Source organism: Novosphingobium sp. 63-713 (genome assembly GCF_001898925.1).
Lineage (GTDB): Bacteria > Pseudomonadota > Alphaproteobacteria > Sphingomonadales > Sphingomonadaceae > Novosphingobium.
Genome location: NZ_MKVS01000047.1, coordinates 570496 through 626894, shown reverse-complemented (window position 1 = coordinate 626894; position 56399 = coordinate 570496). Strand labels below are relative to the sequence as shown.

Genomic DNA, 56399 nt, shown 5'->3' with positions numbered 1-56399 from the left:
CGCATGGCGCAATGGCGCGCCCGTGCGCCTGTCCGACATCGCCCGCGTGGTCGATGGGCCGGAAGAACTGCACACGATGGGCCTGTTCAACGGCAAGAAGTCGGTGCCGATCATCATCACCCGCCAGCCTGACGCCAATATCGTCCAGACGGTCGATGCCTTGCGCGCGCAGGTGCCGGGGCTGCAGGCCTTGCTGCCCGCCGATATCAAGCTCAACATCGCCACCGATCGCACGATCACCATCCGCTCCTCGCTGCATGAGGTGGAAATCGCGCTGCTCGTCTCCACGCTGCTGGTGGTGATCGTGGTCAGCGTGTTTCTGCAAAGCTGGCGCGCGACGATGATCCCGGCGGCGGCGGTGATCGTCTCGCTGCTGGGCACGCTGGGGGTGATGTATATGTCGGGCTTCCTGCTCGACAATCTGTCGCTGATGGCCCTGACCGTGGCGACCGGCTTTGTGGTCGATGACGCGATTGTGGTGGTTGAAAACATTGCCCGCCATGTCGAGGAAGGGATGCCCCCCTTTACCGCCGCCCTGCGCGGCGCGCGCGAGGTGGGCTTTACCGTGCTGTCCATTTCGCTGTCCCTTGTCGCGGTTTTTGTGCCGCTGATCTTCATGGGCGGGGTGATGGGGCGGCTGATGCGCGAATTTGCGCTGACCATGACGGCGGCGGTGGGCATCAGCCTGATTGCCAGCCTGACGGTCACGCCCATGCTGGCCAGCCGGGCGCTGGCGGCGCCGGGGGTGGAAAAGGACAATGCCCTGTTCCGCACCTCGCGCCGGTTTTTCGATGGGCTGCATGCGCGCTATGCACGGCGGCTGGATTGGGCGCTGAACCATCGCGGGCCGGTGCTGCTGCTGCTGTTGGGCGCGGTGATCCTTAACGTGTTTCTGATCGTGGTCGCGCCCAAAGGCCTGTTGCCGCAACAGGATACAGGCGCGATGACGGGCGGCCTGCGCGTTGACCAGTCCATGTCCTTTGCCGCCACATCCGACAAGTTGACGCAGGCGGCCAATATCATCCGCGCCGATCCGGCCGTCGCCACGCTGGTGGCCTTTACCGGGGGCGGGCGTGCGGGTTCGGGCTTTATGTTCGTCAATCTGAAACCGCGCGGAGAGCGTCCGCCGATCAATGACGTTATCGCCCGCCTGCGCCCCAAACTGGCGCGGGTGCGCGGGGTCAGCGTGTTTCTCAACCCGGTGCAGGATTTGCAGGCGGGCGGGCGCCAGACCAGCGCGACCTATCAATATGTCCTCCACGCCGAAAGCGCGCAGATGCTGCGCGAGGCGGGCGAGAAACTGGTCAAGGCGCTGAAGGCCCAGCCGCAGGCGATCACCGATGTGGATATCGACCAGCAGGATGCGGGCGCCAGCGCCTTTGTCACCGTGGACCGCAACCGCGCCGCCAGCCTTGGCATCACGATGAACACCATCGACCAGACGCTCTATGACGCCTTTGGCCAGCGGCAGGTCGCCTCGATCTATCAGGGGCTGAACCAGTATCATGTGGTGATGGAGGCCGATCCGACCTATTCGGGCAAGCCCGAAGCGCTCGGCAATCTCTATCTGCCGGTGGGGGGAACCCTGTCCTCATCCACCACGGCCACCAACGCCAATGCCTCGCTGGGCAACAATGCAGCCAGGGGCAGCGCGGTGAGTGCCACCGCCACCACCCAGATCCCGCTCTCCACCGTGGCGGCATGGTCCAACGCCTCGACTGCGGCCAGCGTCAGCCATACCGATGGCGAACCCTCGGCCACGATCTCGTTCAACCTGCCGCCGGGCCTTTCGCTGGGCCAGGCCGCGCAGACCATTGCCGCCACGCAGGCCAGCCTTGCCCTGCCCGCCGGCGTCCATGGCGATTTCGGCGGCACCGCCAAGGTGTTTCAGCAGTCAACCAGCTCGATGCCGCTGCTGATCGTGGCCGCGATCGTCACGATCTATATCGTGCTGGGCATTCTGTATGAAAGCGCGATCCACCCGCTGACGGTGCTTTCCACCCTGCCCTCGGCGGGCGTGGGGGCGATCTTCGCCCTGATCGTGACGGGGGGGCAGTTCGACATTATCGCGCTGATCGGGGTCGTGCTGCTGATCGGCATTGTGAAGAAGAACGCGATCCTGATCATCGACTTTGCCATCGAATCGGAACGTTCGCGCGGGCTCTCCTCCTTTGAGGCGATCCGCGAGGCCAGCCTGCTGCGCTTCCGCCCGATCCTGATGACCACGCTGGCCGCCGCGCTGGGCGCCTTGCCGCTGGCCATCGGGTTTGGCGACGGGGCCGAATTGCGCCGCCCGCTGGGCATTGCCATCGTGGGCGGGCTGATCGTCAGCCAGATGCTGACGCTGCTGACGACGCCTGTGGTCTATCTGGCGGTGGACAAATGGCGCCGCCGCTCTCCCCATGAACATCTGCTGGCTCGCCATGGCGATGCTGAACCTCTGGAAGCCTGATATGATGAAGCGTACCTCTCTGGCTCTTGCCACCGCCCTGTCCCTTTCGGCCTGCAGCATGGCCCCCAAATACCATGTGCCCACCAGCGCTGCGCCCGCCGCCGCCTTCAAGGGCGATGCCGGATGGGCGCCCGCCATGCCCGCCGACGATGTGGCCAAGGGGCAATGGTGGAAGCTGTTCGGCGATCCGGTGCTCGATACGCTGGAGGAAAAGGTCGAGGTGACAAACCAGAACGTCGCCTATTACCGCGCCGCCTATGCGCAGGCCGAGGCGGTGGTGCGCGCCAATCGCGCCGCGCTCTTTCCCACCATCAGCGCCAGCGCCAGCGACACGCGCAGCGGCACCTTCGCCGCCAACAGCACCGGCACCACCACCGGTTCAGGCGGCAGTGTGACCCGCACCGGCACCACCATTTCGGCCACCGGCAGCGCCAGCTGGACCCCCGACATCTGGGGCAAGCTGGCCGATACCACACGCCAGTCCAAGGCGCAGGCGCAGGCATCGGCGGCCACGCTGGCCAATGCCACGCTCTCGGCGCGCGGCACATTGGCCACCAATTATTTCCAGTTGCGCGGGGTGGATGCGCAAAAGGTGATGCTGACCGATACGGTGGCCGCCTATCGCCGCTCGCTGGAGGTGACGCGCAACAAGCTTTCGGCCGGTACGATCAGCGAGGCCGATGTGCAAAGCGCGCAGGCCAGCCTGTCCAATGCCGAGGCGTCCTTGCGCGATCTGGAGCGGCAGCGCGCATCCTATGAAAATGCCATCGCTGTGCTGGTGGGCGAAAATCCGTCCACCTTCCATCTGGCGCCCACGGCGTGGAACCCGGCGCTGCCATCGGTGCCGGGCGTGATGCCGGGCGACATCCTGCAACGCCGCCCCGATATCGCCAATGCCGAAAGATCGGTGGCCGCCGCCAATTCGGCCATTGGCATCCAGCGTTCGGCCTTCTTCCCCTCGATCACGCTGTCCGGCTCGGTGGGGTCCAATTCGACCACGATGACCAACCTGTTCAGCGCAGCCACCTCGCTCTGGTCTTTGGGGGCCAGCGCGGCCGAAACGCTGATCGATTTCGGCGCGCGTTCGGCCAAGGTGGCGCAGGCCCGCGCGGCCTATAATGCGGCGGTCGCCACCTATCGCCAAAGCGTGCTGAATGCTTTTCAGGAGGTGGAAACCAATCTCTCGGCCGTCTCGGCCTATCGCGCGCAGGCGCCCTATTATACCACCGCCAATGCCGCCGCAGCCAAGGCCGAAACCATCATCCGCAATCAGTATCAGGCCGGCACCGTTGATTTTACCAGCGTTTCCTCCGCACAATCCACAGCCTATTCGGCGCGCGTTAATCTGATACAGAATACCGTCAATCAGCAGACCGCCACTGTGGCCCTGATACAGGCCATCGGCGGCGAATGGCGGGATGGTGTGGAGTTGCACCCTTCCGTCAAATGATGGAACGGGGGAATATTGAACATGCGTGGAGTTTGGGGCGCGGTGGCAGCACTGGCGCTGATGGTCGGCGCCGCGCCGGTTTTGGCGCAACCTTTGGCCCCGCCGCCTGCGCAAATGGGCAAGGTGGCGCTGACCTTTGACGATTTGCCGGGATTGAGCCTGTTCAACGATCAGGCGTGGCTGGATTACATCAACCGCACCTTGCTGCGCGGATTGCGGCGCAATCATATGCCCGCCATCGGCTTTGTGAACGAATCCAAGCTGGACGATGCGGTGCGCGCGCGCCAGATCACCAATCTGAAACTGTGGCTGGATGCGGGCAAGGATCTGGGCAACCACACGTTCAGCCATGAATCGCCCAATGATCTGGGCGCGGCGGGCTATATCGCCGACATCGCCAAGGGCGAGCCGGTGACGCGCGAATTGCTGGCCGCACGGGGCAAGAAGCTGGACTGGTTCCGCCATCCCTATCTGGAAACCGGCGCGCCCGAGGCGGTCAAGCACGCGATCAACACATGGCTGGGCCAGCATGGCTATCATATCGCGCCGGTCACGATCGACGCCGATGACTGGATGTTTGCCGAACCCTATGAGGACGCGCTGGCCCGCCATGACGAGGCGCGACGACTGCGCGTGCGCAAGCAATATCTCGATTATACCGAACGCGCGATCAGTTGGTATCAAAAGGCCTCGGACGCGCTGTTCGGGCGCCAGATCGCCTTTGTCATGCTGCTCCACGATACACGGCTCAATGCCGACAGCATCGACGAGTTGGGCGCGATGCTGAAGCGGCGCAAGCTCAAGCCGGTCACGATTGAGGCGGCGATGAGCGATCCGGCCTATAAGACCCGCGATCCCTATGTCGGCAAGGACGGGATCGAGTGGATGGAGCGCTGGTCCTATACGCTGAAAAAGGGCCTGCCGTGGACGAGCTGGCAGGATGCGCCCAAGCAGATCGAAGACGAATACAACAAGCTGGAGAATGACCAGCACAAGAATTGAGGAAAAGGCGGCGGCACCCCATGCCGCCGCCTTTTTGTTTAAACCTTGTCGAGCATCTTGCCCGCACTGAGCTTTACAAATTCGGCCACCTGCCCCTGCATCATCTTCATCAGGGCGGGCACCTCAAGACTGCCGCTCAGCCGGTCCTCCTCGATGGTCAGCGACACCGGGATGCGCGAGCCGAGCGCGGTAATCGTCATGTTCAGCACATAATCACCCGCCCATTCCGAGGCGAGGCTGCCCCCGCCCGGAATATGCGCGGCCAGCTTGGGCAGGCCCACCTCGATGCGGCGCTTGGCCTCGGCGCGGCCAAGGCTGTGGGGGATCGAGATGTCCATCAGAATTCGTCCTCGGCAAAGGCCATCAGCGCGCCCTTGCCCGCCTTGATGGCCAGGAAATGGGTGGTCGCCTGCGGCAGGATCTTTTCAAAGAAGAAGGTCGCGGTCTTGATCTTGGTTTCGTAAAACGCCTTGTCCTGCGTGCCGAAGAACAGTTGCAGGCCCGCGATCTTGGTGGCTTTGGCAAAGCAATAGGCCATGCCGACAAGGCCGAGCAGGCGCAGATAGTCGCTGGCCGCAGCCCCCGCCTCTTCGGGGTCCTTCATGCCCTTTTCCGCAATCGTCGCGGTGGAAAGCTGCAGCGCGCCAAAGGCCTTTTCCAGCCCCTCGATCATCTTCTGCATCGGGCCTTCGCCCTTGTTTTCCTCGATAAAGGCCGAGACGGGGTGGAAGAAGCTGCGCAGCAGGCGGCCCATATGCGCGCCCATCTTGCGCCCGACCAGATCGAGCGCCTGAATGCCGTTGGTGCCTTCATAGATCATGGCGATGCGCGCATCGCGCTGATACTGCTCGACCCCGCTTTCGTGGATATAACCGTGGCCGCCATAGACCTGCACTGCAAGGCTGGCGCTGTCATGACCCAGGTCGGTGAACAAGGCTTTGACCACCGGCGTCATCAGCGCGACGAAATCCTCGGCCCGCTGGCGCACCTCGGGGTCGGCGGCGTGGCGTTCGGCATCCAGCCCGCGCGCCACCCATGCGCCCAGCGCCCGGCAGCCCTCATTATAGGCCCGCATGGTCAGCAGATTCTTGCGCACATCGGGGTGGACGATGATCGGATCGGCGGGTTTGTCCGGATATTTCGCGCCCGAGAGCGAACGCCCCTGCAAGCGGTCCTTGGCATACCATACCGCCGACTGATAGGCCGCCTCGCCAATGCCAAGGCCCTGAATGCCCACGCCCACGCGTTCGGCATTCATCATCGTGAACATCGCCTCAAGGCCGCGATGCGGCTCGCCCACCAGCCAGCCGATGGCATCGTCGAACTGCATCTGACAGGTGGCCGATGCCTTGATGCCCATCTTGTGCTCGATCCCGCTGGCGCGTACGCCATTGCGCGCGCCCGGATTGCCGTCGGCATCGGGCAGGAACTTGGGCACGAGGAACAGGCTGATCCCCTTCACCCCCTTGGGCGCATCGGGCAGACGCGCCAGCACCAGATGGATGATGTTGCTGGTCAGATCCTGCTCGCCCGCCGAAATGAAGATCTTCGAGCCGGTCAGCTTATAGCTGCCATCGCCCACCGGATCCGCCTTGGTGCGCAGCAAGCCAAGGTCAGTACCGCAATGCGGCTCGGTCAGGTTCATCGTGCCCGACCATTCACCGCTGATCATCTTGGGCAGATAGGCCGCCTTCAACTCCTCGCTGGCATAGGCGTTGAGCGCCGTCACCGCGCCCGCCGTCAGGCCCGGATAGAGGCTGAAGGAGACATTGGTGGCGCAGATCATTTCCTCGACCAGCTTGCCCACCGCCTCGGGCAGGCCCTGCCCGCCATATTCGACCGGCATGACAAGGCCGCCCCAGCCGCCCTGCACGAACTGGTCATAGGCCTCCTTGAAGCCCTTGGGCGTGTGCACCACGCCATTTTCGTATTGGCAGCCCTCGCTGTCGCCCGAAAGGTTGATCGGCAGCAGCACATCCTGACAGATTTTGGCCGCTTCCTCCAAAACCGCATCGGTCAGATCCTGGGTAAACTCCTCATGGACCGAGAGCCCGCCAAAGCCGTCATCCTGATGCAATTCATTGAGCACAAAGCGCATATCGCGCAAGGGGGCGGTATAGACCTGCATAAAACCTCTCCTGTTGTCCCGGCGTCAATTGCGCAGCGGCTTGCCGGTGGTCAGCATATGCTCCACCCGCGCCTGCGTGCGGCTATCGCGCACCAGCGTCATGAATTCGCGCAGCTCCAGCGCCAATAGCTGCTCTTCGGTTACAGTATCGACCACATCGGCATCCCCCCCGGTCAAAACGGTGGCCAGCTTGTCGGCCACCACCTCGTCATAGGGCGTCGCAAGACCCCGCGCGCGGAAGCCTTTGACCGCCAGCTCCAGCGCCGTCTTGCCGCTGGCGCCGGGCAGGCGGAATACCGGCGGCGTGGGCGGGGTGTAACCCTCGACCATCGAGAGCGCCCGCGCCTTGGCATCCGCCAGCAACCGGTCGCGGTTCATGGTGATGCCGTCGCCGGGGCGCAGATAGCCGATCTCCTTGGCATTGGCCGCCGATTTGGCGACCGTCGCGGTGGAGATCGTCTCAAACGCCTTGGCCACAGGCGGCATCGGCCCCTTGGGCGCCTTGGGGCTTTCAGCGGCGCGGACCATCAATTCGCCGCATCCGCCCCAGCCGGGGATCAGCCCCACGCCGCATTCGACAAGGCCGATATAGGTTTCGGCATGGGCCTGCACCGCATCGGCATTGAGGCAGATTTCGCACCCGCCCCCGAGCGCCATGCCAAAGGGCGCGGAGACCACCGGGAAGGGGGCATATTTCAGCGCCTTATACGCCTTCTGTCCGCCCGCGACCAGTTTCTCCACCTCGCCCCATGCGGCGATGTTGATGGCGAAGATGGCAAGGCCAAGGTTCGCGCCAGCCGAGAAATTCGAGCCTTCATTATAGACCACCAGCGCCTTGTACTGCTCGGCCACCAGCGGGATCGCCTTCTCGATCAGCTTCATCACCTCGCCGTCGAGCGCGTTCATCTTGCTGGTGAACTCCAGCGCCACCACGCCGTCGCCAATATCCCACAGCGCCGCCGAAGCTGTTTTCAACAACGGTTTCGAGGCCGCCTTGATATCCTCCAGCAGCAGCACGCCTTCGGGCCGGGCAATCGCGTGATATGCGCCATCCGCGCCCAGATATTGGCGCTGCCCTTGCTCGACACGATAGAACGGGCGGCCATCGGCCAATGTCAGGATCGCGGGAACCTCGCGCCCCTCGGCCTGCAGGCGGGCGACGAAATCGGCGCCCCCGATCCGGTCAATCAGCTCAAACGGGCCATATTTCCAGTTATAGCCCAGCTTCATCGCCGTATCGATGGCCAGGATATCATCCGAAGCCTCACCGATCAGCCCCGCCGCATAGGCCAGTGTCGGCCCCAGCACGGCCCAGGCATAGGCGCCCACCACGCCCGGCGCGGAAATCAGTGCGCGCAAATCCTTCTGCGCCGCCGAAGGGATCGACACCGGCTTGGCCGCCTTGGCATATTCCCCGGTGTTCAGGTTGATCGCTTCCTTGACCTTCCCGGCTTCCTTGTTGATCCGGTAAAAGCCCCCCTTGCCCTTGCGACCCGTATAACCGTCCGCGATCATTTTCAGGATCAGCGGATGGTCATGGGCGATTCCCTGATAGGGATCATTGGCGGGCAGAGTGCTGGTCAGGCTGGCCTTGAGATAGGGCATCAGGTCAATGCCCACCAGATCGACCAGACCGAAGATCCCGGTCTTGGGCACGCCCATCGGTTTGCCGCCGATGGCATCGGCATCCTCGACGCTGACGCCCAGTTCAAAGGCCGCATTGATCGCCGCCTGAAGCCAGTATGTGCCCACGCGATTGGCGAGGAAACCCGGCGTGTCCTTGGCGCGCACCACACTCTTGCCCATCGCGCGGTCAGCAAAATCGGAAACGCGGGCGACCAGTTCGGGATCGCTCTTGGGCCCGGCCACTACTTCGAGCAGGCGCATATAGCGCGGCGGGTTGAAGAAATGGGTGATAAGGAAATCGCGGGCGAAAGCCTCGCTGCGCCCCTCGATTAGGCGTTCGAGCGGGATTGTCGAGGTGTTCGACGACACCGCCGTTCCGGGCCGCCGCACGCTTTCCAGCTTTTCATACAGCGCGTGCTTCAGCTCGATCTTCTCGACAATCGCCTCGATCACCCAGTCGCATTCGGCAACCCGGCCCAGATCGTCGTCAATATTGCCCGCCTCGACCAGCTTCGCCGCCGCCTTGCTCATAAAGGCCGCCGGTTCGGCTTTTTTCAGCCGCTCAATCGCGCCCGCCGCAACGGAATTGCGGTCCGCAGCATCGCGCACAATATCCAGCAGCAGCACCGGCACGCCCGCATTGGCCGCCTGCGCGGCAATACCGGCGCCCATGGTCCCGGCGCCGATCACACAGAGCTTTTTCATCAGATGGCCTCCAGAACCGTAGCGATCCCCTGCCCGCCGCCGATGCATTGCGTGGCCAAGGCATAGCGGCCCCCGGTGCGCTTCAAGAGGCTGGCCGCCTTGCCCACGATGCGCGCGCCGGTTGCGCCCAGCGGATGGCCGATGGCAATCGCGCCGCCATCGATGTTGACCTTGGCCACGTCCAGACCCAATTCACCGATGCAGGCAAGGCTCTGACTGGCAAAGGCTTCGTTGAGTTCGACCACATCGAGATCGCCCACCGAAATCCCCGCGCGGGCCAATGCCTTGCGGCTGGATTCGACCGGGCCCATACCCATGATTTCGGGCGCGCATCCGCTGATCGCCACCGACTTGATGCGCGCCAGCATCGGCAGGCCATTGGCCACGGCAAATTCCTCGCTGCACACCAGCACGGCGGCGGCGCCATCGGTCAGCGGGCTGGCGGTGCCCGCCGTCACGCTGCCGTTTGCGCTGAACGCAGGCTTGAGGCCCGCCAGAGCCTCCGCCGTGGTGCCGGGGCGGGGGGTGCCATCGGCATCGATGCCGCCCACGGGCACGATTTCATCGGAGAGCAGGCCCGCCGCGATGGCCTCGCCCGCCTTGCGCTGGCTTTCCACGGCAAAGGCTTCCTGCGCCTCGCGGCTGATGCCGAATTTGGCCGCCACGTTTTCGGCCGTATCGCCCATGCCCAGATAGGCCGCGCTCTTTTTCGCCAACGCCGGATTGGGCAGCGGGTTGAAGCCCATCATCGGCACGCGGCTCATCGATTCAACGCCCGCGGCAATGAACACTTCGCCGGCACCAAGCTGGATCTGGCCCGCAGCATAATGGATCGCGCTCATCGAGGAGCCGCAGAAACGGTTGACCGTCATGCCCCCCACCGACAGCGGCAGATCGGCAATCAGGCCGATCAGGCGGGCAATGTTGAAGCCCTGCTCACCCTCGGGAAAGGCGCAGCCGACAATCAGATCCTCAAGCGCGGCGGCATCCACCCCGGTCCGTGCGATCAATCCGCGCACCACATCGGCGGCCAGATCATCAGGACGCACACGGGCCAGAGCACCCTTGCCCGCCAGATGGAAAGGAGAACGGGCATAGCCCGCGATCACCACATTACGCATCGCACATCCTCTTTTTGTCGAATTATTTGGCCGGGACTGTAGCACGGGAATCGCGCCCCGCACCCTTCTGCACTAATGGTGCCGAACTTTCCCTATACGTCAACCAATTTTTGAGGCATACACTGATTCGCCGCAAGGACCAGAGTGCAGCAAAGCACCTAAGCGCCTGCGGTTCCGCGCAATTGGGGTTTTCCCTGATGCGCCGATCAGGAGAAGGAGCCGAAAGGATGATTGCCCTGTTAGGGATATTGGCGGCCGCCGCCGTGCCATCCACCCAGGATGCGCTGGGCCGGTGGCAGACCGAAACGAAGCATGGCGTGGTGGAAATTGCCGCCTGCGGCCCCTCGATCTGCGGGCGGCTGGTGGAATCGGACGCGCTGCGCACCAATCCGCAATTGCGCGACACCAAGAACAAGGATGCCAGCCAGCGCGACCGGATGCTCAAGGGCCTGACGATCCTTCAAGGGTTTCATGCCAAGGGCGGCGAATGGGCGGGCGGCACGATCTATAATGGCGATGACGGCGGCACCTATCAGGCCACGCTGACCATGATCGACCGTGACACTCTCAAGGTAAAGGGTTGCATCGTCTGGCCTTTGTGCAAGAGCCAGACTTGGAAGCGCTTGCGCTGACCGCAACAATCCCATGAAGGGGAGGCAAAATATGACTTCGGTTCGCAAATTTTCACGTGCCGCCAAGGTTTCCGCGCTGCTGCTGGGTCTGATCCCGGCGCAGGCGATGGCCAGCGGTTTCTATATCGTCGAACAGAGCCCCAAGGCCACGGGCCGCGCCTATTCGGGCGAAGTGGCCGATACCGGCCCTGAATCCCTGTGGTGGAACCCGGCCGCGATTGCCGGGCAAAAGGGCCTCGCCATCCATGCCGGGGCCAGCGCGATCCTGCCCGCGGCCAAGATGAACAACGCCAACACGATCATCGTGCGCCCCGGACAGGCGCCCGCGCCCGTGGGCGGCGATCAGGTGAGCAGCAACCCCATTGAAAACGGCGTCGTGCCCACCGGTGCGATCTCCTATGGCCTGACCGACAAGGTGGCGCTGGGGCTGGCCATCACCGCGCCCTATAATTTCACCACAGATTACGCCACGACGAGCTGGGCGCGCTATTCGGCGCTGCGCACGTCCTTGCTGACCATCGATATTCAGCCCGGCATCGCCATCGAAGTGCTGCCCGGTCTGCGCATCGGGGCGGCGGCCAATATCGAATATGCCAAGGCCGAACTGGGCAATGCCCTGCCCAACCTCTCGCCGCTGCTGGCCGACGGGTCACAGAAACTGTCAGGCAATGGCTGGGACATGGGCTGGTCGGCCGGTTTCCAGCTTCAGCGCGGCCCGGTCAGCATCGCCGCCAGCTATAAGTCCTCGATCAAGCACACGCTCAATGGTTCGGTGACGGTCGCGGGCCTGCTGGGGCCGCTGGCGGCCAACAATGGCACGGTCAACACCTCGGCCAGTTTCAGCACGCCTTGGCAGGCGATTTTCGGCGTCCGTTACGCCGTGACCCCGGCGATCACGCTGAACGCGCAGGCCACCGCCAGCGGATGGTCCAAGTTTGACGCAATCCGTCTGGCCGCGCCGTATAATACCGCCATCCCCGAAAATTACCGCGACAGCTGGAGCTATGCGGTGGGCGTGGATGTGGCCGTTTCGCCGCGCTGGACGCTGCGCAGCGGCGTGGCGCGCGATCTGACCCCGGTGCGCAACACCGAGCGCGATGCGCGTGTGCCCGACACCAACCGCTGGGTCTTTGCCATGGGGGCCACGCATCAGATGTCGAAGCGTTTCGCCGTCGATGTCGGCGTCAATTACCTGACGCTGGACAGCGGGCCGATCAACCGCACCACGGCGGCCTATGTCGGCACCGCCGCGCAAACGCCGATCCTGATGAACGGCACGGTCAATTCGGCGCATGTGTTCATCTTCGCGCTGGGCGGCCGATTTACCCTCTGACGCAGAAATACCGATAAAAGAACAGAAAGGGCGAGCGATGATTGCAACGGATGATGCCAAGACCTTTGGGCAGGAAGGGTGGATGCCGCAGGAGCGGCTGATCACCGATCTGCTGGACAAGGCGGTCGAGCATCATGCCGAAAGAATCGCGCTCGACTTTCTGGGCCGCACATGGACCTATGGCGAGGTTGGGCGTCTGGCCGACCGGGCGGCGCGCGGGCTTTACGCGCTGGGCCTGCGCAAGGGGGATCGCTTTGCGCTGTGCCTGCCCAACACGCCTTATTTTGTGGTGATGTATTTTGCCGCGCTCAAAATCGGGGCGGTGATCGTTAATCTGAACCCGATGTATACCCCGCGTGAGATGGATCACCTGATCCGCGATTCCGGCGCGCGGATGATCGCGGTGCCCGATGTGGCCAGCATCTATGCCAAGGTGCGCGAGGTCGGCCCGGCGGCGGGCATTGAAAAGATCGTGATGTGTCCGCTCGCCCCCATCCTGCCCACGCTGCAATCCTTGGGCTGGCGTGTGCTGAAACGGCGCGAACATGCGCGCTATTCCGAGGACGATCTGCATATCGGCTTCTTCCGCCTGATCGAGCGCAAGGGCGATTTGCCCGCCATCGAGCGTCATCCCCATGATCTGGCCGTGCTGCAATATACCGGCGGCACCACCGGCACGCCCAAGGGCGCGATGCTCAGCCATGCCAATCTGACCGCCAATTCGGCGCAAATGCTGGCCCATCTGGGCCATGCGATGAGCGAGCAGGAGCGCGTGCTGGGCGTGCTTCCGATGTTCCATGTCTTTGCGCTGACCACGGTGCTGAACTTTTCCATCGAGATCGCGGCCGAGATCGTGCTGCTGGCCCGGTTTGACCTCAAACAGATGCTGGGCACGATCAAGCGGACGCGGCCCACGATCATCTTTGGCGTGCCCACGATCTGGGTGGCGATGAACAATGATGTGGCGCCGGGCGAGGCGCCCGATCTGTCGCATCTCTCGGCCTGCGTTTCGGGCGGGGCGCCGCTGCCGCTGGACGTGCGCCAGGCGTTTGAAAAGCTGACGGGCGCGATCATCACCGAGGGCTATGGCCTGTCGGAGGCATCGCCCATCATCACCTGCAACCCGATCAACGGGCGGATCAAGGACAACAGCTGCGGCCCGGCCTTTCCGGCCACGGTGATCGAGATCCGCAACCCGGAGAGCGGCGACATCCTGCCCTTGGGCGAGCGCGGCGAGGTCTGCGCGCGCGGGCCGCAGGTGATGAAGGGCTATTGGAACCGGCCCGAGGACACCGAAAAAACCTTTGTCGATGGCGCGCTGCGCACCGGCGACATCGGCTATCTCGATGATGAGGGCTATCTGTTCCTGGTCGACCGGATGAAGGATGTGATTCTATGCGGGGGCTTCAATGTCTATCCCCGCGTGATCGAGGATGCCGCCTATCATCACCCGGCGGTGGAGGAAGCCATCGCCATCGGCATCCCCGACGCCTATCGCGGACAAAGCCCCAAGTTGTTCATCAAGCTGCACGCCGGGATGACGGCCACGCCGCAGGAATTGCTGGCCTTCCTTGGCGACTATCTCAACAAGATTGAGATCCCCAAGGAGATCGAGATCCGCGACCATCTGCCGCGCACGCTGGTGGGCAAATTGTCGAAAAAGGAACTGGTGGAGGAGGAGCGCCGCAAACGCGAGGGTCAGCCCTGATATCCTTTGGCCTTCTGGCCCCTTGCGAAAAGCGCAACATTTTGGTCGAATAGGCCGATGGGGGATAGTGAGATGGACGCGAAACAGGAGGAGATCGGGCTGGAGGACACTGGCAAAAACCGCGACCTGATGGGGATTCAGGAGGTCGCCGGGATGCTGGGCGTCACCCACCGCACCTTGCGCTTTTACGAGGACAAGGGCCTGATCGAGCCGCGACGGGTGGGCAACACGCGCATCTATGCGCGGCGCGAGGTGGCGCGGATGCAATTGATCCTGCGCGGCAAAAGGCTGGGCTTCACCATCCGCGAGATCAGCGAGTTCCTCGACCTTTATGATGCCGATCCCGAGCATGTCGAGCAATCCAAGCTGCTGCTGCGCCGCATCCGCGAAAGGCTGAAACTGTTGGCGCGGCAAAGGGCGGCGATTGATGAAACCGTGGGCGAGCTGAAAAAGCTGGAAGCTGAAACGCTGGCCGAGATCGCGGCGGCGGGGGGTTAAAGGCTTGCCGGGGGCGGATCGCGCCCCTATCTCCTGCGCCTATATTGCAACGCAGCAGGAGCCGACCATGAGTGACACCGCCAATTGGGCCGAAAACCACATCGCCTTGGTGACGGGGGCTACCTCGGGCTTTGGCCGGGCGGTGGCGCTGCGGTTGCTGGCGGGCGGGGCGCGGGTGATCGCCACCGGGCGCCGCCGCGAGCGGCTGAATGAACTGGCCGCGCAAGCGAATACCGACCGCCTGCTGACCATCGAGCTGGACGTGACGGAAAAGGACTGCGGCGAGAAACTGCTGGCCGCCCTGCCCGAGAATTTTGCCGGGATCGACATCCTGTTCAACAATGCCGGCCTCGCGCTGGGTCTGGGGCCGGCGCATACCGCCGATCTGGACGAATGGGAAACCATGATCGAAACCAATGTGACGGGCGTTGTGCGCATTGCCCATGCGGTGCTGCCCGGCATGGTGGCGCGCGGGCGCGGCCATGTCATCAATGTGGCCAGCATTGCGGCGACCTATCCCTATCCGGGCGGCAATGTCTATGGCGGCACCAAGGCCTTTGTGCGCCAGTTCTCACTGGGCCTGCGCGCCGATCTGCTGGGCACGCCGGTCAAGGTCACCTCGCTGGAGCCGGGCGCCTGCGAGACAGAGTTCTCACAGGTCCGCTTTGGCGGCGACAAGGACAAGGCCGCCGCCGTCTATCAGGGCATGAAGCCGCTCTCGGCCGATGATGTGGCCCAGACGGTCGAGGCGGTGCTGCGCCTGCCCGAACATTTGAACGTCAATTCGATCGAGATCATGCCCGTGGCGCAGGCCTTTTCGCCGCTGGCCATGGCGCGCAAGTAATGCGCACCACCTATCAGGATGCCTCGGTCCGCCTCTATCATCTGGATGGCGGACCGGAAGGCGGGGCGGCCACCACCCTGTTCTACGGCCCGCTGAGCGAAGCCATGCGCATCGCCGAACAGCAAAGCGCCGAGGTACAGGAAGGCCTGTTCATCGCCACCGACAATGACGTGGTGGCCTTCCTGGACCTGTTCGAGGGCTATTAGGCCAGAATAGATTTACCCTGCGTGGTGGTCTTGGCCGCCATTTCCTCCGGCGTCGGCGGGGTGGGGATCAGCAGTCCGCGCTGAACCGCAGGCCGCGCGCCAATCGCCGCCATCCAGCGCGCGATATTGGGCAGGCCATCAAGCGTGACCCCGGCCCAGTCATGCCCGCGCACCCATGGGAAGCAGGCGATGTCGGCAATCGAATAGTCGCCCGCCAGATAATCGCGTCCCTCCAGCGCAGCATCCAGCACGCCCAGCAGGCGGCGGCTTTCGCGCGTATAGCGTTCGATCACAGAGGGCAGCTTTTCCGGGAAATAGCGGTTGAACACCGTCGCCTGCCCCATCATCGGGCCGAGGCCGGAAACCTGCCACATCACCCATTGGATCGCGCGGCTGCGCCCCTGCGCGTCGGCGGGGATGAAACGGCCGAATTTCTCGGCCAGATAGAGCAGGATCGCGCCCGATTCGAACACGGCGAAACCATCGTCGACCAGCGCGGGGATCTTGCCATTGGGGTTGATAGCCAGAAATTCCGGCGTCTTCTGCTCCTGATTGGTCAGCGAAATCGGGGTGACCTTATAGGGTACGCCCAGCTCCTCGAGCAAGATCGTGACTTTCCAGCCATTGGGCGTTTCGGAGGTAAAGAGTTCGAGCATCGCGGCATCCCTTATCCTTTGCTGCGCGCAACAAACACGCCCCCGCCCCCGCAACAAGGCCAGCGCCCCCGCTATCATTGCCAATGACAGTTTCGCCGGACAGGATCGTCCGCGCCGCCATCCTGTTACTCTTGCTGATAGTATTCGTTTCCCCCTTGGCAGCGCCCAAACCTTGCCCCAAATTGACAGTAAGACATACAAACACACCCCAAAAACAAATCAGCGGGAGCGGTCCATGGCCAAGGATAACAAGATCACCTTTTTCGATCTGACCCACGAAAGCGGGTGCACCACCAGCCCCTTCGTCTGGGCCACCAAATATGCTGTCAAACACAAAGGCTTTGACCTTGATGTGGTGCCGGGCGGGTTCACCGGCATCCTTGATCGCACGGGCGGGCGGTCCGAACGCCTACCGGTGATCTGCGATGACGGCGAATATGTGCTCGATAGCTGGCTGATCGCCGAATATCTGGATGCCAAATACCCCGACCGGCCCACGCTGATCGGCGATCCCTCGGTCAAGGTGCTGACCCAGTTTCTCGAAACCTGGCTGTGGAAGACGGTGGTCGGCCCGTGGGCGCGCTGCTTTGCCGTGCAATATCGCGACCGCTGCTTCCCGCATGACATCCAGTATATCACCGAATCGCGCCTGCGCATGTGGGGCAAGCCGATGGAAGAGCTGATCGTGGGGCGCGAGGATGTGTTCCCCAAGGTGCTGCCCGAACTGGAGCTGCTGCGCGGCATCCTGCGCGAACACAAATGGCTGGGCGGCGAAACGCCCAATTATGCCGATTATCGCGCGCTGGCAGTGTTCCTCTGGGCGGCCAGCGTGGCCGACACCCCGCCGATGACCGAGGATGACCCGCTGCGCGACTGGATCGACCGCGGTTTCGACCTTTACGGCGGTCTGGGCCGCATTCCGGGCATGAGCCCGCTGTTCGGCCTGAAAATGCGCGAGGGCGATCCCGAGCCCTTCGCCAAGGGGCCCTCGCTGGTGGCGGGTCTTGTCAAGCGCAACACCGGACCGGCCAGCACGGCGGCCGAAACCGCCCATATCACCGGCAAGGGCGAGAAAGCGCCCGCATGATGCATACTTCTGGCGAGCAGGAGCCGCCCGGCGGCGTCCTGCGCATGTATCACATTCCGGGCTGCCCCTTTTCCGAAAGGGTGGAGATCCTGCTGTCACTGAAAGGGCTGGCCGAAAGGCTGGCCCATCATGACATCGACATTTCGCGGCCCCGCCCGGAATGGCTGCTGCGCAAAACGCGAGGCACCACCGCCCTGCCCGCGCTGGAGCTGGAAAATGGCGCGGTGCTCAAGGAGAGCATGGTCATCCTGCGCTATTTCGACGACCGGTTTCCCGGCGTCCGCATCGCGCGGTCCGACCCCTATGAACATGCCGTGGAGCAGATGCTGTGCGCCACCGACGGGGCGTTCACCGGGGCGGGATACCGGATGATCCTGAACCGCGATCCTGCGCAGAGGGACGCCTTGAAGGCCGAGGTCGACGCGCAATATGCAAGGCTCGATGCTTTCCTGCGCGATTATGCGCCGGATGGGGATTACCTGTTCGACCGCTTCGGCTGGGCTGAGGTCGCCTTTGCCCCCATGTTCAAGCGCCTGTGGTTCCTTGAATATTACGAGGACTATGCGGTGCCGCAGAACCTCACGCGCGTGTTGCGCTGGCGCGAGGCCTGCCTGTCGCATCCCGCCGTGGCGGAAATCCACAGCCACCGCGAACTGATGACGCTCTATTACGATTATGCCCAGGGCGGCGGCAATGGCCGCATTCCCGAAGGGCGCAAAGTCTCCAGCTTCACCCTCGATCCGCCATGGGACACCCGCCCCATGCCCCCCCGCGACAAATGGGGCCATGCCGCCGGCGATGCCGAGCTTGGCCTGATCACCGCCTGATAGAAGGACCCTCCCCATGAAGAACTATCCGCAGAATTTCATCGACGGCCAGTGGGTCGACAGCATCGGCGGCACGGCCCACACCGTCATCAACCCGGCCACCGAGGGCGCAGCCAGCCAGATCACGCTGGGCACCGCCGCTGACGTGGATGCCGCCGTGGCCGCCGCGCGCCGCGCCTTTGAAAGCTTCAGCCAGACCACCAAGGAAGAGCGCATCGCCCTGCTGGGCGCGATCATCGAGGCCTATAAGGCGCGCATCGGCGATATTGCCGAGGCGATCAGCACCGAAATGGGTTGCCCGATCAGCACCTCCTCGACCGCTCAGGCAGGGTCGGGCCTTGGCCATCTGGCCAATGCGCTGGCCGCCTTGCAGGCCTATGATTTTGAAGAAAAGATCGGCGACAACAGGGTCGTGCGCGAGCCGATCGGCGTGGTGGGCCTGATCACCCCGTGGAACTGGCCGATGAACCAGATCGTCGCCAAGGTGGCCCCGGCGCTGGCGGCGGGCTGCACCATCGTGCTCAAGCCCAGCGAGGAAGCCCCCACCTGCGCCGCCGTCTTTGCTGAAGTCTTGGCTGCAGCGGGCGTACCCGCGGGCGTGTTCAATCTGGTGCAGGGCGACGGGCCGGGCGTGGGCGCGGCGATGGCCGCCCATCCCGATATCGACATGATCAGCTTTACCGGATCGACCCGCGCCGGGATCATGGTGGCCAAGGCGGCGGCCGACACGGTCAAGCGCGTGACGCAGGAACTGGGCGGGAAATCACCCAACATCATCCTGCCCGGCACGCCGCTCGACAAGGCGCTGCCCGGCGGCTGCGGCGGCGTGCTGCTCAATTCGGGGCAGAGCTGCGTCGCGCCCACACGCATGCTGGTTCATGTCTCGCAGCATGATGAGGCGGCCAAGCTGGCGGGCGAAATCTTCGGCGGCAAGCCCGTCGGCGATCCTCTGGCCGAGGGCGGCCATATCGGCCCGGTGGTCAACAAGGCGCAGTTTGACAAGATTCAGGGCCTGATCGCCAAGGGCATCGAGGAAGGCGCCACGCGGGTCACCGGCGGGCTCGGCCGCCCCGATGGCGTGGACAAGGGCTATTTCGTGAAGCCCACCGTCTTTGCCAATGTCACCAATGACATGGCCATCGCGCGCGAGGAAATCTTCGGCCCGGTGCTGGTCATCCTGCCCTACAAGGATCTGGATGAGGCGGTCGCCATCGCCAATGACACGCCCTATGGCCTTGGCGCCTATATCGCGGGCGATCCGGCGGTTGCCAAGACCATCGTGGGCAGGATCCGCGCCGGGTCGGTCTATGTGAACGCGGGCGGATTGGCGATGGACATGCCCTTTGGCGGATACAAGCAGTCGGGCAATGGCCGCGAATTCGGCAAATATGGCCTTGAGGAATATCTGGAGGTCAAATCGGTGATCGGCGCGCTTCCGGCGTAATGGAAATGGGGGTGCGGTCCGCCGCACTCCTTATTTTCATGCCATCTCGGCGGCCAGTCGGCGCAATTTCTGCGCGCTGGCCGGATCGGCGGGGGCGAACAGGATCAGGCGCTGGCCCGGCACTTCCTCGATCGCATAAGACGTGTGGTGAAAGGCGATCTCGCCCACATCGGGCAGGGTGGCGCTGTTCACATCCTCGAAATGGCTGCGGATTTCGGCGGCTTCCCAATATTCGCGGAACAGGTCCGAGGATTGCTGCATCTCGGCGATCAGCGTCTCGAACACCTGCGGCTGGGCGGTGCGGCTGTAATCCCACTTGAAGCGCGCGACCAGACGGCGCGCCATTTCGCGATAGCGCTCCGGGTCCGCCCGATAGCGTTCGTTCAGCATCAGGATGCGGAACAGGTTGCGCTCCTCACGCGGCAAAGGCGCGTAATCGCGGAAAAGCTGCGTGACCAGCGCGTTCCAGCCCACCACGGTCCAATCCTCGACAATCACCAGCGCGGGAATCGACAGACTGTCCATCAATTGCTGGGTGGATGGACGCACCGCCTCGTCGGCCCGGCCCGTCAGCGGCGGTGGACGATGCTGGGCCAGCGCAAAGAGGAACTCGCGCTCCTGCGGCTCCAGACGCAGCGCCTTGCCCAAACGCTCGATCATCGCGGCGGAAAGCTGCACCTCGCGCCCCTGCTCGAACCATGTGTACCATGTGACGCTCATGCCCGCGAGCGTGGCCACCTCCTCGCGGCGCAATCCCCGCGTGCGGCGACGCTCACCGGCGGGCAGGCCCACATCGGTGGGGGCCAAGCGCCCGCGCGCGGCCTTCAGAAAACGGGTAAGTTCCTCTCTTTGCGCCATATCCTTGCCTCTTGCCCGTGCTTCTTTCCGCGCGCCTTACACTATATGGGGGGCCGCGAAAGCCTGTTCTGCCTGTTACTCTCAATAATGGCACAGACACAGGCCTGTTCAACACCTGCCAGACGGGCATAGGTCATGAATCAGAACATTTCCCCCCCAAGTTCCCATAGAGGAGAGGACTTTCAATGGCCGATAAGGTCTTTATCACCTGCGCCGTCACCGGTTCGCCATGGCCGCTGCCCAAACATCCCAATTTCCCCTTCCGCCCCGAGCATGTGGCGCAGGAAGCGCTGGACGCCGCCGCCGCCGGGGCCTCGATCATCCACCTGCACGTCCGCGACCGCGAAACCGGCCATCCCAGCACCGAGCTGGAGGATTACCGCGAGGTGGTCGGCCTCATCCGGGCGAAGAATTCCGAAGTGATCCTCAACGTCACCACGGGTCCCGGCTGCACATGGATGCAGAGCGAGGAAGACCCCAGCCTGCCCGGTCCCGGCACTTTGATGTTCACCGCCGAAAAGCGGCTGGAACATATCCTCGACCTGAAACCGGATATGTGCACGCTCGACATCTGCACGATGAACCTGTGGGGCGGGGCGGCGATAAACCTGAAGCCGATGGTCACCCGTCTGGGCCACATGATTCAGGACGCGGGCGTTCTGCCGGAAATCGAGTGCTTCGAGGCGGGCGATTTCGTCTATGCCGAGGATCTGATCGCCGAGGGCGCGCTGCCCGCCCATTCGCCCTATACCTTTGTGCTGGGCACCAAATATGGCCTGCCCGCCACGCCCGAGGCCATGCAATATTCCAAGAACCAACTGCCGCGCGGCGCGACCTTCACCGGCTTTGGCATTCAGCGCCATTCCTTCCCCATGGCGGCGCAATCTGTGCTGCTGGGCGGCCATGTGCGCACCGGGTTTGAGGACAGCACCTATCTGCGCAAGGGCAAGCAGGCCGCAGGCAATGCCGATATGGTCAATTGGGCGGTCGAGCTGATCGACCATTTGGGCGCGGATCTGGCAACGCCCGGCGAGGCGCGCAAGATGCTGGGCTTGAAGAACTAAATCATACAAATATCAAGGAGAGGATCATGGCTTACACTCCCCCCGCCGCGCCGCAGAACACCACCCCGATGGCCGATGTGCGCGGGCGCACCGCCTTTATCACCGGCGGCGCCAATGGCATCGGCCTTGGCATTGCCCGCGCGCTGGTTCGGGCCGGCGCCAATGTGGTGATCGCCGACATCCGCGAAAGCGCGCTGGCCGAGGCCAAGGCTTCGCTGGGCGCCGACGATCAGGTGGAAACCGTCCAGCTCGACGTGACCGACCGCGCCGCCTATGCCGCCGCCGCCGACAAGGCGGAAGGCCGCTTCGGCAAGATCCACATCCTGGTCGGCAATGCCGGGATCGGCGTGATGGGCCCGATCATGGATGCGCGCTATGACGATTGGGACTGGGGCATGGGGGTGAACCTTGGCGGGGTCATCAATGGCCTCGTCACCATCCTGCCGCGCATCAAGGCCCATGGCGAGGGCGGGCAGGTCGTCACCACGTCGTCACAGAGCGGGCTGATCCCGATCTCCTATTCCGCAATCTATTCGGCGGCCAAGGCGGCGATCATCGGCATCACCGAGGCGGCGCGCGGCGAATTGGCGGCAATCAACATCGGCATTTCGGCTTTCTGCCCCGGCCCGGTGCAATCAAACATCGCCCATTCCGGCGAGTTGCGCCCCGAGGACAAGAAGCAGGACACCGGCTATCTGAAGCGCGAGGAAGAGCTGGAAGCCCGCCCCGTCTCGCCGCTGTGGATGAGCCAGGATGAGGTGGGCGAGCGCGTGTTGGCGGGCATCCGCCGCAACGATCTCTATATCCTCACCCACCCGGAATTCGGCCCCGGCATGCAGCGCCGCTTTGATGCGATCATGGCCAGCGTGCCGGATGAGGAAGTGAACGAGGCCCGCGCCAAGGAGATCTTCTTCCTGCTCGACAATCCGATTTTCGCCGAACAATCAGCACGCTGCGCCAAGCAGCCTGCGGAAGCGTAAACCGAACAGCCCCCTGCCGCGCGGCGGGGGGCTTTATTTTTCGTCCTGCGCCAATGCGCGCGCGATCACTGCGCAAGCCATCAACTGGATCTGGTGAAACAGCATCAGCGGCAGAATCACCACCCCCACCTGCGCCGCCGGGAACAGGACGCCCGCAATAGGCACACCGCTGGCCAGCGACTTCTTCGAGCCGCAGAACAGCAGCACGATCCGGTCCGCCCGCTCAAACCCCAACATCGCGCCCAGCCCCCATGTGGCGGCCAGCACCACCGCCAGCAGCATCGCGCTCAGGCCGGCGATCAACCCCAGTTCCCACAGCGGCAGATGGGTCCACAGGCCTTCGACCACGGCGGCGGAAAAGGCGGTATAGACCACCAGCAGGATCGAGCCGCGATCAACATAGCCGATCATCGCCTTGTGGCGCGAAACGAACTTGCCGATCACCGGGCGCAGCCCATGGCCCAGCGCAAAGGGCAGCAGCAGTTGCAGCACGATCTTTTCAATCGAGCCCCACGACATGCTGGCCCCCGACCCGCCCATCAGCAGGCTGGCCAACAGCGGCGTAATGAAAATACCCGCCAGATTGGAGAAGGAGGCCGAACAGACCGCCGCGGCCACATTGCCCCGCGCGATCGAGGTAAAGGCAATCGAGCTTTGCACCGTCGAGGGCAGGAGCGTCAGGAACAGCATGCCCGAAGCGACCAGCGCGGGCAGCCCCGGAATCGCGGCCAGCCCCAGCCCCAGCAGAGGAAAGAGCGCAAAGGTCGTGCCCATCGTGGCCAGATGCAGCCGCCAATGGCCTGCGCCCGCCACAATCGCCTCTCGCGAGAGTTTGGCGCCGTGCAGAAAGAACAGCAGCACAATGGCCGCATCCGCCGCATGGTCGAACAAGTTCGCCCCCATGCCCCGCGCAGGCAGCACCGAAGCAAAGGCCACCGTGGAGAGCAGCGCCAGAATATAAGGGTCGAACGCGGATTTGAGACGGTCAAGCATGTCTCCTGCCTAGAGATTGCCGCCCGCAAGGGCAAGATGGCGCTCCTGCCGCAGGATTGCGGCTTGCACGCGGGATCGCGCTGTCATATCGCTATGAACCATAGCCAATTAAGCGCGACGATTCCCTTGCGGGATCGCCCGACAACGGGCATCAACAGTCTAACCCGCGTTAATAAAGGCGGTATCGAGAGGATGGAGAAAGACTTTGGCATCTGCGCCCCTAAACCCTGTTGATCCGCGCCGGCTGCTGGCCGACAGCCCGATGGGCTGGCGCCAGATCGTGGGCATTACCCTGTGCGCGCTGCTCAATGCACTGGACGGGTTCGATGTGCTCTCGATCAGCTTTGCCTCGCCCGGCATCGCGGCCGAATGGCATGTCGATCGCAAGGTGCTCGGCTATGTCCTGTCGATGGAAATCTTTGGCATGGCGGCGGGCTCGATCCTGCTGGGCCGGTTGACCGACCGGCTGGGGCGCATTCCCACGATGGTCATCTGTCTGGTCATCATGGCCTCGGGCATGATCGCCGCGCCCATGGCCTGGGATGTCACCTCGCTGGCGGTGATCCGCCTGTTCACCGGGTTGGGCATCGGGGGCATGTTGGCCGCGACGAATGCGGTGGCCGCCGAATATGCCAACACCCGCTGGCGCAGCGCGGGCGTCGCGCTGATGGCGGCGGGCTATCCGCTGGGCGCGGTGGTGGGCGGCACGATCGCCAGCAAGATGCTGGTGACGGGCAATTGGCGCGATGTGTTCTATCTGGGCGCGGGGCTGGCGCTGATCCTGCTGCCGCTGGTGCCGCTGCTGATGCCCGAACCCATCAACGCGATCCTGCACCGCCGCCCGGCGCGCGCGCTGGAAAAGCTCAACAAGTCGCTGCGGGCCTTTGGCCATGCGCCGGTCGATGCCCTGCCGCCGGTGGACACCTCCATTCCCAAGGCGCGCGTGGCCGATCTGTTCGGGCCGGAACTGCGCGCGGTCAGCCTGCTGCTGCTGCTCTCCTATTTCTCCCATATCCTGACCTTCTACTTCGTGCTGAAATGGGTGCCCAAGATTGTCGTCGATATGGGCTTTCCGGCCTCGGCGGCGGGCGGCGTGCTGGTCTGGGCCAATGTCGGCGGGTTGATCGGGGCCATTCTGTTCTCGCTCTCGGCGCTGCGGCTGCCGCTGCGTCCGACGCTGATGGTGATGATGGTGGCCTCGACGGTGCTGGTGGCGGTGTTTGGGCAATCGCCGGCGGATCTTAACCGCCTGTCGCTGGCGGCGGCGGCGGTGTCTTTCTGCACCAACAGCGTGATCGTGGGCTTCTATGCGCTGATCGCCCAGAGCTTTCCCACTCCCCTGCGCGGCACGGGCACGGGCTTTGTGATCGGCGTCGGGCGTCTGGGCGCGGCCACGGGGCCGATTGTCGCGGGCTATCTGTTCGAGGCCAAGCTGGGGCTGCCGGTGGTGGCGCTGGCCATGTCGGGCGGTTCGCTGGTGGCGGCGGCGGCCTTGCTGGTCATGCCGCATCGCGAAAACGCCACCCACTGATTTTCAACCCCGATCGATCCTGCTAGGGGCGGCAGCATGACCGCCCCTATCGAACCGTTTCGCGCGATGGCCATCGGCCAGTTGGCCCACAAGCTGGCGGCAGAGGGCCGCAGCGTGATCCATATGGAATATGGCCAGCCATCGACCAGCGCGCCCGCCGCCGCGCTGGCCAAGGCGCATCAGGTGCTGGACACCGAGGCGCAGGGCTATTGGGAAAGCGCGCCGCTGAAGGAGCGCATCGCCCGCCATTATGCCGAAACGCAGGGCGTGACCATCCGCCCCGATCAGGTGATCCTGACCTGCGGCGCTTCGCCCGCCCTGTTGCTGGCCCTGTCCAGCGCCTTTGCGCCAGGCGCGCGGATCGTCTGCGCCCGGCCCGGTTATGTCGCCTATCGCAACACTTTACGCGCACTGCATATGAAGCCGCTGGAAATCCCCTGCGGCGCGGAGCAGCGCTATCAGATCACGGCGGCGGCTTTGGAAGCCATCCACCCCGCCCCCGACGGCGTCATCATCGCCAGCCCCGCCAACCCCACCGGCACGATCATCGCGCCCGAAGAACTGGCCGCCATCGCGGCGGTCTGTGCGCGGCGCGGCATCCGCATCATCTCCGACGAGATCTATCACGGCCTTTCCTATACCGGCCCTTGCGTTTCGGCGCTGGTGCATGCGCCGGACGCTCTCGTCGTCAACAGCTTCTCCAAATATTTCTCGATGCCGGGATGGCGTCTGGGCTGGCTGGTGGCGCCCGAGGATCTGGTCGATGCCGCCTATGCGCGGATGAGCAATCTGATGCTGACACCCCCGGTCTTGGCGCAACATGCGGGCCTGATCGCGTTTGATTGCGACGAGGAACTGCAGGGCCATATCGCCACCTATGCCGCCAATCGCGAGGCAATGCTGGCGGCGCTTCCCGCGCTGGGTCTGGCCCGGATCGCTCCGCCCGATGGGGCGTTCTACATCTGGGCGGATATTGGGCACCTGACCAACGATTCGATGGAATTCTGCACCCGCCTTTTGCAGGAAACCGGGGTGGCCTGCGCGCCGGGGGTGGATTTCGATCCGATCGACGGCCATCGCTTCATGCGCTTCAGCTTCGCCGTCTCGACGCCGCTGGTGAACGAGGCCATCGAACGCATGATACCCTGGTTTGCGCGACAGGGCGCCTTGTCCGCTTGAAAATCGCCTCCGCGATTTTTCCCGGCACCAGCCCTCTTCCCCGGCCCTGCCACCCATAAAGTATGCCCTGTAGGGCAGCAGGGCCGGGAGAGAGGACTTGCGCCGCGATTCCGGCCCAAAGTGCAATTCACCCGCCCCGCCCCATCGTGGCATGGCTTGGCATCCCCCCAAGAATGAGGATGCCATGATGAAGTCCATTTCCATGATTGCGGCGCTGGGCGGTATCGCGCTGTTTGCCACCACGGCCTTTGCGGCCCCTGCGCCCACGCCCGCCACTTTCACCTCGCGCTGTGCGGTATGCCACAATGCGGACAAGGGCGGCGCGGACAAGGTCGGCCCCGACCTGTTCGGCGTCTATGGCCGCAAGGCCGCCACGGGCAAGCACAATTACACCGAAGCGCTCAAGAAGGCGAACCTCAAGTGGGATGACGCCAATCTGGACAAGTGGATCGCAGGCCCCATGCAGATGGTGCCCGGCACCGCCATGGCCTTCCCCGGCATCAAGGACGCAGCCAAGCGCGCCGAACTGATTGCCTGGCTCAAGACGTTGAAATAAGCCTGCGGGATAAGCCCGAAAGGGTCGCAAGAGGGCGGGAAGGCTGGCGCTTTCCCGCCCTTCTTCGTGCCTGCCCTTTTCACACCCCCCCTTTTCATGCCCACATGCTGCGCACAAAAAAGGGCGCGCGAGCCTTCCCTCGCGCGCCCGATCTTCCTTGGGAGTGATGCTTCCTTTAGAAGAAGAGAATGCCGCCCAGAGCCACCGCATCGCTGGTGGCCGAATTGCCGTTATGCGCCTTGGCGTTCGAGTTGATATATTCGCCGATCAGCGTCACCCAGCTGTTCAGGCCATAGCGCAGTTGCCCCACAGCGCTGCTGTTCACGCGCACCAGCGTCGGGTTGGCCGCTCGGTCGGCGGCGTCGGTATAGTTGAGATAGCTGGCGCCATAGCTGCCCGCGAGGGTCAACTTGCCCTGCGTCAGCGCGGCCTGCACGTAATAGCCTTCGCTGCTGCGCGGCTTGCCCGCAGCATCGGTGTCGAACAGGTTCAGCACCGTCGTGCCCAGACCCTTGGCGGTGTAATAGGTGCCCACCAGCGTGACCGGACCATAGGTCGTGCGTGCGCCCATATCGAGGCCCTGCCCGGTATAGCTGCCGCCGGCCACGAACTTGTGCTCCTGCGTGATGCCCGAGGCCCAGAGGTGGAGCTTGACCGCATCGAAGGCGCCGTCATAGGTCACCTTGCCCTGGAAACCGGGGCTGGAATTGTTCTGCGCGCCCGCCGTCAGCGAATTGAGCGGCTGGAACACGCCTACCGAGGCCTGCAGACCGCCCATGCTGGGGGTCGTATAGGTCATCTGGGGCTGGAAATCGGTGTAGATATAGCCGGTGCCGATGCGGCCCAGCGTGGTGTTGGCGGGCGCCGCATTGCCCCCGGTCGGGCCGGAGGAAAGCAGCGTGATGTCATTGAGGATCGCTTCGGAACCGAACAGGCCGATGGCGCGACCGATCTTCAGTTCACCAAAACCCTTGCGGCCAATGGTCAGATAGGTCTCGCGAAAGTCGATGCCTGCGGTCGCCAGAGCCGTCGGCTGACCGCCGTTGTTGGCCCCCAGCGCACCCCATGCCGCGCTGTTGATGCCCGGATACATGCCGAAATGCGCGCCCACATCCCAACCGTTCTGGGTCGTGGTGGCGTCAACCTTCAGGAAGCCGGGGAGCAGACCGTTGCGCACCGCGCTGGTGTTGCCGCCCACGCTGGCGATGCCGCCGGTGACGGCCGTGTTGGCGCCGGGCTTGGCCGCATTGTCATAGACATAGAAGCCGTTGACCGAGCCGGAAAACTTGATCGTGGCCGGACCAACCTGCAGGCCGATGCCGCTGTCGGTAGCGCGCACGAATTTCGTGGTGTCCCCCGCCACCACAGGTGCTGCAGCAGGCGCCGCCGCCTCGGCCGCATCCTCTTTTGCCAGTTCGGCATATTCCGCGTCCGAGAGGATGCCCTTGTCATGCAGACGCTTGAGCAATGCCTGCGAATTGCCGGCATAGGCCGGGGCCGAAACACCCATCATGGCCACGGCACTCGCGGTGCCGAGCAGAACTTTCCAGAGCATGATACTCTCCCTTGTCGATCCACTTTATCTGCTGTGGTGAGGGGAGAATGGGCTGCGAAAGGACCTTCTTGAAATTGGACTTTCGGGTCTGATACTTTGGGAGAACGGGCTTATTCCTAGGTATCAGACCCATTCGGCGTCAGGGCGCAATCGCCACGCCCCATGGCCCCGCGCCCGCCGGAATCGTCGCGGTCACGGTGCGGGTGTTAAGATCCACCACGCTGACATCATCGCTGATGCCATTGGCCACGACGGCCCGCGCGCCATCGGGCGTGATCGCCAGATGCCACGGCCGCTGGCCCACTTTCACATAGGCCTCGACCGCATGGCTGGCGACATCGACGATGGCGATATGGTTGGCCCGGCCCAGCGCGACAATTGCCTTGCGCCCATCGGGGGTGAATCGGATGCCGCAGGGCATGACGCGAATCGGCTGAACGCCGGGCGGGGCAAAGGTGATGGTCGCGGTGATCGCGCGGGTGGCCGGATCGGCAATTTGCACCACGCCGCCCATTTCCGCCGCGATCCACAATTGGCGCCCATCGGCGGTAAATTCGACATGGCGCGGGCGGGCCGCCGTCTCGGTCGTGTCCACCACCTGATGACTGGCCGCGTCAATCCACGAGATCAGCTTGCCATCCTCGCTGGTGACGACAATCACCTTGCCGTCGGGGCTTTGGGTGATGCCCTCGGGCTCCTTACCCACCGGCACCTGCCACGCCACGGCGCGGGTGGAAAGGTCGATGGCGGTCATGGCCGCATCATCCTCATTGCTGACAAACAACAGTTTTCCATCGCGTGAGGGGTAGAATTGCTCAGGGTCCTGACCCGATGGGAGATGGGCCACCAAGGCGCCGCTGGCCCGGTCGCGCAGCTCAACCGAATTGTCCAGCCCGCTCGCCACCAGCACCTGCGCACCATCGCGCGTCAGGGCGATGCCGCGCGGGCGCTGGCCCACTTTCCATGTCGCCACCGCCTTGCCCGTGGCCAGATCGATCACGCTGACCGAATTGCCGCGCTCGTTCGAAACATAGGCGGTTTCGGCCGATGCCGGGCTGGGGATCAGCGTATTACCCAAAAGGGCAATAAGCAGGGCGGGAATCGCGTATTTCTGCGCAGTTTGCTTTGTCATGATGGCAGCATATCCCCCCGTATCAGCCCATGAATAGCACCAAGGTCCAATACAGACCTGATCAAGGGGATCATAAGCTCACATCACGGAAATCAAAAGACGCGGGCCCGGCACATCGGCACCGCCTTGTGGTGAGAAAGAAGAGAGGAAGATCTGATCATGTCCGGATTTTTCAAGCGCGTCACGCGCGCCCAGACGATGCTTGCCGCTGCCACTCTGCTGGCCGCCACCAGCGTCGGCACGCGCCTTGCCGCCCATGGCGACGTTACGCCCCAGCCGGTCGACACCAGCGCATTGCCTGATATCGGCGACAAGTGGGTGACGCACAACCCCTATCGCGGCAATGCCAAGGCCGCCGAAATCGGCAAGTCGGCCTTTGGCCAGAACTGCGCGCGCTGCCATGGTCTGGATGCGATTTCGGGCGGGATCGCGCCGGATCTGCGCTACCTTGAACTGGGCGATTCGGGCGACGAATGGTTCGTTCAGCGTTTCCAGCATGGGTCGAGCCGCGATGGCAAAGTGTACATGCCCCCCTTTGGCGAAGCGCTGGGTCAGAAGGCCGGTTGGGCGATCCGCAGCTGGCTGGAAACCCGCCACACCGATGACTGATCTTTTGACGACTGATATTAAAAAATAAAAACGGGAAGAGGGCGGCATATGGGCAAGCAGGCATCCGGCATTGGGCGCAGGGCGTTTCTGGCGGGAGGGCTTGCCGCTCTGGCCGCTCCCCTGCCGTTATCGGCGGCGCCTTTGGCCAAGGTGCGCGAATTAGGTGTGCTGCGGGTGGCGGTGTACAAGCACAACCGCCCATGGTCCTGGGCAGAACCGGACAACAGCACCAACCTGCGCGGGATCGATGTCGATCTGGCCGGGGCGATTGCCAGGACGCTGGGGGTAAAGCTCGATATTGAGGAGTTTACCGCAGGCGACGATATGGCCACCGACCTGCGCAATGCGGTGTGGCGCGGGGGCCTGCTGGGCTTCAAACCGGCCGATATCATGATGCATGTGCCGTTTGACCGGCAATTGATGGTCGAAAACGATCAATGCGCGATTCTGGCCCCCTATTACCGCGAAAGTTTCGCCGCCGCCTGTGGGCCGGAGCAGAATGATTGCGATGTGCCCGCGCCGCAATATCGCGGACGGCGCATGGCGGCCGCCGTCGCCACCATTCCCGACATCTATCTCCTCTCCAGCTTTGGCGGCACGCTGCGATCGAGCGTCACCCATTTCAACACCGGCCATGACGCGGTGCTGGCGCTGGGCACGGGGCAGGCCGATGTGGCCGTGGCGACGAAAGCCGAGGTCGAGGCCGCGATCTTCGACATGAAAAACCCCGCTATCAAACCGCGCAAACGCGCATTGGAAGCGATGATGTCGCCGGGATGGGACATCGGCATGGCGGTCAAGGAAAACAGCCGCTCGCTGGGTGATACGGTCGAGGGGATCATCGGCAAAATGAGCGCCGATGGCCAGATGAAGGCGATTTTCGGCGCCTATGGCGTCGAATGGCGCCCCGCGCTTTCGGCCTGATACATAAGAGGGATCGCAAAGGATTTCTGAGCTTGGCCTAAGGTCCAATTGCTGCGCAGCAGGGGGCCGATAGGCTGAACACCACGGGGGAGAAGCGCGCGACGGGCGCGGCAGCCAAGACCCGAAAACCGACAATTAATGACAACAGGAGAGTCGAGATGAAGGGCAGAATTTCGCGCTATGTCGCGTCCTTTGCAGCATTGGGGATTGCCGCGGCGACGCCGGTGATGGCCGCAGGCCCCACCAGCCAGGACCTGCTGAACGATGCCGCCACGCCGGGCGACGTGCTGACCTATGGCATGGGACCCCAGGCCCAGCGCTTCAGCACGCTGGCCAAGGTCAATGTCGACAACGTCAAGAACATGGTTCCCGCCTTTGCCGCCTCGCTCGGCGGCGAAAAGCAGCGCGGTCAGGAAGCCCAGCCGCTGGTCTATGACGGCACGATCTATGTGACCGGTTCCTATTCGCGCGTTTTCGCGTTTGATGCGCGCACGGGCGAAAAGAAGTGGGAATATTCGGCCCGCCTGCCCGACGGCATCATGCCCTGCTGCGACGTGGTCAACCGCGGCGCGGCGATCCATGGCGACAAGATCATCTTCGCCACGCTCGATGCTCACCTGATCGCGCTCAACCGCCACACCGGCAAGGTGATCTGGAACAAGACCACCTCCGATTATCAGGCGGGCTATTCGGCCACCGCCGCGCCGCTGATCGTCAAGGACATGGTCATCACCGGCAATTCGGGCGGTGAATTCGGCATCATCGGTGAAGTGCAGGCCCGCAACGTCGACACCGGCGAGCTGATCTGGACCCGCCCCACCATCGAGGGCAACATGGGCACGCTCAAGGGCCAGCCCAACGGCATGACCGGCAAGCTGAATGCCAGCTGGCCCGGCGACATGTACAAGACCGGCGGCGGCGCGACCTGGCTGGGCGGCACCTATGACCCCGACACCAACCTGATCTTCTTTGGCACCGGCAATCCGGGTCCGTGGAACAGCCACCTGCGCCCCGGCGACAATCTCTACACGTCCTCGACGCTGGCGATTGACCCCGACACGGGCGTGATCAAGTGGCACTATCAGACCACGCCGCATGACGGCTGGGACTTTGACGGTGTGAACGAATTCATCCCCTTTGACGCCACGATCAACGGCAAGGCGATGAAGCTGGGCGCCAAGGCCGACCGCAACGGCTATTTCTATGTGCTCGACCGCACCAACGGCAAGCTGGTCAATGCCAGCAAGTTCGTGATGCAGACCACCTGGGCCGATGGCATCAACCTGAAGACCGGCCGCCCCAACTATACCGCCGATGGCCGCCCCGGCGCGCCCAGCGGCACCGAAAAGGGCAAGGTGGTGTTCTCCTCGCCGTCCTTCCTTGGCGGCAAGAACTGGATGCCGATGGCCTATTCGAAGGACACCGGCCTGTTCTATGTGCCCAGCAACGACTGGGGCATGGACATCTGGAACGAACCCATCGCCTATAAGAAGGGTTCGGCCTATCTGGGCGCGGGCTTCACCATCAAGCCGATTGCCGAAGACCACATCGGCGCCCTGCGCGCGATGGATCCCAAGACCGGCAAGATCGTGTGGGAATACAAGAACAAGGCTCCGCTGTGGGGCGGCGTTCTGACCACGGCGGGCAACCTGGTGTTCACCGGCACGCCTGAAGGCTACCTCAAGGCCTTCAACGCCAAGACGGGTGAGGAGCTGTGGAAGTTCAACACGGGGTCTGGCGTGGTCGGTTCGCCCATCACCTGGGAACAGGATGGCGAACAATATGTGGCCGTGATGTCGGGCTGGGGCGGCGCGGTGCCGCTGTGGGGCGGCGAGGTCGCCAAGACCTTCAAGGAAATCAGCCAGGGCGGTTCGCTCTGGGTGTTCAAGCTGCCCAAGGGCTGATGAGAGGTGCGGCGCGGGACCACAAAATCCCGCGCCGCTCATCTTTGGAATTGACGCCGATGTACCATCAGAGAGATATGCTGATTAGTATGGCAACGCCCGACAGCATCCTGATCGTTGATGACCACGCGCTGGTGCGCGATGGCATGCGGACCCTCCTTGAAGGATGCTTTGCCCAGTGCAGCATTCTGGAGGCGGCCAATTATGCCGAGGCGCGTGAGGCGCTGGCGGGCCATGCCGATGTCGATCTGGTGCTGCTCGATCTCAATATTCCCGATGCCAAGCGCTTTTCCGCCCTGCAAGGGCTGCGCGAGGAACATCCCGCCGTGCCGGTGGTGATGGTGTCGGGCACGCTGGATGGTTCGGCGGTTCGTGAGGCATTAAGCGCGGGCGCGGCCGGGTTCATCCCCAAGAGCCTGAAGCGCGACCAGATCGTCGAGGCGCTGCGCCAGGTGCTGGCGGGCGAGATCTATGTCCCCGATTTCGACTTTGCCGAGGAAGCCAGCACCGGCGAGGAAATCGCCATCCGCCAGCGTATCGCCACGCTGACGCCGCAGCAGAAGGTTGTGCTGGGCCTGCTCGTCTCGGGCCGGCTGAACAAGCAGATCGCCTATGAACTGGACGTTTCGATGACGACGGTGAAGGCGCATGTCTCGGCCATCCTGCAAAAGCTGAATGTGTTCAGCCGCACGCAGGCGGTAATTCTGGCCAATCGGGTCAATTTTCCGGGCTGATCGCTCAGGGGCCGCCGAAAGCTTCGGTTCGCCCCCGTTACGCCCCATTCCCCAACATATTGCGCATCAATGCCCGCAATTGCGCAGGCTTGACCGGCTTGTTCAGCATCGGCACCCGCGCCTGCGCCAGCGTGGCTTTCACCTCGTCGCTGCGGTCGGCGGTGATGACCAGAGCGGGAACCTCGCGCCCTGCCGCCTTGCGCAAGATCGCAATCGCCTCGTCCCCGCGCAAGGCGTCATCGAGGTGGTAGTCGGCGATGATCATGTCGATCCCCTGCGAGATGGCCTCGACGGCTTCCTCATCCAGCGGGCCGGTGGCGGTGGCCACATGATGGCCCCAATTGCGCAGCAGGGCCGCCATGCCCGCCAGAATCGCCGGATCATTGTCGATCACCAGCAGGCTCTGCGTACCGGTCACGCCGGGGCGCACCGGGCGTGATGCATCGCCGCCCTTGTCGCTGCGCGCCTCAGCCAGGGGAACCAGCACGGAAAAGGCGCTGCCCTCCCCCGGCGTTGATTCCACGTCAAGGCGGTGGCCCAGCATCGTGCTGGCGCGGCGCACGATGGCCAGCCCCAGCCCCTTGCCGGGAATGCGCTGGGTGGATTCCAGGCGGCGGAATTCCTCGAAGATCGCTTCCTGATGCTCGGGCGCGATGCCGGGGCCGGTGTCGCGCACGGTGATGCGCACCCCGCCATCCTCGGCGGTAATCTTGATGCTGACACAGCCCTGCGCGGTGTAGCGGATCGCGTTGGAGAGGAAATTCTGCAAAATACGGCGCAGCAGGCGGATGTCCGAACGCACCCAGACATCGGTGACCGGAATGTCGAGCGAGAGCCCCTCGGCCCGCGCCACGGCGGCAAATTCGATGCGCAGCGCGGCCAGCATCGGCTCCAGTTCAATCGCGCTCCACGCAGGCGTGATCGCCCCGGCATCCAGACGCGAGATCTCGAACAGCGCCTCCAGCAGATCCTCGACCGAATCGAGCGCCACCCCGGTCTGGCGCACCAGCGCGCGGCTGGGCGCGGCAAGGCGCCTTTCGGCCAGCGCCGAGACGAACAGCCGCGCCGCGTTCAAAGGTTGCAGCAGATCGTGGCTGGCCGCGGCCAGAAAGCGGGTCTTGTCACGATTGGCATGTTCGGCCGCCGTCTTGGCCGCGCGCAATTGGCCTTCCACCTCGCGGCGCTCGGCAATCTCGGCCTGCAATGCGGTGGTGCGCTCGGCAACGCGGCGCTCCAGCATCTCGGCCGCCTCGCGCAGGGCATTGCGGTCCTGTACTCGCTCGGTAATGTCGTCAAAGCTGAAGGCCATGCCGCCGCCCGGCGTCAGGGGCGTCGAGCGGATGATGAAATGCCGCCCGCCCAGGATGCACGGCCCCTCCATCTGCTCGCCCGTCTCGCGCCATTCCAGCACCGATGTGCTGTCCATCCCCAGCCGGTCGCGGCAATAGGAGAGCAGGCCCGCGTGGGTTTCCAGACGCTTGCTGCCCCGCGCGTCCAGCCCCAGCAGCCGCACCATGCCCTGATTGCGCACCAGCAGGCGGCGATCCAGCCCATAGTGGCATACGCCCTCGGACAAAGTATCGAGCGTGGCCTGAAGCACGAGGTTGCGCTCGGCCAGTTCGCGGGCGCGTTCGCGGGCATCCTCGGCCTTCACCTCGGTCACATCGGTATAGATGCCGACGCGCCCGCCCTCCGATGTCTTCAGCTCGTTGATCTGAACCCAGCGCCCATCGGCCAGCGCCTGAATATGCACCCGGTCGGCCTTGGCATGTTGCGAGAGGCGGTCGGCCAGCCAGCGTTCGCGCGAGACCAGCGAGCCGACCGGCAGGCCGCATTGCGCCGCCATTTCGGCAATCTCGCCAAACGTCACCGAGGACAGGTCGCGCCCGCGCAGCGCCGGCCAGAAGCCCAGATAGGCCTCATTATGCAGCAGCAACCGGTCATCGGCATCGAACAGCGCAAAGCCGTCGGGCAGCGATTCGATCGCATCGCGCAGCCGCACCCGCGCCGCATCGGCATCGCGGTGGGCCTCGGCCATTTCGGCATTGGCCTCGTTCAACCGCGACAGCGCCTGCTCCAACGCGGCGGTGCGATCGCGCACCATGGCCTCCAGCGCGATGGCCGCCTCGAACATCGAGAAAGCGCCGCCCTGCACATCGCTCGACCGCTCCACCCGGTCGATCAGCGCCTCGTTGATCTTTTCAAGCTGGCGGATGCGTTCCACCAATGCCCCGGCATCTGGCCGGTCCGCCTCGGCCATCCTCACGCGCCGATCGCCAGACCGCTCAGCGTCTGGTTATTATGGGCGGCGCGGAATTGCTCGCCATAAGTGTTGAAGCCCACGACATGGCGCGCGGCATAAAGCTGCGAGACTTCGCGCGTGATCTGGCGATTGTCGGCGTCCACCCGGTTCAGCACGCAATCGAAACCGATCACATGGTCGATCTCGCCCACGCGGGTCTCCACCTCGGAAAACAGGCGTTCGAGATGGGCCAGCCGGTCCACCCTTTCGCCCACGCGCAGCACGATGCCATTGTCGATGGCGCAATAGAAAGTCAGGCTGCCGTCGGGATTGGCGCTCTGCACCGCGCGGATGTGATATTCGCCCCCGGCGCGCACCATGGGCGGATTGGCGGCAAAGAAAGCCGCATCGATCTCGCCGCCCACCAATCCGGCGATCCGCGCATATTCCTGCGCGGCCGGGCGGGCGTTGATCTCGAACACCACGCGCGCCTGCGCATCGGCGGAGGTGACGACCATCCGCTCCTCACGCGGGCGATAGTGGTGCGAGCAAAAGGCATGCAGGGGCCGCGTGCTGGACAGCATCGCCACCACGGCGGCATCCTTGACGAATCGCCCGTCGACCAGCACGCCGGTTTCCCGAAACACCATGCCGTCGCCCGACGATCCGCCCACCATCACCGTCTCGCCCAGCGCGTCCTGAACGGTCATGGTCACCAGTTCCTCGCGGTGGGACAAGCCATCGACCAGAAAGATCGCCGCATGGTGCAATTGTTCGCCCAGCCGCCGCGCCGAGGCCGCCGCCTGCGCCGCCAGTTCGCGCACCGCGCGCCGTCCCTCGGCCACATCAAAACCGTCCAGATCGTCGAAATGCAGCACGCTCATGGCAAAGCCGTCGGCGGGAAAGCCGATGAAAACCAGACTGTCCTCGTCATAGCCGCGCTGGGTCAATTCGCCCGCGCTGGTGCAGCCGATCAGGGGGAAATCGCCCAACCGCCGGGCCAGTTCACCCGCCAGCTCATCGCGGTCATAGCGGTGCGAGCAGAACAGCAGGCCGCCCGCCAGCGCCATCCCGCCGATCGCGCGCACCACCTCGTCCACGGCGGTCACCGGGTCGCTTGCATGAGATGATACCACAGCCAAAGCCGAACGCGCCATATGCGCCATTACCCTCTCCAACCCCCGGATGCCTATTGCCGACATTCTCGGTTGCCTCACCTTAGCCGGACTCCCCCTCAGGGCCAAGGGGGAGCGATGCGCTCGATATAGGACTTAAGGATAATAAGGATAAGATTCCGCCGGGCGGAGGAGCGCGAAATTGACACTTGGCAAAGACGCAGGCACCCCTGATGCGCAAAAGGCCCCGCACAAGGCCGACAGGAGGCAGAACGGGTGGTAAAGGCGCGTTACGTCATAGGCTTGGGGCTGGTGCTGGCGGCGGGCGCGGCGGGTGTCTGGGCCTGGCGCGACCGGCCGTTGAGCGTGCAGGTGGCGCAGGCGCAGCTCGGCCCGGCCTCACAGCAGGTCTATGCCACCGGCTATGTCGAGGCTCAGCAGCCCGTTTCCGTCTCCTCGCGCATCACCGCCCCTGTGGCACGAGTGCTGGTGGATGAAGGCGTGGCGGTGAAACGCGGTCAGGCGCTGGTGCTGCTTGCCGATGATGAACAGCATGGCCTGCTCGATCAGGCCCGCGCCCAGCAGCGCGCCGCCGAGGTGATCGAGCGGCGCAATCTTGCCCTGTTCCGCGATGGATGGGTGACGGCGGCGGCGCGCGACAATGCCACCACCGCCGCCGACGCCGCCCGCGCGGCCAGCGCGACCGCCCGCGCGCGGCTCGACCAACTGGTGGTGCGCGCCAATTCGGACGGCATCGTGACCAAGCGCGACGTCTATCCCGGCGATCTGGCGACACCGACCAAGGTCTTGTTTCAACTGGGCGATCCATCGCGCATCCGCATCACCGCCACGGTGGACGAGCGCGACATCACCCGCGTGGCCGTGGGGCAAAAGGCGCTGATGTCCTCCGATGCGCTGCCCGGCGCGATCCCGGCGCATGTCTCCGAGGTGACACCCGGCGGCGATCCCACGGTGCGCGCCTTTCGCGTGCGCCTGTTGCCCGATACGGACGCGCCGCTGCCGATGGGGCTGACGCTGGAGGTCAATATCATCACCAGCGAGCGCAAGGCCGCCGTGCTGGTGCCTGCCTCGGCGCTGGTGGGCGATGGGCGGCATGTCTGGGTGGTGGCGCAGGGCCGCGCGGCGTCGCGCACGATCACCAAGGGCGCCGACGGCACCAGCAAGGTCGAGATTACCAGCGGATTGCGCAGCGGTGAAACGGTCATCCTCAACCCGCCCGCCGATCTGGCGGAGGGGCAGCGCCTGCGTCCGGCGCAGCCCTGATGCTGGCGCGCTTTTCCCTGCTGGTCCATATTGCCTCGCGCCATCTGATCGTGCGGCGGCGGCAAACGCTGGTGGCCACCAGCGGGGTCGCGGTGGGGGTGGGTTTTTTTCTGGCCGTGTCCGCGCTGATGGTGGGCAGCCAGAATGATTTCGTGCGGCAATTGATCGATGTCGCGCCCCACATCATCATCTCCGACGAATTGCGCAGCCCCCCGCCCCAGCCCGGCATTGCCGCCTATCCCGGCGGCGCGGTCCAGCTTCACGGCTATCGCATCCGCAATGAGGTGCGCGGATTGAAGGACTGGCAGCGGATTCTGGCCAGCGTCAATGCCATCCCCGGCGCGATCGGTTCGCCCAGCCTGTCGGGCGCGGTCACGCTGCGGCTGGGCGGGCGGGACGAGCCGCTGGCCATTGTCGGCATCGAGCCGGGGCTGGAGGCCAGGGTCAGTTCGATCAGCGACAAATTGCGCGCCGGGCATCTGGACGATCTGGAACGGGTGCAGGGCGGGGTTATCCTCGGCGAGGAGCTGGCGCAAAGGCTGGGGCGGGGCATGGGCGATATCGTGCCCGCCACCGCCGCCAACGGCACCACGCGGTCGCTGCGCATCGTTGCGCTGGTCAAAAAGGGCAACAGCCAGCTTGGCTCCTCCTCAGGCTACATGCTGCTGCGTGAGGCGCAGAGCCTGCTGGGGCGGCCCTTCATCATCAACCGGATCGGGGTGAAACTGAGCGATCCCTATGCCGCCGAGACAGTCGCGGCGGGGCTGGAGGCGCGCTATCGCTATAAGGCGCAGAGCTGGCAGGAGCGCAGCGCCGATTTCCTGTCCTTGCTGCTGACGCGCAATGTCATCATGTATACGGTGGTTTCGGCCATCCTGCTGGTGGCGAGTTTCGGCATCTACACCGCCGTATCGAACAGCGTGGCCGACAAGCGGCGCGACATTGCCATCCTGCGCTCGATGGGCTTTTCGCAGGGCGATCTGCAGATGGTCTTTGTGCTGGAGGGTATGGCGCTGGCGGTGATCGGGATTTTGCTGGGCTGGGCGCTTGGCTTTGGCCTGATGACCATTCTGGGCAGCCTTGAATTTCCCATCGGGGGCGAGATCCAGCACATGCCGCTCGACCGTTCGCCGCGCCAATATGCGATTGCGGCGGCGGCCTCGCTGGCGGCGGGCGTGCTGGCGGCGTGGCTGCCCGCACGCAAGGCCTCGCGGGTCGATCCGGTCGATATTCTGCGGGGGGCGGTCTAATGGTCGCTCCGGTTCTGCCAGAGCCGGTTCTTGTCGCGCGCCATCTGCGGCGCGAGCTGGACGGCGATCCGCCGCCCGTGCTGGTGGCGGACGCGGATCTGGCGGTGATGCCGGGGCGCTTTACCGCGATTGTCGGGCCTTCGGGCTGCGGCAAATCCTCGCTGCTCTATCTGCTGGGCCTGATCGACCGGCCGACGGGGGGGCAATTGCTGTTTGACGGGCGCGATCTGGCGCAGATGTCGGGGGATGAGCGCGCGGCGATCCGGCTCGAACATTTCGGTTTCGTGTTTCAGTTCCATTTCCTGCTGCCCGAATTTACCGCGCTGGAAAATGTCATGCTTCCGCTGCGCCGCCTCGGCCGCCTCTCGGCGCGCGAGGTCGAGGCGCGGGCGACCAGCCTGCTGGCCGATGTGGGCCTCGCGGAAAAGGGGTGGAAATTGCCCGAAAAGCTCTCGGGCGGCGAAAGACAGCGCGTGGCCATCGCCCGCGCCCTGGCCAACAATCCGCGCCTTGTGCTGGGCGATGAACCGACCGGCAATCTGGACAGCGTCAATTCGGCCCGCGTGGTCGAACTGTTCCGCGCGCTGGCCCATGAACAGGGGCGCGCGGTGGTCTGCGTGACGCATGACATGGGCATTGCCGATCTGGCCGACATTCGCGTCTCCATGCTGGACGGGCGCGTGATCGAGGTGAGGGAACAAAACCCGCCCTCGTGAAATATGGAAGAAATATCCGGGCAAACGGCCCGGCCTACCGCCCTGAAAAGCCCTGCCCCGCAGGCCTGCTTCAGGAGATGCCCCATGCTGCGCTGGTTGCGCCACCTCTATGGTCGGATGGAAAGTGCGATCCTTGACCATGGCCTGTATCGGCCCGGTCGGCTGTTGCTGGTCATGGTCGGCATTCTGGCGGTGCGCGGGCTGGGCGATGATATCTTTGCGGCCTTCAGCGGCGACCGAGATTCGATGTTCTTTCCCGCCAATGACCGCTATGCCGATTTCATCAAGGTGGCGCTGTCCTACAGCCATATTTTCACCGAAACGCTGGCCAGCAAGGCCTATCTCAACCACTGGCCCTATATTTTCCGGCTCTATCTGCTGGACAATCCCTATGACCTGTCGGCGCACAACCTGTCCCTGCCCGACGATCAGGCCGATGTGACCAACCTCCACCTGCCGCCCTTTGCCAGTGTGCTTTATCTTTCCTGCGCCCATCTGATCGCGGCCACCAATCCGCTGGTGGCAATGGCGGTGTTCTGGGGGGCCTATCTGATCGGAGGATGGGGCGTGGCGCGGATGGCGCGGGCGCATTTCGGGGTGTCGCGCCAATGCGGCTGGTTCATCCTATTTGCCGCGCTGGCCTGCTATCCGGTGCTCTGGATGCTCTCGCGCGGCAATCTGGCGGGGGGCTATTCGGGCCTGCTCACGCTGGGCTGGCTGGCCACGGCCGTGTCGGGGCGAGGCCGCTGGGCGGGCTGGGTGATGCTGGCGCTTTCGGTCAATCTGCGGCCCGAACCGGCGCTGCTGGTGCTGATCGAGTTGCTCGGCTCGGGCTCGCTCCGGGCGCGGTTTTGCCGCATGGCGATTCCGGGCGCGATGAGCGTGGCGCTGGCCGCGATCGCCTTTCCCATCGCCCATGCGCTTTATCCGCTCTATACGCTGGACAATGTGCGGCGGGGTCTGCGGATCTATCATTACCGCTATATTGTCTCGGACATGGGCGATGAATGGAACGCCTCGCTGTTTCTGTGGGCGAAGGGCGTGCTGATGCTGATGGATGTGCGCCCGCGCTATAACGAAACACTGGCGCAGGCGCTGGAATTATGCGGCAGCGCGGCGCTCCTGCTGGCGATCTGGGGCGCATGGGCGCGGCGGATTACCCTGCCGGTGCTGGTGTTTCTGCTGACGGCGCTGCCTGCGATGTTCGTGCCGGTCTATTCCTATTACCACATCGTGGCCTTTGTCGCGGTCCTCGCGCTGCTGGTGGCCGATCTTGAGCGCAATCCCCCTCGCCGCGGCGACCGGCGCCTGCCGCTGCTGATCGTCACGGTGCTGGTGATGTCGCCGCTGGGCGGGGCCTATTCCAACGGGCTGATCGACAGCCTGCTGATGCTGGGGGGTACGCTTTATGGGCTGGCGCCGCTGGCGCGCGATGCGTTCCGGGCCTTGGGGGCCTCGCCTATTTCAGCCCCAGTTTCCTGATCGCGCGCCAGCCCAGCGCCTTGGCCTTGTTCTGCTCGGGCCAGCGGCCGGGGCGGCGCGGGTTCAGCCCAAGACCGCGCAGCACGCCGTTGAAGGCATGGGCGGCGGCCTCGTCATAGGACCATTGCGAGCGCCAGGTGATCGAGAGCGAAACGGAGACCTCCGGCCCGTTCTTCACGAAATGCGGCGCCATCACAGGGACCATCAGACCCTGACCCGGCGCCAGCGCGAAATCGCGGCCGCCGGGCAAAAGGTCATCGCTCCATTTCAATTCGCGCCCGCCGCCGGTGTGATAAACCTCATGCACGCGCGCGGGACTATAGGCTTCCTCAGCGGCGGGAAACTGGGTCATGACCTTGCTGCCCCGGATCTGCATCAGGATATTGTGTTCCGGGTCAAAGTGATAGGGCGTGACCGCATCGGGCGATGAGACGAAGACGAAGCCCTGCGGGTGATAGACCTTGCCGGTCTTGGGGAGAATCGCCCCTTCCAGCTCGCCGATCACATCGAGCAGCAGCGCGCGATAGGCGTCATCCTCCTCCAGATGCTTGATCGCCACCCAGCAGCCCGCGCTGTCGATCTGGCGCACCGCATCGGCGGCGCTGATCGAGGGCACGGAGGGCTTGCCGGTGATGCCGATGGGCTGTTTGGCATAGGCATATTCAACATTCCCGGCCGGCAGCCGCTCGATCAGCCGGGCCAGCGATTCCAGCTCCATCAAGGGATGGTCGCAAAGATTATGCTCCATCACATGCGGCACTTCGGGATAATTGGCGGCAAAAGTTTCGAAGGCACGCGGCGGCAAAAAAGACATCGGCCATGATTCCCCTGAATTTGCGCCCCGGTTTAGGCGCAGAATGCCAAGGAATGGCTAACGCCCGCGCCTCACCCCAGCGCGGCCTCGGGCGCCACGGCGGCATAGCCCAGCGCCTCGGCCACGGCGGCATAGGTGATATGCCCATCCCACACGTTCAGCCCATGGCGCAGATGGGGATCGCGGCGCAGCGCCTCGCGCCAGCCCAGATTGGCCATCGCCAGCGTATGGGGCAGGGTCGCATTGTTCAGCGCATAGGTGCTGGTGCGCGCCACGGCGCCGGGCATATTGGCCACGGCATAATGAACGATGCCATCGACGATATAGGTCGGGTCGGCATGGGTGGTGGCATGGCTGGTTTCAAAACAGCCGCCCTGATCGATGGCCACATCGACCAGCACCGCGCCCGGCTGCATGGTGGAGAGCATCGCACGCGTCACCAGCTTGGGCGCCGCCGCGCCGGGGATCAGCACCGCCCCGATCACCAGATCCGCCCCCGCCACGGCGGCGGCCAGATTGGCCCGGCTGGAATACAGCGTTTTGGCCCGCGCGCCGAAATGAGTCGAGAGCCGCTCGAGCACCGAGGGACTGCGGTCAAGGATCGTCACATCGGCGCAAAGGCCGACCGCCATTTCCGCCGCGTTGAACCCCACCACGCCGCCGCCGAGCACCACCACCCGCGCGGGCGCCACCCCCGGAACCCCGCCCAGCAAAACCCCGCGCCCGCCATGCGCCTTTTCCAGCGCCGTGGCCCCGGCCTGCACCGCCATACGCCCGGCCACCTGCGACATGGGCTTGAGCAAGGGCAGGCCGCCCTGCGCGTCCGTCACGGTTTCATAGGCGATGCAGACCGCGCGCGATTGGACAAGATCAGCGGTCTGCGCCGGATCGGGGGCCAGATGAAGATAGGTGAAGAGCACCTGCCCCTCGCGCAGCATGGCCCGCTCGACCGCCTGCGGCTCCTTGACCTTGACCACCATATCGGCGCGGGAAAATATTTCGGCAGCGGTGGGGACAATTTGCGCGCCGGACGCCGCGTAATCGGCATCACTGGCGCCAATACCAAGGCCCGCGCCCACCTCGACCAGCACTGTGTGGCCATGGGCGGTCAGCTCGTAAACGCTCTCCGGGGTCAGGCCAACGCGGTATTCGTGGTTTTTGATCTCTTTGACAGTGCCGACAATCATGGGGCGGACTCCTTGATGGTGCGGTTTAGATGGGGAGGAGACAGGAGAAATGCGAGGGTCTAGACCCTCGCGCTCCCGATACTGTCTGCGTTGCGTAATGGGTTCGGCGAAAGGGTGTCGGACGCGCTGTTTGGATTTTAAAGCCTGCGGCGCATTCCAGCGCTACCTATCCGCGCCGCAGGCTTAAACAATCCCACCCAACGCCGCCGACCTCCCACCACCCCATTAACGGGATTGCAAAGGGCCCCCGCCCTTTGCCCGCCGGAGGCATAAAACCATAAAACCCACAAACCTTACCCCACCCCCGCCAACCACTCCGCAATCATCGCCCGCCCGGCTGCCACGGCCTTAGGCCCCAGCTCGGCATGGGCCGCGCGCAGATCGGCCTCGGTCCCGCCCGCCTCGACCACGCTTTCGGGCCATTGCGCGATCCAAGCATCAAAGCGCGGGTCCATGCCCATTTCGGCATGGAATTGCAGAGCGAGAATGTTGCGCCCGCGACGAAATGCCTGATGGTCATAGACATGGCTGGCGGCCAGCAGTTCGACGCCTTCGGGGCGAGTGAAGGTGTCGCCATGCCAGTGCAGCACCGGAACGCCTTCGATATGGCGCAGCGGGCTGTCCTTGGCGTGGACGTGGACGGGGTGGAAGCCCACTTCCTTGCGCGGGCCGGGATAGACCTCGGCCCCCAGCGCCGCGGCCATCATCTGCGCACCAAAGCATACGCCCAGCGTTGGCCGATCCGCCTCCAGCCGCATGGCAAGGCGGCGCATCTGGCAGCGGATCCACGGGTGCCGTTCCTGCTCATAGACACCCATAGGGCCGCCCATCATGATCAGCAGGTCAGGCTCACGCAGGTCCAGCGAGGAGAAGGCGGGATCGGCCACATCGATGCGATCCACTTCATATCCCGCCGCCTCGATCGGGGCGCGATAGCCCGCCACGCCCTCATAGGGGACGTGGCGGATGATAAGGGCTTTCTTCATCTTGGCCTTAGGGTTCGGGCAGGAAGTCCGGCACCGAGAGATAGCGCTCGCCGGTGTCATAGTTGAAGCCAAGGACGCGGCTGCCCGCGGGCAGTTCCTTCAGCTTCTGCGCGATGGCGGCCAGCGTGGCGCCGCTGGAAATGCCCACCAGAATGCCTTCCTCGCGGGCCGAGCGGCGCGCCCATTCCTTGGCATCGGCCGGATCCACCTGAATCACGCCGTCGATGCTGGCCGTGTGCAGGTTGGCCGGAATAAAGCCGGCGCCAATGCCCTGAATCGGGTGGGGCGCAGGCTGTCCGCCGCTGATGACGGGCGAGAGAGTGGGCTCGACCGCATAAGCCTTCAGCCCCGGCCAGACGGGTTTCAGCGCTTCGGCAACACCGGTCAGATGGCCCCCGGTGCCGACGCCGGTGATCACCACGTCAATCGGCGTATCGGCGAAATCGGCCAGGATTTCCTGCGCGGTGGTGCGGGCGTGAACGGCGGGGTTGGCGCCATTTTCAAACTGCTGCGGGATCCATGCACCGGGGATATTGGCTGCCAGTTCCTTGGCGCGCTCGATCGCGCCCTTCATGCCCTTTTCGCGCGGGGTCAGATCGAAGGACGCGCCATAGGCCAGCATCAGGCGGCGGCGCTCGATGCTCATGCTTTCGGGCATGACCAGGATCAGCTTGTACCCCTTAACCGCCGCAACCAGCGCAAGGCCGATCCCGGTATTGCCGCTGGTGGGTTCGATGATCGTGCCGCCGGGCGAAAGGGTGCCATCCGCTTCGGCCGCCTCGATCATGGCCAGCGCGATGCGGTCCTTGATCGAACCGCCGGGGTTGCCGCGCTCGCTCTTTACCCAGACCTCGTGATCGGGAAACAGGCGCGAAAGGCGCACATGGGGCGTGCCGCCAATGGTTGCGAGAATCGAATCGGCCTTCATCGGTCTTGCCTTTCCTCTTGTTGGCGCCGCTCCGCCGCGCCGGATCTTCTGGCGCTCAAGCCATGGACCGGTTCTGATTAATCCTCAATGACAACTAATCCAGTAGAGTTTTCTTGTCGGCGCACAAATCCCGCTTTATCCCTCTGGATGAACCGGGATTTGCTTCCTATCTTGGGGCTTCCTATCTCCTTCCCCCCAATCAGGAATCATCCCCGCATGGATTATCGCCCGCTTGGCACCACTGGCCTCTCGGTCAGCGCCGTCTGCCTTGGCACCATGACCTTCGGTTCGCAGAATACGCAGGCCGAGGCCCATGAGCAGATCGAGGTCGCGCTGGATCACGGCATCAATTTCATCGACACCGCCGAAATGTATCCCGTCACCCCGGTCAGCCCCGAAACCTTTGGCCGGACCGAGGAGATGATCGGCGCATGGATCGCCCAATCTGGCCGCCGCGACAAAATCGTGCTGGCCAGCAAAGTGTCCGGCCCGGCGCGCCATTTCCCCCTGCGCGGCGGCAACAACAGCCTTGACCGGCGCAATATCGAACTGGCCATCGACGACAGCCTGCGGCGGCTTCAGACCGATTATCTCGATCTCTATCAACTGCACTGGCCCGACCGGGGCGTGCCGATGTTTGGCGGGCGCGGGCTGCAATCGCTGAATGACCGCGCCGATGCCGCGCCGTTGGAGGAAAGCATTTCGGCGCTGAAGGATCTGGTCAAGGCGGGCAAGATCCGCGCCTTTGGCGTGTCGAACGAGACGCCCTGGGGCGTGTCCGAGGCGCTGCGCCTGCACCGCGACAAGGGCCTGCCGCGCGTGGCTTCGATCCAGAATGCGTATAACCTTCTGAACCGTGTGTTCGAAATGGGCCTGTCGGAATTTGCCCTGCGCGAAGGGGTGGGCCTGCTGGCCTACTCGCCGCTGGCCGCCGGACATCTGTCGGGCAAATATCTGGGCGGCGTGGTGCCCAAGGGTTCGCGCGTCGATGTGGCCAAGCAGTTCACCCGCTATTTCACCATCAACCAGCAGCAGGCAGCCGCGCGCTATATTGCCGTGGCGCAGGCTTTCGGCCTGTCACCCGAGCAACTGGCGCTGGGCTTTGTTTACAGCCGTCCGTTTGTCACCAGCTCGATCATCGGGGCCACCAGCGTCGAACAGCTCAAGATCGACATCGCCGCCAGCCTCACCCCCATCCCGGAGGAAGCGCTGACGGCGATCAACGAGGTGTACAACCTGTACCCGGATCCGTGCCCTTAATAGGAAATATCGTAAGCCGGGGGCGGCGGAGGCACGAAATGGCCGCCATGATAGACCCACCAGGTCAAGCCCCCGGCCAGCGCCAGCGCCACGGCAAGACGCCACAGCGGCGCGCCCTTGGGCTGGGCCACGGGTTCTTCATAGGTCTTCTTGCCCGTCACCATCGGGGGCACCAGCCGCTCCTTCTTGGCCACGGCGTAATAGATGATCGCGCCCAGATGGACGATCACCATCAGCACGATCAGGTTGAACCCGACCTCGTGCAATTCGGTCAGCGTCTCGGCCAGATCGGACCCCACCCAGTAATTGAGCGGCCCCGAATAGGTGGCGTCGGTGTCGGTGGCGAACAGGCCCAGCGTGACCTGCGCCGCCATCAGCCCCAGCAGGCCCAGCACCGAAAGCGCGCCCAGCGGATTATGGCCGATCACCGGGCCGCCATCGGCCCCTCGCCCGCTGCGCAGATAGGCCCGGATCGCGCCCGGCCCCTTCACGAAACTGGTGAAACGCGCAGGTTCGCTGCCCAGAAAGCCCCAGAGGATGCGAAAGCCCACGATGAACACCAGCGCCAGCCCCAACTTGATATGCAGGTCCATCTTGCCGGTCTTATACGTGGCCCACATCGCAGGCACGAGCAGCACCACGCTCCAGTGAAACAGGCGCACCGGCAGATCCCATAGCCGGATGGTGCGCGACTTGTTCTGATCCATATCGGACCCCCCAATCAAAAAGAGCGCCCGACTTTGGCCGGGCGCTCCAGAATTTCAATACAAAAGGACCGATCAGTCCTTGTTCTTGAACTTTTCGTGGCAACCCTTGCAGGTGCCGCCCAGCGCGCCCATCGCCTTGCCGGCCGCGGCCAGATCGCCCGAATCAGCGGCGGTCTTGAAACCCTTGGCGGCGGCCGAGAAATCAGCAGCGGCCTTCTTGAAGCCAGCCTGATCGCTCCAGATTTCGGCCTTGGCGGCGGTCTTCACGCCCGCTTCCGCGCCGGTGCCCTTGGGGAACCAGGTGCCCAGCTTGTCGGCATAACCGGCCACGGTGGCCGCGCTGGCCTTGATGACGGCGGCATCGGGGTTGCCCGACTTGAACGAGTCGCCCGCGCCCTTCATCGCCTTGCCCATTTCCTTGAGCGACTTCTGGCGCGCCTCGATCATCTGGGCGGGCGATGCCGCCTGAGCCGCCACAGCCACGCCCAGCGCGAGCGCACCAATCATCATCGAAATCTTGCGCATAAATTCTCCCGATCTCTTTCGGGCACAGCGCAAGAGCCGCCCCCGACCAGCTTTAGGGGTCGCTTTTGGCCATGGTAAAGTCAAGTCTTCGAATGTCGTCAAATGTATTGAAACTGGCGATCCTCACTTGAGCTTCACGCCGGGCACATCCTCGGGCAGGGGGATGAACTCATCATCGCCGGGCACCGGGCCAAAGCGGCCCTCGCGCCAGTCCTGCTTGGCCTGTTCGATGCGGTCGGCGCGGCTGGAGACGAAATTCCAGTAAACATAGCGTTTTTCGGCAAAAGGCTCGCCCCCGATCAGGAAAATGCGGGCGCCGTTCGCGCTGGAGATCACCACCTCGGCGCCGGGCTTGAAGATGATGAGCTGGCTGGTGGCAAAGCTGCCCTCCTGCCCCTCGACGCCAACCTCGCCGTTCACGACATAGGCGGCGCGCTCGACATGATCAGCGGCAAGGCGATAGCGCCCGCCCGGCGAGAGCACCAGATCGCCGCACAGCACATCGGAATAGGTTTTGACCGGCGAGACCAGCCCGTCGATCTGCCCGGCAATCACCGAGAGATGGAAACCCTTGTCGCCATCGCGCGGCATGCCGCTCGCGCCATAGTGGAAGAATTCGGGCGCGGTTTCCTCATATTGCGTGGGCAGCGCCAGCCAGGTCTGGAGGCCGAACAGCCCGCCCTGCTGACCGCGCAGCCCTTCCGGGGTGCGCTCGGAATGGACGATACCCTGCCCCGCCGTCATCCAATTGACCGCGCCCGGCTCGATCACCTGCTCGCTGCCCAGCGAGTCCTTGTGCATGATCGCCCCGTCCAGCAGATAGGTCAGCGTGGCAAGGCCGATATGCGGATGGGGGCGCACGTCCAATGCCTGACCGGGGGTAAAGGCCACCGGCCCCATCTGATCCAGAAAGATGAAAGGCCCCACCATCCGCCGCCCCGCATTGGGCAAGGCGCGGCGCACATTGAACCCATCACCCAGATCGCGCAGGGGGGGCACGATCATCATCTCGACGGGGCTGTTGACGGCAAAATCAGTCATGGGACCTCTCCTTCTTTCCGGGCGCTTTATGCGGTTTCGACCAGCACGATTTCGGCATCATCCAGGGCGGTGATACGCAGATTTTCCTCATCGGCAATGGCCACACCATCGCGCGGCTGGGCGGCGATGCCATTGACCTCGATCCGGCCCGTGGCCGAGACCAGATAACCCTTGCGCTGTGCGCCCAGCGGGTAGTCCACGCTCTCGCCCGCGCGGATCGTCGCGCCCAGAACGCGCCCTTCGGTGCGGATCGGCAAGGCATCGGCATCATCGCCATAACCGCTGGCCAGCACGACCATCTGCCCGGCGCGTTCGCCGCGCGGGAATTGCTTGGCGCCCCAGCTTGGCGCGCCGCCGCGCGTCGTGGGCTGGATCCAGATCTGGAACAGCGTGGTCACCTCGTCCTCAAGGTTATATTCGGCATGGGTGATGCCTTCGCCCGCGCTCATCACCTGAACGTCGCCCGCTGCGGTGCGGCCGGTGTTGCCCAGGCTGTCCTTGTGCGTGATCGCCCCGGTACGGACATAGGTGATGATTTCCATGTCGCGATGCGGATGCGGCGGAAAGCCCGACTTGGGGGCGATCGTGTCATCATTCCACACGCGCAGAGGGCCCCACTGCATACGGGCGGGGTTGTAATAATCGGCAAAGGAAAAATGGTGATTGGCGTCCAGCCAGCCATGATTGGCATGGCCAAGGCCGGCAAAGGGGCGAAGTTCGATCATCGGCTTTCTCCAGTGCGCCGCTGTATGGATACGCGGCTGTTGGGGCCAAGATAGGGATTGCGCGGCGCAAAGAAATGGCAATGATGGAAAAGCATCGGTGAAAGGATTTTACCAATGAGCTTGCCCGATCTTGAGGCATGGGCGATCTTTGCCAAGGTGGTCGAGCATGGATCGTTTGCCGGGGCGGCCCAAGCCTTGGGCCTGTCCAAGCCCACCGTATCCAAGGCACTGACGCGGCTGGAAATGCGCCTTGGCGTACCGCTGCTGCATCGCACCTCGCGCCGCCTTGCGCTGACCGAGAGCGGCAAGGGCGTGCTGGACCGCGCGCGCCGCATCCTGTCCGATGGCGAAGCGGCCGAGGCCGAAGCCAGCGCGCAAGGGCTCACCCCGCGCGGCACGGTGCGCCTCGCCGTGCCGATGAGTTTCGGCCTGCGCCATGTCGCGCCCATCCTGCCCGATTTCATGGCGGCCTACCCGCAGGTTCACGTCGATCTCGACCTGTCCGACGCGCTGGTCGATGTGGTGGGGGGCGGGCATGATGTGGTGCTGCGCATCGCGGGGCTGGAGGACAGCTCGCTGCGCGCGCGCCGCCTGTGCAAGGTGCGCCGCCCGCTGGTGGCCAGCCCCGGCTTTCTGGCGGAACACGGCGCGCCGGGCCACCCGCGCGATCTGGCCGCCCTGCCCGCGCTGCTCTACTCCAACCTTGCCGCGCCCGGCGTCTGGCGGTTTTCGCATGTTTCACAAGGCGACTATATCGTCACCGTCGAAGGGTGCTTGTCCGCCAACAATGCCGATGCCCTCACCCCCGCGCTGCTGGCGGGCAAAGGCATGGCGCTCCAGCCCGACTTCATGGTCTGGGAATATCTGGCCAGCGGGGCGCTGGTCGAGGTGCTGCCAGAGTGGCGCATTCCCGATATCGCGCTCCATCTGGTGACGCCACCCGGCGCGCTGCGGCCTGCGCGGGTGGTGGCGTTGATCGAGTTTCTGGCGGCGAGGCTGGCGGGGGCGGAGTGGGCCAGGGATTGAGGGGGTTTTAGATGCGAGGGTCTAGACCCTTGCGCTCCCGTTACTGTCTGCGTTGCGCCATGGGTTCGACGCCCGGTGTCGGACGCATCGTTTGAATTTTAAAGCCTGCGGCGCCTTTAACGCAGGCTCTCCGCGCCGCAGGCTTTAAAAACCTCCCACCCTCTCAAACCCACCCCCATTTATGGGATTGCAAAGGGACGAGTCCCTTTGCCCGCCGGAGGCATAAATCCCTAACTCTCCGCCAACCCAAACGGCGCCGCCCCCCGCCGATAATCCTCGGCCATCACCTCACGCCCGATCGGCGGCAAGGCCCGCGCCGCACAATCCGGGCGATGGCACAAGCGGCAGGACACCCCGATGGGCGCAGCCTCGACGCGGCGCGGATCGGCCCCTTCAGCATAGATCAGGCGAGGCGCATGCTCGGCGGCGCAGGCAAGGGCAACGGCGCGCAGGATCCGGGGCTGGCGGTATCCGCCGCCGCCCGATTCGACGGTGCGGGCGATGGAGAAGAAGCGCTGACCATCGGGCAGTTCGAGCCATTGGGTGTGGACCCGGCCCGGCGAGGCGAAGCAATCATGGACATTCCAGAGCGGGCACCCCCCGCCGTGCGAGGCAAAGGGGAAACCCGCGCCGTCGAGCCGTTTCGAGATATTCCCCGCCGCATCGAGGCGCAGGAAGAAGAAGGGCACCTTTTCCGCATTGGGCTTGTGCAGCGTGGTCATGCGGTGGGCGGTCTGTTCAAAACTGGTGCCGAACAGGCGGGCGACGGCCTCGATGTCATAGCGCCGCTCCTCGACCGCGCGGGCGAAGGCGTCATAGGGCATCAGAATGGCCGCCGCGACATAGCCCGCCAACGCGCGGCGGACGAGGTTCGATGTGGTCTGGCTGGCGAACCCGCCCTCACGGGTCAGGACGTTGATGTCGCCCCGGCATTCCTGATAGGCGATTTGCAGCGCCGCCTGAAACCGCGCAGTATTGGCCGAGAGCGTATCGACCAGCAGCAATTGCTGATTATGCCGGTCAAAGCGGCGGATCGCGCCCATCATCACATGGTCGGGCAGGCTGCGGGTACGGATGCCGTGGCGCTGGGCAAGGTACGCTTTGGGATCGCCCGCTTCGGCCACGAGGGCGGCGATGCCCTCGGCGCGCGCATCGAGCGAGGGGAACCAGTTGCGGCGGGCCGAGATAAAGCGCCGAGCCTCGGCCACGGGGTCAGGCGTCTGGCTGCCCCCGCCCGCCGAGAGGTCGGCCAGCGCGGCCTGTTCGCGCGTATAAGCGCCGTGGAGCCGCAGCAGAGCCTCGGAAATGCCGGGGAAGGAGGTGGCCAGATCGGCAACCTCCAACGCGGGCAGGTCAATATCGGCAAAAATCGGATCGCGCAGGACGTCCTGCAATCGGCGGCCATAATCGGCGCCCTCATCCCCGCCCAGATCGTCGAGATCGAGTCGATAGGCGCGTGCTAGGCGCAGCACGAGATCGGCGGTAAAGGGCCGCTGGTTGCGTTCGAGCAGGGCGACGTAGGAGGGCGAGATTTCAAGATCGGCCGCCATCGCCTGCTGCGTCAGCCCCAGTTCGCGGCGCAGGCGTTTGAGGCGCGGCCCCATATACAAGGGTTTCGGTCCGGACATGGCGGCATCCTCTCATGGCTGTCTTGTCATGTCTATACAACTTTACAGACAAAAGATGTAAAGTTTTACAGCCGCACTTCGCCGTGAATTTTCTTCGGCCCGGCCCCGGCATAAACAGGCTTCAACAACGCAGATGCCCGGCAATTGATGGGCGCGTTACACCCAGCGGGAGTTGAAGCCATGACGTACCAGTCCACCATCGCCGAAGCCAACACGGCCATTGGTCCTAACACCGACACATGGAACGGCATCGACGCGGCCAATGTGGCCCGCATGCGCCTGCAGAACCGTTTCCGCACCGGCCTTGATATTGCGCGCTATACCGCCAAGATCATGCGTCAGGACATGGCCGCCTATGACGCCGACCCTGCCAATTACACCCAGTCGCTGGGCTGCTGGCACGGCTTCATCGGTCAGCAGAAGCTCATTTCGATCAAGAAGCATTTCGGCAGCACCAAGGGCCGCTACCTCTATCTTTCGGGCTGGATGGTTGCGGCGCTGCGCAGCGAGTTTGGCCCGCTGCCCGATCAGTCGATGCATGAAAAGACCAGCGTGTCGGATCTGATCGAGGAACTTTACACCTTCCTGCGTCAGGCCGACGCCCGTGAGCTGGGCGGCCTGTTCCGGGAACTGGACGCGGCGAAAGCGGCCGGCGATGCGGTCAATACCCATCGTCTCCTGCACAAGATCGACGAGTTCCAGACGCATATCGTGCCGATCATCGCCGACATTGACGCCGGTTTCGGCAATGCCGAAGCCACCTATCTGCTGGCCAAGAAGTTCATCGAGGCGGGCGCCTGCTGCATCCAGATCGAAAATCAGGTTTCGGATGAAAAGCAGTGCGGCCACCAGGACGGCAAGGTCACCGTTCCGCACGAAGACTTCCTCGCGAAGATCCGCGCGGTGCGTTACGCCTTCCTCGAACTGGGCGTTGACGATGGTGTGATCGTGGCCCGCACGGACTCGCTGGGCGCGGGGCTGACCAAGCAGATTGCCTATGTCCGCGAAAAGGGCGACATCGGCGATCAGTACAACAGCTTCCTCGACTGCGATGAAGTGACCGCCGATCAGATCACCCACGGCGACGTGCTGATCACCCGCGACGGCAAGCTGATGCGTCCCAAGCGCCTGCCCTCCAACCTGTTCCAGTTCCGCACTGGCACCGGGGAAGACCGCTGCGTTCTCGACTGCATCACCTCGCTTCAGAACGGCGCGGACCTGCTGTGGATCGAAACCGAAAAGCCGCATATCGGCCAGATCGGCGGCATGGTCAGCCGTATCCGCGAAGTGATCCCGAATGCCAAGCTGGTGTATAACAACAGCCCCTCGTTCAACTGGACGCTGAACTTCCGCCAGCAGGTGTTCGACGCCTGGGTCGAAGCGGGCAAGGATGTGTCGGCCTATGACCGCGCCCGTTTGATGAGCGTCGATTATGACGCCACCGAACTGGCCATCGAAGCCGACGAGCGCATCCGCACCTTCCAGCGTGACGCGGCGGCGCAGGCCGGGATTTTCCACCACCTGATCACCCTGCCCACCTATCACACGGCGGCGCTCAGCACCGACAATCTGGCGAAGGAATACTTCGGCGAGGCCGGTATGCTGGGTTACGTCAAGGGCGTGCAGCGTCAGGAAATTCGTCAGGGCATCGCCTGCGTCAAGCACCAGAACATGTCGGGCAGCGACATTGGCGATGATCACAAGGAATATTTCTCGGGCGAAGCCGCGCTCAAGGCCGGTGGTGTCCACAACACGATGAACCAGTTCGCGGCATAAAGTCGCAGGGGAACCAGTTCGCGGCATAAAGCCGCAGGGGAACCAGTTCGCGGCGTAAAACTCCGCAGGGGCGGCCTCAGTAGGCCGGGGCCGCCCTACTTTTTGATTACCAACCCTTCTTGCATGAGGAGAAAGACGATGACGACCCAAGTTCGCGAACCCGCCCGCGCCCGCGCCGTCCTCTCGACCGAGGACTTCCGGCTCTTGCAGGAAGCGGTACTGTTCTATCTGCGCGCCCATGAGGATGCACCGGGAACCGCCAAGTTCTCGAACCTGTATCACCGGCTGGGCAGCGTGACGCGCCGATAAGAACAACAGACACAAGTTTCGTTTAGACTCCTGGGGAGGAGTTGACTTGAGGCCCGCCGGAGCGATCCGGCGGGCCTTCCTTTGCCCGGACCGCGCCTTACTTTCATCTTTGTCAATTACGCGCATGCTGATACACAACCGCCCGTCACAGGTTTTGCATGGGGCGACAGATATGAAAAGACGCGCATTCCTCTCCTCGGGCGCCGGTGCCGCTCTGGCGGCCGCCCTGCCCATCACCGCGCGCGCTGCCGGGGATGGCGCCGGACAGGGTGACGCCGCTTTCGTCGCGCTGACCGACCGGATCTTTTACGAGCGCCTCGAACTGTCGCCGCAGGATGCCACCTCGATCGGGCTGGACAAAGGCGAACGCGCCCCGCTCAAATCCCTGCTCAACGACCGCAGCCAGGCCGGTTTCGAGCGCTATGTGGCCCATCGCCGGGGCGCTGCCGCAGCGCTGCGGGCGATCAACCCGGCCACCTTGTCGCCCACGGCGGCGCAGCAGCGCGAACTGGCGCTGTGGTATGAGGATCGCGCGATTGCCTCGGCCAAATTCGGCATCGAGAATGTCGAGAACCCCTATGTCCTCTCGCAGGCCGACGGGGCCTATTTCGAAGTGCCCGATTTCCTCGACAGCCAGCATCCGGTCGCCACGAAAGAGGATGCCGAAGCCTATCTGGCGCGACTCGATGCGTTTGACCGGGCCATTGATCAGGACAGCGAGAAGCAGAAATCACGCATCGCGCGCGGGCTGATCGCGCCGGGCTGGTCGCTGGATCTGACACTGGGCCAATTGCGGGGCCTGCGCGCGGCAAAGCCTGAGGAAAGCGGCATGGCCACCTCGCTGGCGCGCCGCGCGGCCAAGGCGGGGATTGCCGGCGATTGGCAGACCCGCGCCGCCGCCATCGTCGCGGCCAAGGTCTATCTCGCGCTCGACCGCCAGATCGCCTTTGTCGAAAGCCTGAAAGCACAGACCCCGGCGGGCGACGGCATCTGGCGCGTCAAGGATGGCGAGGCGATCTATGCCGCCGCTCTGGCCGAGGCGACCACCACGAACTTCACGCCCGAGGAAATCCACAAGATCGGCCTTGCGCAGGTGGCCGACCTTTCGGCCCGGCTGGACAAGGTGCTGCGCGCCATTGGCATGACGCAGGGGACCATCGGCGCGCGTCTGGCCGCGCTCAACACCCGCCCCGATCAGCTTTATCCCAATACGGACGAGGGCCGCGCCGCGCTGCTGGCCAGCCTTAACCAGAGCGTGGCGGCGATGCAGCAAAAGCTGGGCGCGGCCTTTAACGATCCGCCCAACGATCCGCTGGAAATCCGCCGCGTGCCGGTCGAAATTCAGGATGGCGCGCCCAACGGCTATTACTATCGCGCGCCCTTCGACGGCTCGCGTCCGGCCATCTATTGGATCAACCTGCGCGACACCGCCAACTGGCCCAAATACAGCCTGCCCGATCTGACCTATCACGAAGGCGTGCCGGGCCATCACCTGCAATTGTCCTATGTGCGGCGCGCGGGCAATCTGCCGCTCCTGCTGCGCAACACGTTCAATTCGGCCTATGCCGAGGGCTGGGCGCTCTATGCCGAGCAGGTGGCCTATGAACTGGGCGCGCTGCCGGGGCTGGACGAGGCGGGCTATCTGCAATCGCTGCTGTTC

The 56399-nt window shown here is 64.2% G+C and carries 50 protein-coding genes (2 of these 50 only partly in view); 30 read left to right on the top strand and 20 right to left on the bottom strand.

Features of this window, described 5'->3' with window-relative positions; genetic code table 11:
- The 3 genes in view from BGP00_RS21305 to BGP00_RS21295 are tightly spaced (at most 21 nt apart) and all read left to right on the top strand, a layout consistent with a single transcriptional unit that may run on beyond the window.
- On the top strand, positions 1-2452 hold the 3' portion of the coding sequence (locus tag BGP00_RS21305; protein ID WP_292688839.1) for an efflux RND transporter permease subunit. Its footprint begins 752 nt before the window's first position; 2452 of the gene's 3204 nt are visible here — the last part of the coding sequence; its start codon lies off the left edge, out of view; it ends in the stop codon at positions 2450-2452.
- A complete protein-coding gene (locus BGP00_RS21300; RefSeq protein WP_292688837.1) occupies positions 2403-3902 on the top strand; it encodes an efflux transporter outer membrane subunit in 1500 nt (499 codons plus the stop codon). The genes BGP00_RS21305 and BGP00_RS21300 overlap by 50 nt, the downstream gene beginning before the upstream one ends.
- A 21-nt stretch (positions 3903-3923) precedes the next feature.
- Complete coding sequence (locus BGP00_RS21295; RefSeq protein WP_292688835.1) at positions 3924-4904, top strand: polysaccharide deacetylase family protein; 981 nt, start codon at positions 3924-3926, stop codon at positions 4902-4904.
- Between the two features lie 38 nt (positions 4905-4942).
- Here the strand turns inward: BGP00_RS21295 and BGP00_RS21290 are convergent, their stop codons facing one another.
- Genes BGP00_RS21290 through BGP00_RS21275 form a run of 4 tightly spaced genes read right to left on the bottom strand, consistent with a single transcriptional unit; the run spans position 4943 to position 10484 of the window.
- Positions 4943-5242: a polyhydroxyalkanoic acid system family protein gene (locus BGP00_RS21290; RefSeq protein WP_292688834.1), complete on the bottom strand. Its 300-nt coding sequence runs from the start codon at positions 5240-5242 to the stop codon at positions 4943-4945.
- Positions 5242-7032 carry an acyl-CoA dehydrogenase C-terminal domain-containing protein gene (locus BGP00_RS21285; RefSeq protein ID WP_292688832.1) on the bottom strand — a complete coding sequence of 597 codons (1791 nt, stop codon included), beginning with the start codon at positions 7030-7032 and terminating at the stop codon, positions 5242-5244. The genes BGP00_RS21290 and BGP00_RS21285 overlap by 1 nt, the downstream gene beginning before the upstream one ends.
- 24 nt (positions 7033-7056) lie before the next feature.
- Positions 7057-9363, bottom strand: coding sequence for a 3-hydroxyacyl-CoA dehydrogenase/enoyl-CoA hydratase family protein (locus tag BGP00_RS21280; RefSeq protein ID WP_292688831.1), 2307 nt, complete (start codon positions 9361-9363; stop codon positions 7057-7059).
- On the bottom strand, positions 9363-10484 hold the full coding sequence (locus BGP00_RS21275) for a thiolase family protein (protein WP_292688829.1): 1122 nt from the start codon (positions 10482-10484) through the stop codon (positions 9363-9365). The genes BGP00_RS21280 and BGP00_RS21275 overlap by 1 nt, the downstream gene beginning before the upstream one ends.
- A gap of 227 nt (positions 10485-10711) precedes the next feature.
- On the opposite strand from BGP00_RS21275, the gene BGP00_RS21270 reads away from it, so the two are divergent.
- The 6 genes from BGP00_RS21270 to BGP00_RS21245 all read left to right on the top strand — a co-directional run bounded on the left by BGP00_RS21270 (position 10712) and on the right by BGP00_RS21245 (position 15705).
- The gene (locus BGP00_RS21270) at positions 10712-11116 is read left to right on the top strand and encodes a DUF2147 domain-containing protein (protein WP_292688827.1); all 405 of its coding nucleotides are present in this window, start codon (positions 10712-10714) and stop codon (positions 11114-11116) included.
- A 31-nt stretch (positions 11117-11147) separates the two neighbouring features.
- The gene (locus BGP00_RS21265) at positions 11148-12449 is read left to right on the top strand and encodes a porin (RefSeq protein ID WP_168604214.1); all 1302 of its coding nucleotides are present in this window, start codon (positions 11148-11150) and stop codon (positions 12447-12449) included.
- A 37-nt stretch (positions 12450-12486) separates the two neighbouring features.
- On the top strand, positions 12487-14157 hold the full coding sequence (locus BGP00_RS21260) for a long-chain fatty acid--CoA ligase (protein ID WP_292688825.1): 1671 nt from the start codon (positions 12487-12489) through the stop codon (positions 14155-14157).
- Positions 14158-14229: 72 nt separating this feature from the next.
- Positions 14230-14655: a MerR family transcriptional regulator gene (locus tag BGP00_RS21255; protein WP_292689217.1), complete on the top strand. Its 426-nt coding sequence runs from the start codon at positions 14230-14232 to the stop codon at positions 14653-14655.
- A gap of 67 nt (positions 14656-14722) precedes the next feature.
- Complete coding sequence (locus BGP00_RS21250; protein WP_168604212.1) at positions 14723-15499, top strand: SDR family NAD(P)-dependent oxidoreductase; 777 nt, start codon at positions 14723-14725, stop codon at positions 15497-15499.
- A complete protein-coding gene (locus BGP00_RS21245; protein ID WP_168604211.1) occupies positions 15499-15705 on the top strand; it encodes a hypothetical protein in 207 nt (68 codons plus the stop codon). The genes BGP00_RS21250 and BGP00_RS21245 overlap by 1 nt, the downstream gene beginning before the upstream one ends.
- Here the strand turns inward: BGP00_RS21245 and BGP00_RS21240 are convergent.
- Positions 15702-16361, bottom strand: coding sequence for a glutathione S-transferase N-terminal domain-containing protein (locus BGP00_RS21240; protein WP_292688823.1), 660 nt, complete (start codon positions 16359-16361; stop codon positions 15702-15704). The genes BGP00_RS21245 and BGP00_RS21240 overlap by 4 nt on opposite strands.
- Positions 16362-16596: 235 nt before the next feature.
- Here BGP00_RS21240 and BGP00_RS21235 point away from each other — a divergent pair, with 235 nt between their 5' ends.
- From BGP00_RS21235 to BGP00_RS21225, 3 genes are read left to right on the top strand one after another with little or no spacing between them, the layout of a single operon-like run.
- The gene (locus BGP00_RS21235) at positions 16597-17448 is read left to right on the top strand and encodes a beta-etherase (protein ID WP_168604209.1); all 852 of its coding nucleotides are present in this window, start codon (positions 16597-16599) and stop codon (positions 17446-17448) included.
- A complete protein-coding gene (locus tag BGP00_RS21230; protein ID WP_292688819.1) occupies positions 17445-18275 on the top strand; it encodes a glutathione S-transferase family protein in 831 nt (276 codons plus the stop codon). Before BGP00_RS21235 ends, BGP00_RS21230 begins: the two co-directional genes overlap by 4 nt.
- Before the next feature lie 16 nt (positions 18276-18291).
- Positions 18292-19719, top strand: a complete 1428-nt coding sequence (locus tag BGP00_RS21225; protein WP_292688817.1) for an aldehyde dehydrogenase family protein — start codon at positions 18292-18294, stop codon at positions 19717-19719.
- A gap of 36 nt (positions 19720-19755) precedes the next feature.
- On the opposite strand, the gene BGP00_RS21220 is transcribed toward BGP00_RS21225, so the two are convergent.
- On the bottom strand, positions 19756-20577 hold the full coding sequence (locus BGP00_RS21220; RefSeq protein WP_292688815.1) for a helix-turn-helix transcriptional regulator: 822 nt from the start codon (positions 20575-20577) through the stop codon (positions 19756-19758).
- Positions 20578-20762: 185 nt separating this feature from the next.
- On the opposite strand from BGP00_RS21220, the gene BGP00_RS21215 reads away from it, so the two are divergent.
- The gene (locus BGP00_RS21215; RefSeq protein WP_168604206.1) at positions 20763-21641 is read left to right on the top strand and encodes a 3-keto-5-aminohexanoate cleavage protein; all 879 of its coding nucleotides are present in this window, start codon (positions 20763-20765) and stop codon (positions 21639-21641) included.
- A 26-nt stretch (positions 21642-21667) separates the two neighbouring features.
- Positions 21668-22621, top strand: a complete 954-nt coding sequence (locus BGP00_RS21210) for an SDR family oxidoreductase (protein ID WP_292688812.1) — start codon at positions 21668-21670, stop codon at positions 22619-22621.
- Positions 22622-22654: 33 nt separating this feature from the next.
- Here the strand turns inward: BGP00_RS21210 and BGP00_RS21205 are convergent, their stop codons facing one another.
- Positions 22655-23614, bottom strand: a complete 960-nt coding sequence (locus BGP00_RS21205) for a bile acid:sodium symporter family protein (protein WP_292688810.1) — start codon at positions 23612-23614, stop codon at positions 22655-22657.
- 262 nt (positions 23615-23876) lie between these two features.
- On the opposite strand from BGP00_RS21205, the gene BGP00_RS21200 reads away from it, so the two are divergent.
- From BGP00_RS21200 to BGP00_RS21190, 3 genes are all read left to right on the top strand, one after another.
- Positions 23877-25145 carry an MFS transporter gene (locus BGP00_RS21200; protein ID WP_168604409.1) on the top strand — a complete coding sequence of 423 codons (1269 nt, stop codon included), beginning with the start codon at positions 23877-23879 and terminating at the stop codon, positions 25143-25145.
- Positions 25146-25181: 36 nt separating this feature from the next.
- Complete coding sequence (locus tag BGP00_RS21195; protein WP_292688808.1) at positions 25182-26324, top strand: aminotransferase class I/II-fold pyridoxal phosphate-dependent enzyme; 1143 nt, start codon at positions 25182-25184, stop codon at positions 26322-26324.
- 187 nt (positions 26325-26511) lie between these two features.
- Entirely contained in the window at positions 26512-26880 is a 369-nt protein-coding gene (locus BGP00_RS21190; RefSeq protein ID WP_292920989.1) for a c-type cytochrome, read from the top strand.
- Between the two features lie 175 nt (positions 26881-27055).
- On the opposite strand, the gene BGP00_RS21185 is transcribed toward BGP00_RS21190, so the two are convergent.
- Both BGP00_RS21185 and BGP00_RS21180 read right to left on the bottom strand, forming a co-directional pair.
- Entirely contained in the window at positions 27056-28435 is a 1380-nt protein-coding gene (locus tag BGP00_RS21185) for a porin (protein WP_292688804.1), read from the bottom strand.
- A 139-nt stretch (positions 28436-28574) separates the two neighbouring features.
- Positions 28575-29567, bottom strand: a complete 993-nt coding sequence (locus BGP00_RS21180) for a PQQ-dependent catabolism-associated beta-propeller protein (RefSeq protein ID WP_292688802.1) — start codon at positions 29565-29567, stop codon at positions 28575-28577.
- 159 nt (positions 29568-29726) lie between these two features.
- Between BGP00_RS21180 and pedF the strand changes: the two genes are divergently transcribed.
- The 4 genes from pedF to BGP00_RS21160 all read left to right on the top strand — a co-directional run bounded on the left by pedF (position 29727) and on the right by BGP00_RS21160 (position 33738).
- Positions 29727-30176 (top strand): cytochrome c-550 PedF, encoded by a 450-nt coding sequence (gene pedF / locus BGP00_RS21175; protein ID WP_168604199.1) that lies wholly within the window; start codon positions 29727-29729, stop codon positions 30174-30176.
- Between the two features lie 48 nt (positions 30177-30224).
- Positions 30225-31100 carry a transporter substrate-binding domain-containing protein gene (locus tag BGP00_RS21170; protein ID WP_168604198.1) on the top strand — a complete coding sequence of 292 codons (876 nt, stop codon included), beginning with the start codon at positions 30225-30227 and terminating at the stop codon, positions 31098-31100.
- Between the two features lie 158 nt (positions 31101-31258).
- Positions 31259-33004, top strand: a complete 1746-nt coding sequence (locus BGP00_RS21165; protein ID WP_168604197.1) for a methanol/ethanol family PQQ-dependent dehydrogenase — start codon at positions 31259-31261, stop codon at positions 33002-33004.
- A 77-nt stretch (positions 33005-33081) separates the two neighbouring features.
- Entirely contained in the window at positions 33082-33738 is a 657-nt protein-coding gene (locus tag BGP00_RS21160) for a response regulator transcription factor (protein WP_292688800.1), read from the top strand.
- 37 nt (positions 33739-33775) lie between these two features.
- Here the strand turns inward: BGP00_RS21160 and BGP00_RS21155 are convergent, their stop codons facing one another.
- Entirely contained in the window at positions 33776-35998 is a 2223-nt protein-coding gene (locus BGP00_RS21155; protein ID WP_292688798.1) for a NahK/ErcS family hybrid sensor histidine kinase/response regulator, read from the bottom strand.
- 2 nt (positions 35999-36000) lie between these two features.
- Positions 36001-37146: an FIST N-terminal domain-containing protein gene (locus tag BGP00_RS21150; RefSeq protein WP_273617405.1), complete on the bottom strand. Its 1146-nt coding sequence runs from the start codon at positions 37144-37146 to the stop codon at positions 36001-36003.
- 225 nt (positions 37147-37371) lie between these two features.
- On the opposite strand from BGP00_RS21150, the gene BGP00_RS21145 reads away from it, so the two are divergent.
- From BGP00_RS21145 to BGP00_RS21130, 4 genes are all read left to right on the top strand, one after another.
- Positions 37372-38379, top strand: coding sequence for an efflux RND transporter periplasmic adaptor subunit (locus BGP00_RS21145; RefSeq protein ID WP_292688794.1), 1008 nt, complete (start codon positions 37372-37374; stop codon positions 38377-38379).
- On the top strand, positions 38379-39629 hold the full coding sequence (locus BGP00_RS21140) for an ABC transporter permease (protein ID WP_292688792.1): 1251 nt from the start codon (positions 38379-38381) through the stop codon (positions 39627-39629). Before BGP00_RS21145 ends, BGP00_RS21140 begins: the two co-directional genes overlap by 1 nt.
- Positions 39629-40345, top strand: a complete 717-nt coding sequence (locus BGP00_RS21135; RefSeq protein ID WP_292688790.1) for an ABC transporter ATP-binding protein — start codon at positions 39629-39631, stop codon at positions 40343-40345. The genes BGP00_RS21140 and BGP00_RS21135 overlap by 1 nt, the downstream gene beginning before the upstream one ends.
- An 84-nt stretch (positions 40346-40429) precedes the next feature.
- Positions 40430-41827, top strand: a complete 1398-nt coding sequence (locus tag BGP00_RS21130; RefSeq protein WP_292688789.1) for a hypothetical protein — start codon at positions 40430-40432, stop codon at positions 41825-41827.
- On the opposite strand, the gene BGP00_RS21125 is transcribed toward BGP00_RS21130, so the two are convergent.
- From BGP00_RS21125 to cysK, 4 genes are all read right to left on the bottom strand, one after another.
- Positions 41805-42641 carry a transcriptional regulator gene (locus BGP00_RS21125; RefSeq protein WP_292688787.1) on the bottom strand — a complete coding sequence of 279 codons (837 nt, stop codon included), beginning with the start codon at positions 42639-42641 and terminating at the stop codon, positions 41805-41807. The genes BGP00_RS21130 and BGP00_RS21125 overlap by 23 nt on opposite strands.
- Before the next feature lie 71 nt (positions 42642-42712).
- The gene (gene ald, locus BGP00_RS21120; RefSeq protein ID WP_292688785.1) at positions 42713-43828 is read right to left on the bottom strand and encodes an alanine dehydrogenase; all 1116 of its coding nucleotides are present in this window, start codon (positions 43826-43828) and stop codon (positions 42713-42715) included.
- A 293-nt stretch (positions 43829-44121) separates the two neighbouring features.
- Positions 44122-44814, bottom strand: coding sequence for a glutamine amidotransferase (locus BGP00_RS21115; protein WP_292688783.1), 693 nt, complete (start codon positions 44812-44814; stop codon positions 44122-44124).
- A 7-nt stretch (positions 44815-44821) separates the two neighbouring features.
- Complete coding sequence (gene cysK / locus BGP00_RS21110) at positions 44822-45742, bottom strand: cysteine synthase A (protein WP_292688781.1); 921 nt, start codon at positions 45740-45742, stop codon at positions 44822-44824.
- Between the two features lie 216 nt (positions 45743-45958).
- Here cysK and BGP00_RS21105 point away from each other — a divergent pair, with 216 nt between their 5' ends.
- Positions 45959-47002 (top strand): aldo/keto reductase, encoded by a 1044-nt coding sequence (locus BGP00_RS21105; RefSeq protein ID WP_292688779.1) that lies wholly within the window; start codon positions 45959-45961, stop codon positions 47000-47002.
- Here the strand turns inward: BGP00_RS21105 and BGP00_RS21100 are convergent.
- The 4 genes from BGP00_RS21100 to BGP00_RS21085 form a co-directional block, all read right to left on the bottom strand.
- Positions 46999-47709, bottom strand: a complete 711-nt coding sequence (locus tag BGP00_RS21100; RefSeq protein WP_292688777.1) for a cytochrome b/b6 domain-containing protein — start codon at positions 47707-47709, stop codon at positions 46999-47001. The two genes, BGP00_RS21105 and BGP00_RS21100, sit on opposite strands and share 4 nt — an antisense overlap.
- Positions 47710-47781: 72 nt before the next feature.
- The gene (locus tag BGP00_RS21095) at positions 47782-48234 is read right to left on the bottom strand and encodes a cytochrome c (RefSeq protein WP_292688775.1); all 453 of its coding nucleotides are present in this window, start codon (positions 48232-48234) and stop codon (positions 47782-47784) included.
- A gap of 123 nt (positions 48235-48357) precedes the next feature.
- Positions 48358-49275: a pirin family protein gene (locus BGP00_RS21090; RefSeq protein WP_292688773.1), complete on the bottom strand. Its 918-nt coding sequence runs from the start codon at positions 49273-49275 to the stop codon at positions 48358-48360.
- Between the two features lie 26 nt (positions 49276-49301).
- Positions 49302-50000 carry a pirin family protein gene (locus tag BGP00_RS21085; protein ID WP_168604182.1) on the bottom strand — a complete coding sequence of 233 codons (699 nt, stop codon included), beginning with the start codon at positions 49998-50000 and terminating at the stop codon, positions 49302-49304.
- A gap of 114 nt (positions 50001-50114) precedes the next feature.
- Between BGP00_RS21085 and BGP00_RS21080 the strand changes: the two genes are divergently transcribed.
- Positions 50115-51026 carry a LysR family transcriptional regulator gene (locus BGP00_RS21080; RefSeq protein ID WP_292688770.1) on the top strand — a complete coding sequence of 304 codons (912 nt, stop codon included), beginning with the start codon at positions 50115-50117 and terminating at the stop codon, positions 51024-51026.
- Positions 51027-51256: 230 nt separating this feature from the next.
- Here the strand turns inward: BGP00_RS21080 and BGP00_RS21075 are convergent, their stop codons facing one another.
- Positions 51257-52654 carry a short-chain fatty acyl-CoA regulator family protein gene (locus BGP00_RS21075; protein ID WP_292688768.1) on the bottom strand — a complete coding sequence of 466 codons (1398 nt, stop codon included), beginning with the start codon at positions 52652-52654 and terminating at the stop codon, positions 51257-51259.
- 180 nt (positions 52655-52834) lie between these two features.
- On the opposite strand from BGP00_RS21075, the gene BGP00_RS21070 reads away from it, so the two are divergent.
- From BGP00_RS21070 to BGP00_RS21060, 3 genes are all read left to right on the top strand, one after another.
- Complete coding sequence (locus BGP00_RS21070) at positions 52835-54430, top strand: isocitrate lyase (RefSeq protein ID WP_292688766.1); 1596 nt, start codon at positions 52835-52837, stop codon at positions 54428-54430.
- A gap of 138 nt (positions 54431-54568) precedes the next feature.
- A complete protein-coding gene (locus tag BGP00_RS21065) occupies positions 54569-54739 on the top strand; it encodes a hypothetical protein (RefSeq protein WP_168604178.1) in 171 nt (56 codons plus the stop codon).
- A 172-nt stretch (positions 54740-54911) separates the two neighbouring features.
- On the top strand, positions 54912-56399 hold the 5' portion of the coding sequence (locus tag BGP00_RS21060) for a DUF885 family protein (RefSeq protein WP_292688764.1). 327 nt of this gene lie beyond the right edge of the window; 1488 of the gene's 1815 nt are visible here — the first part of the coding sequence; its start codon is at positions 54912-54914; its stop codon lies beyond the right edge, outside the window.

Excerpts from the sequence above, each read along its gene's own strand:
- BGP00_RS21300 (WP_292688837.1), top strand. The coding sequence starts at position 2,403 with ATGAACATCTGCTGGCTCGCCATGGCGATGCTGAACCTCTGGAAGCCT.
- BGP00_RS21295 (WP_292688835.1), top strand. The coding sequence starts at position 3,924 with ATGCGTGGAGTTTGGGGCGCGGTGGCAGCACTGGCGCTGATGGTCGGC.
- BGP00_RS21290 (WP_292688834.1), bottom strand. The coding sequence starts at position 5,242 with ATGGACATCTCGATCCCCCACAGCCTTGGCCGCGCCGAGGCCAAGCGC.
- BGP00_RS21285 (WP_292688832.1), bottom strand. The coding sequence starts at position 7,032 with ATGCAGGTCTATACCGCCCCCTTGCGCGATATGCGCTTTGTGCTCAAT.
- BGP00_RS21280 (WP_292688831.1), bottom strand. The coding sequence starts at position 9,363 with ATGAAAAAGCTCTGTGTGATCGGCGCCGGGACCATGGGCGCCGGTATT.
- BGP00_RS21275 (WP_292688829.1), bottom strand. The coding sequence starts at position 10,484 with ATGCGTAATGTGGTGATCGCGGGCTATGCCCGTTCTCCTTTCCATCTG.
- BGP00_RS21270 (WP_292688827.1), top strand. The coding sequence starts at position 10,712 with ATGATTGCCCTGTTAGGGATATTGGCGGCCGCCGCCGTGCCATCCACC.
- BGP00_RS21265 (WP_168604214.1), top strand. The coding sequence starts at position 11,148 with ATGACTTCGGTTCGCAAATTTTCACGTGCCGCCAAGGTTTCCGCGCTG.
- BGP00_RS21260 (WP_292688825.1), top strand. The coding sequence starts at position 12,487 with ATGATTGCAACGGATGATGCCAAGACCTTTGGGCAGGAAGGGTGGATG.
- BGP00_RS21255 (WP_292689217.1), top strand. The coding sequence starts at position 14,230 with ATGGACGCGAAACAGGAGGAGATCGGGCTGGAGGACACTGGCAAAAAC.
- BGP00_RS21250 (WP_168604212.1), top strand. The coding sequence starts at position 14,723 with ATGAGTGACACCGCCAATTGGGCCGAAAACCACATCGCCTTGGTGACG.
- BGP00_RS21245 (WP_168604211.1), top strand. The coding sequence starts at position 15,499 with ATGCGCACCACCTATCAGGATGCCTCGGTCCGCCTCTATCATCTGGAT.
- BGP00_RS21240 (WP_292688823.1), bottom strand. The coding sequence starts at position 16,361 with ATGCTCGAACTCTTTACCTCCGAAACGCCCAATGGCTGGAAAGTCACG.
- BGP00_RS21235 (WP_168604209.1), top strand. The coding sequence starts at position 16,597 with ATGGCCAAGGATAACAAGATCACCTTTTTCGATCTGACCCACGAAAGC.
- BGP00_RS21230 (WP_292688819.1), top strand. The coding sequence starts at position 17,445 with ATGATGCATACTTCTGGCGAGCAGGAGCCGCCCGGCGGCGTCCTGCGC.
- BGP00_RS21225 (WP_292688817.1), top strand. The coding sequence starts at position 18,292 with ATGAAGAACTATCCGCAGAATTTCATCGACGGCCAGTGGGTCGACAGC.
- BGP00_RS21220 (WP_292688815.1), bottom strand. The coding sequence starts at position 20,577 with ATGGCGCAAAGAGAGGAACTTACCCGTTTTCTGAAGGCCGCGCGCGGG.
- BGP00_RS21215 (WP_168604206.1), top strand. The coding sequence starts at position 20,763 with ATGGCCGATAAGGTCTTTATCACCTGCGCCGTCACCGGTTCGCCATGG.
- BGP00_RS21210 (WP_292688812.1), top strand. The coding sequence starts at position 21,668 with ATGGCTTACACTCCCCCCGCCGCGCCGCAGAACACCACCCCGATGGCC.
- BGP00_RS21205 (WP_292688810.1), bottom strand. The coding sequence starts at position 23,614 with ATGCTTGACCGTCTCAAATCCGCGTTCGACCCTTATATTCTGGCGCTG.
- BGP00_RS21200 (WP_168604409.1), top strand. The coding sequence starts at position 23,877 with ATGGGCTGGCGCCAGATCGTGGGCATTACCCTGTGCGCGCTGCTCAAT.
- BGP00_RS21195 (WP_292688808.1), top strand. The coding sequence starts at position 25,182 with ATGACCGCCCCTATCGAACCGTTTCGCGCGATGGCCATCGGCCAGTTG.
- BGP00_RS21190 (WP_292920989.1), top strand. The coding sequence starts at position 26,512 with ATGAAGTCCATTTCCATGATTGCGGCGCTGGGCGGTATCGCGCTGTTT.
- BGP00_RS21185 (WP_292688804.1), bottom strand. The coding sequence starts at position 28,435 with ATGCTCTGGAAAGTTCTGCTCGGCACCGCGAGTGCCGTGGCCATGATG.
- BGP00_RS21180 (WP_292688802.1), bottom strand. The coding sequence starts at position 29,567 with ATGACAAAGCAAACTGCGCAGAAATACGCGATTCCCGCCCTGCTTATT.
- pedF (WP_168604199.1), top strand. The coding sequence starts at position 29,727 with ATGTCCGGATTTTTCAAGCGCGTCACGCGCGCCCAGACGATGCTTGCC.
- BGP00_RS21170 (WP_168604198.1), top strand. The coding sequence starts at position 30,225 with ATGGGCAAGCAGGCATCCGGCATTGGGCGCAGGGCGTTTCTGGCGGGA.
- BGP00_RS21165 (WP_168604197.1), top strand. The coding sequence starts at position 31,259 with ATGAAGGGCAGAATTTCGCGCTATGTCGCGTCCTTTGCAGCATTGGGG.
- BGP00_RS21160 (WP_292688800.1), top strand. The coding sequence starts at position 33,082 with ATGCTGATTAGTATGGCAACGCCCGACAGCATCCTGATCGTTGATGAC.
- BGP00_RS21155 (WP_292688798.1), bottom strand. The coding sequence starts at position 35,998 with ATGGCCGAGGCGGACCGGCCAGATGCCGGGGCATTGGTGGAACGCATC.
- BGP00_RS21150 (WP_273617405.1), bottom strand. The coding sequence starts at position 37,146 with ATGGCGCATATGGCGCGTTCGGCTTTGGCTGTGGTATCATCTCATGCA.
- BGP00_RS21140 (WP_292688792.1), top strand. The coding sequence starts at position 38,379 with ATGCTGGCGCGCTTTTCCCTGCTGGTCCATATTGCCTCGCGCCATCTG.
- BGP00_RS21135 (WP_292688790.1), top strand. The coding sequence starts at position 39,629 with ATGGTCGCTCCGGTTCTGCCAGAGCCGGTTCTTGTCGCGCGCCATCTG.
- BGP00_RS21130 (WP_292688789.1), top strand. The coding sequence starts at position 40,430 with ATGCTGCGCTGGTTGCGCCACCTCTATGGTCGGATGGAAAGTGCGATC.
- BGP00_RS21125 (WP_292688787.1), bottom strand. The coding sequence starts at position 42,641 with ATGTCTTTTTTGCCGCCGCGTGCCTTCGAAACTTTTGCCGCCAATTAT.
- ald (WP_292688785.1), bottom strand. The coding sequence starts at position 43,828 with ATGATTGTCGGCACTGTCAAAGAGATCAAAAACCACGAATACCGCGTT.
- BGP00_RS21115 (WP_292688783.1), bottom strand. The coding sequence starts at position 44,814 with ATGAAGAAAGCCCTTATCATCCGCCACGTCCCCTATGAGGGCGTGGCG.
- cysK (WP_292688781.1), bottom strand. The coding sequence starts at position 45,742 with ATGAAGGCCGATTCGATTCTCGCAACCATTGGCGGCACGCCCCATGTG.
- BGP00_RS21105 (WP_292688779.1), top strand. The coding sequence starts at position 45,959 with ATGGATTATCGCCCGCTTGGCACCACTGGCCTCTCGGTCAGCGCCGTC.
- BGP00_RS21100 (WP_292688777.1), bottom strand. The coding sequence starts at position 47,709 with ATGGATCAGAACAAGTCGCGCACCATCCGGCTATGGGATCTGCCGGTG.
- BGP00_RS21095 (WP_292688775.1), bottom strand. The coding sequence starts at position 48,234 with ATGCGCAAGATTTCGATGATGATTGGTGCGCTCGCGCTGGGCGTGGCT.
- BGP00_RS21090 (WP_292688773.1), bottom strand. The coding sequence starts at position 49,275 with ATGACTGATTTTGCCGTCAACAGCCCCGTCGAGATGATGATCGTGCCC.
- BGP00_RS21085 (WP_168604182.1), bottom strand. The coding sequence starts at position 50,000 with ATGATCGAACTTCGCCCCTTTGCCGGCCTTGGCCATGCCAATCATGGC.
- BGP00_RS21080 (WP_292688770.1), top strand. The coding sequence starts at position 50,115 with ATGAGCTTGCCCGATCTTGAGGCATGGGCGATCTTTGCCAAGGTGGTC.
- BGP00_RS21075 (WP_292688768.1), bottom strand. The coding sequence starts at position 52,654 with ATGTCCGGACCGAAACCCTTGTATATGGGGCCGCGCCTCAAACGCCTG.
- BGP00_RS21070 (WP_292688766.1), top strand. The coding sequence starts at position 52,835 with ATGACGTACCAGTCCACCATCGCCGAAGCCAACACGGCCATTGGTCCT.
- BGP00_RS21065 (WP_168604178.1), top strand. The coding sequence starts at position 54,569 with ATGACGACCCAAGTTCGCGAACCCGCCCGCGCCCGCGCCGTCCTCTCG.